We start from the raw sequence: 57671 nt of genomic DNA, 5'->3' as shown, positions 1-57671 counted from the left end.
TCTGGTTTACAATAGTGGTAGGTCCTTGCCTGTCAAATCTGAGTAAAGAGGTGCTGCTGTATGTGGCATACCCAAACCCGGGAAGACGTTCTGCAGGAGCTGCAAGTAGATCCTGCAGCCGGGCTGTCCTCGGGGGAAGCCGGGAGCCGGCTGTCGAAGTACGGTCCGAACCAAATCAAAGGCAAGCCGAAACCCGGCATATGGGCGCTTTTCTTCGCCCAACTGAAGGATATGCTGATCTACGTGCTGCTCGGTGCCGCCATCGTTACGCTGATCGTCGGCGAATACATGGATGCCGTCATCATCTTGGCTGTTGTTTTGTTGAATGCGTTCATCGGCGTCATTCAGGAACAGAAAGCGGAGAAAGCTATTGAGGCGCTGCAGCAAATGACCACCCCCAAATCGCTGGTGAGGCGTGACGGCGAGGTGAAGGAGATGGATTCCGGGGAACTTGTTCCCGGCGATATCGTGATTCTGGATGCGGGGCGCTTCATCCCGGCGGACCTGCGGCTGCTCGAAACCGCCAACCTGCAAATTGAGGAATCTGCCTTAACCGGGGAATCCGTGCCTTCCGACAAAAATGCCGAAGACCTGCACAGCGAGCCCCAGACCCCGATCGGCGATCAGAGCAACATGGCCTTCATGTCCACGCTCGTGACTTATGGGCGCGGCGAAGGGGTTGTGGTCGGGACGGCGATGAACACGGAAATGGGCAAAATCGCCAAAATTTTGGATGAGGATACGCATGAGCTGACCCCGTTGCAAAAAAAGCTCGAAGAGCTCGGCAAAATGCTGGGTTATATCGCTATCGGGATCTGCGTGGTGATCTTCGTCATCGGCTTGATCCAGGGACGCGATCTGTTCGAGCTGTTCCTGACCGCGATCAGCCTTGCGGTTGCTGCCATCCCGGAGGGGCTGCCGGCGATCGTGGCGATCGTACTTGCGCTTGGCGTCACGCGTATGTCGCGTATTCACGCGATCGTCAAGAAGCTGCCGGCGGTCGAAACGCTGGGTTCCGTTAATATTATCTGCTCGGACAAAACCGGAACCCTCACGCAGAACAAAATGACGGTCGTCAAGCATTTTACGGCGGAGCCGCTGGGAGACGAGGCGCCGATCGAAATGATCAAGACGTTGGTCCTCTGCTCTGATGCCACTTACGAGAACGGTCAGGGTACCGGGGATCCGACGGAAATTGCCCTTGTGGCTTATGGCGAGCAGCAGCAGTTGCTCAAAAAATCGCTGGAGGCGGAATACAAGCGGGTGTCGGAGAAGCCGTTTGATTCGGACCGCAAGCTGATGTCCACGCTGAACCAGACGCGGGAGGGCTATCGCGTCCATACCAAAGGGGCAATCGATCAACTGCTGCGCATTTCGAACTCCGCCGTCGTGAACGGAGAGGTCGTACCGCTGACGGAGGAGCTGAAGCAGCGCTATATCCGGGCGGCCGAAGCGATGTCGGACGATGCGCTCCGGGTGCTCGGGGCCGCCTATAAGGATACCGACCGCATCCTGCCGCCGGAAGAAATGGAGCAGGGGTTGACCCTCCTCGGCTTCGTCGGGATGATCGATCCGCCGCGGGTCGAAGTGAAGGACTCGATTCGCGAGGCGAAGCGGGCGGGGATTACGCCGGTCATGATTACGGGCGACCATCGGAACACCGCGGTAGCGATCGCCAAGGAGCTGGAGATTGCAAGCTCCCTCGAGCAGAGCATGACCGGGGCGGAAATCGATGAGCTTTCGGACGAGGCGTTTGCCGAGAGAATCCACAATATCCGCGTATTCGCACGCGTCTCGCCGGAGCACAAGGTGAAGATTGTGAAAGCCTTCAAGGCGCAAGGGAACATCGTTTCGATGACCGGAGACGGGGTGAACGACGCCCCTTCGCTGAAGACCGCGGACATCGGCGTAGCGATGGGCATTACCGGCACCGACGTCTCGAAGGGCGCCAGCGACATGATCCTGACGGACGACAATTTTACGACGATCGTTCAGGCAATTCGGGAAGGGAGGAACATCTACGCCAATATCCGCAAGACGGTGACGTTCCTGCTGGCGTGCAATTTTGGGGAGATCGTGGCGATTCTCGCTTCGATTCTGTTCTTCTGGCCTTTGCCGCTGCTGGCAACCCAGATCCTCTGGATCAATCTGGTCACCGACACGCTGCCGGCCATTGCGCTCGGCGTTGATCCGGGCGAGAAGGACGTCATGAAGCGCAAACCGCGTGATCCGAAGGAGAGCTTCTTTGCCGGGGGGGCTGCGATCCAGGCGGTGCTAGGCGGTTTGTTGATCGGGGCGCTGACGCTGGTTGCCTTCTACGTAGGGCTTCGCGAGCATGGTTATGGCTTGCGCTCGGCCGACATTCCGGAGGATGTGATGACCTATGCGCGCACGATGGCTTTCGTTGTGCTGGCGGCGTCGCAGTTGTTCTATTCTTTCGCCAAGCGCAGTGCGACCAAGTCGATTTTTACGATCGGTGTGTTCTCCAATCTGCTGTTGGTGGGGGCGGTTGTGGCCGGATTGCTGCTGCAGTACCTTTCGATCTCCATCCCGTTCCTGGCCGCCGCATTTAAAGTGCAAAACCTCAGCCTGGCCGACTGGGGGCTCGTGATCCTGCTGGCGTTGATTCCGCTCCTCCTGAACGAGCTCGCCAAGATCTTCCTGCGGTCCGGGAAGGCGAAGCAGGCGGCGTAACTTCCATGCAAGCAGCGATGCGGATGCCAGAGAGGTGAGAATTTTAATAGAACAGAGGAGAATTTTGAATTCCCCTCCTGCTGCGGTTGGTAGATGATACAAGTGAATAAACAGAAGGAGCATCGGCCGCGGATCCCAAGTCTGGCGGCCCTTGTTCGTTAGAACCAACCAAGGGGGGATTATAAATGAAGAATCAGGAGAAATCCCGGAGAAGGGGGAACGGGGGACATGCATTTTCACTCGGGCGGAAGCTGACGGCGGCTTTTATCACGGTATCGCTGCTGGTTGGCGTCATTGCCGGGGTCGCTTACGTGTTCTTGAACCGGCTGGACGAGAACTATTCCGAACTGCTTCGGCAAAATACAGCGGCTCTGGATCAAGTGGCCAAGCTGGAGATCGAGACGCAGCGTCAAAACAGCCTCCTGTTCGGGTATATCGTAGAGCCGTCGGCTGAGAAGGAGCAACCGCTAACGGAGGCCAATGAGCAGCTCAGCGCGTTGATCAATGAAATCGTAAGCGCTTCCGCAGGGAAAGCGCAAGAGCCGGCAGCGTCCTCATTATCGGAGTCTAACGCAACATTCGCCCGCCTGTTGGGAAAGGTTCGGGAATACGTTCAATCCGGCAAGCCGGATCTGGCGAAAGCGGAAGCCCTCATGTGGGCTATACCGACGTCGGACACGATGATTCAGGGGGCAAGTGAGCTGCGAACCCTGCAGGAGAACGAACTGCAGGCGAAGCTGAGCGAATTCCAGAAGGAATCGGCGTTGACCTTGTGGATACTCGCGTTATGCGGCGGGGGCGCGATCCTGTTCGCCGTCTTGACCGGGGTGATGTTGTCCCGGCAAATCGTGAAGCCGATGAGGGTGATGGTGAAAGGCGCCCGCGATTTGGCGGACGGCGATTTGACGCTGGCGGAGGCGGCGGTGAGAAACCGCGATGAAATCGGTGAACTAGCCGATGCCTTCAACTATATGAGACGCAGCTGGCAGGAGATGATCGGCAATCTGGGGCGGCATGCCGGGCGTGTCACTTCGTCGGCCGACCAGCTGCGCCGCCAGTCGGAGCAGTTCCGGACCTCCTCCGAGGAAATTTCGGAAATTATGGGCGGCATTTCGGCCGGGAGTGAGGAGCAGGTGCAAAGCGTCGAGCTTGGCGTAGCCCAAGTCGCGGAAATGGCCGCCGGAGCCCGGGAAATGGCGGGGCTTGCGGACGATGCCCGCCTGCAATCGGAGTCGGCGGTGAAAGAAACCCGGGCCGGCGAGGAGATCGTGGCTTCGGCTGCAGCCCAAATGGCGACGATCCGCCGGCAGATGGACGAGCTGCGCGCGTTCATCGAACGGTTGGGCGTCCGCTCCGGTCAGATCGCGGAAGCCGCCGAGCTGATCAGCGGCATCGCCAAGCAGACGCAGATGCTGTCGCTGAATGCCTCGATTGAAGCGGCACGGGCCGGTGAAGCCGGCAAAGGATTTGCCGTAGTTGCCGGGGAGGTGCGGAAGCTGTCGGCGGAGACCGGGGCAGCGGCCGCCGGCGTGGCCGAGATGGTCGAAGGCGTGCGCAGCGAGATGGAGCGGGTAATCGAGGCGGCGCACGCGGGTTCGCAAGAAGTAGCCGCCGGCATAACCACGGTTCGGCAGGCGGGCGAGGTATTCACCAGCATCCGGCAGGCGGTCGAGCAGGTGGCCGGACGGATTGGCCGGGTGGCCGGGCAGGTCGAGCAGTTGTCCTCGCAATCCGATGCCGTGGTTCAGGCGATCTCGACCATCGACCGGGTGGCTCAGCAGACCGCCGCCGGCTCCCGGGAAGTCTACGCGCATACCGAGGAACAATACGCGGGAGTACAAGAGATGATGGCTTCCATGGAGGCGCTCAGTCAGTTGTCCGAGGAATTGCAGGCGATGATCGGGAAGTTCAAAGTGTAAGCGAGAGCCAGGTTCCGGCGGACAGCAAGGCTGACGTGATCAGCATCGCTAGAAGCGGCCGGAGCGCTTTGGAACGGAGCTCCCGCAGGTTCACGTTCAGCCCCAGGCCCACCATGGCCATCGTCAGCAGAAAGCCGGTCAGGGTGGAGAGATTCTGGAGCGCCGTATCCGGCACGGGAATCCAGGTGCCAAACCCATAGGTGCCGATGACGCTGGCAGCGATAAAGCCGAGCAGGAACCAGGGAAACGGAACGGCGGCTCGCGGCTCAGATACGTTTCCGGCTGCCGATCTCCCGGCGTTCGACTTTAGCGCTGCTTTCCTCCGGGCTCGCTGCATGCCATACATCAGCAGGAAACTAAGCGGTATCAGCAGAAATACGCGGCCTAATTTGGCCAATAAAGCAAGGGCGAGAGCATCCGGGCCGGCGGGTTCCGCGGCGAGCACGACATGAGCAATTTCGTGCAGGCTGACCCCGCTCCAAGCCCCATATTGAAGGGCGGACATCGGAAGCAACGGACGAAGAAATGTGTAGGCCACGGAGAACAGCGTGCCGACGATAGCGACCAGGCCAACGCCGACGGCGGTATCGTCTTCTTTGCTGTTGAGGAGGGGGGAGACGGCGGCGATCGCCGCTGCTCCGCACACCCCGGTGCCGATGCCCAGCAGCAGGGAGAGGGAGAAATCTGCCTTCAACCCTTTGCCAATCAGCAGCGTGGCGATGATGCTGAAGGCGATCGTTGCGACATCCCGCGCGAGCAGCGGTAGACCCTGCTGGAACACGACCTCCAGGTTTAGCTTCAGCCCAAACAGAACGATGGCCAGACGAAGCAGCCGTTGAGAAGCGAACTGGATGCCCGGACGCAGGGCCTCTGGGTATCCGACGAGCTGACGGTAAAGGACAGCCAGGAAGAGCGAACAGGCAAGCTGTCCGATCCGGTTGAAGCCCGGCATTTGAGCGAGTCCGAAGCCAAGCATAGCGATAACCAGCGTAAAGCCGATGCCTCCGATCAGGAGATCGGCTTTTTTCGCAGTTTGAGGGGTTGTGAGCCCGGTTTTAAATGGGAATAGGGAAGCTGCCATGCGAATCCACCTCCGTTGAGTTGCTTCATAAGCATAATTCGGTTTTAATGATAAGTAAAATAAATCATACGAATCATTATGATAAGTAATTACTTATGTAATGCATAGAGGGAGGAAACGGGATGGATCCGGCGCTTGAAGTGTTTATTACCGTCGCGGAGAAGCAAAGCTTTACCCGGGCCGCCGAAATGCTGCACATGACACAGCCGGCGGTCAGCCAATATGTCCGTTCGCTGGAGCAGACGCTGGGAACGAAGCTGCTGGACCGCAGCAATAAATACGTGCGCTTGAACCCGGCGGGAGAGATCGTCTATCATCACGCTCGGGAAATCTCCGGATTGTACGCACGAATGCAGTATCTCATCGATGATATGAAACACGCAGCGCGGGGGGAATTGTCTATCGGTGCTAGTTACACCTATGGCGAATATGTCCTGCCACATCTTTTGGCGAGGCTTATGGAGGAGTACCCCGAAATCAAACCTACGATTACGATCGGAAATTCCAAGGAGATCGCGGAGCTCGTAGGAAGCCGCCGCCTGGATGTGGGGATGATCGAAGGAGAGCTTCAGGATGAGCGCTTTCGGATCGAGCCGATCGCAGAGGATGCGATGTACATCGTTGCCCCGGCGGGACACCGTTTCGCGGAGCGGAAGGGTCTTCGTCTGTCCGATTTGCAGGAGGAGACCTGGATCGTGCGGGAGGCCGGCTCCGGGACACGCGAAGCGGCGGATCATTTATTTGCCCGTCATCAGTTTCAACCGGGGCGGCACATGGAATTTGGCAGTACGCAAATCATCAAGGAGTCGGTCGAAGCGGGGCTTGGGATCAGCCTGTTGTCTAAAGCGGCGGTGCGTAAGGAAATGGTACTTGGAACGCTGCATTTGTTGGATGTGGAAGGTTTGCCGTACCACCGTCAGTTTTCCCTGGTCACACAGGCATCGCCTTTTTACACCAAAGCAATGGAAGTGTTCATGGAACTCGCGCGGGAGCAACGGTCTTTTTAGACAATCTGCGATACCTAATGGTATAATGGCACTTTATTTTTAAGGAGGTGCTATACCGATGAACGATGGGGGAAGATTCTCGGACTTGTTCAGTCAGCTTGGATGGATGAATATAGGGATTGCCATCGGAATCGTGGCCATATTTGCCGTGTTGAGCAAAGGGTTCGTGAAGTTGGCGTTCTCCCTGCTGGACCGCAACAAGTCCGCGGCGACTGACCGGGGAGCGTTATGGAGACAAGTGCTTGAACGGCCTTTTCGGTGGTTGTTCATTCTGATAGGTCTTGAATTGGGGCTCAAATATTTGTTGCCGCGCAGTTGGGAAATCGCGATAGGTTTGGATCCTTTATTCCGCAGCGGCGTCATCGCTTTGATCGGTTGGGGGATGTATATTCTATCCGCTCAATCCTCGGTGATGCTGGAGGGACTTAGCCGTAAAATTAGATTAGACGATGGAAGCATGCTCATTCCATTCTTGTCGAAAGTCCTGCGTATTATTGTCGTTCTATTAACCGTGACCTTAATTGGGGCGGAGTGGGGATTCAGCATCAACGGCCTGGTGGCCGGCATGGGGTTGGGCAGCTTAGCCGTCGCCTTGGCGGCCAAAGACACGTTAGGGAACATCATCGGAGGCATTGTGATCATTCTGGAGAAGCCTTTCGCGAAAGGCGACTGGATTCTGACGCCAACCGCTGAAGGCGTGGTGGAGGACATTACCTTTCGCAGCACCAAAATCCGCACGTTCGCCGATGCGGTGATTACCGTGCCCAACGCTTCGCTTGCGGATCAGCCGATCACGAACTGGAGCCAAATGGGCAAACGAAGGGTCAGCTTTACACTTGGCGTCGCTTTAGACTCCGACCGGGAACGACTGTCGGTTGCCATCGCCCGAATCGAACAGCTGCTCCGCAACCACGAAGAGATCGATCCGGGTACGATTCTGGTCAAGTTTACGGATTTCAACGAGAGCAGTCTAGGCATCTTCATCTATTACTTCACCCGCTCAACGGTGTGGGCCGAGTACTTAACGGCACGTCAGAAGATGAATCTCGCCTTTATGCAGGTGCTGGAGGAGGAGGGGATCAAGCTGGCCTATCCGGCGCATCGCGTAATGCTCGAAGCGGCACCGGGAATGGCTGGTGAGAGGGACGCTGCCGGAATAAGGGGATATGAAGCATGAATTCCAGGCATCGATAGTATGTTTACCATCACTTGAGCTTCGTTTGCACTGATTTGACTGTAGTGAAATGGAACTATATAATGAACAACACATGTAATTTTTGGAACCTAAGGCCTATCTCGCAACTAGGAGGAGATGCCTGGATTCTTTCAAATTTTACTAGAGGGACTTTTCATTTTTACTACTACGAACAAGTCAGGTGATGCTAAGATGAATCGAATTCACAACATTTCTATTCGGACTCGGATCATGGTGCTCGTTTTTTTGGCCATGTTCGTCTCGAATACCGCACTCGTCGTCACGTTATCTTACAGCCAGCATCATGATTTCTTTAAGCTCATCACGCCCTCTTTAGGGTTCAAGGCTTTGATCATTTTTGTCATTTTCGAGGTGTTTGCCGCTCTGATCTCCGAATTATTGCTGGTCCGTCCGCTCAAGCAAGGCGTGAAGCTGGCGAATTCAATCGCCGAAAATGACTTGTCCTTTGAGATCCGGACGACGCAGCAAGGCGAAGCGGGTCAGATGGTTCAGTCGCTCGAGAAGGCCAGAGATAACCTGAAACAGTTGATCGCAACGATCCAATCTTCCTCCGAACGGGTGACGTTATCATCGGAAGAGCTGAACGGAATCATCGAGCAGGCCAATGGGCAGGTGCATGAAATCAATGAGGGTGTCAAGCATTTGCTGGGCGTGTTCACCCAAAATGCGGCCAGCATGAAGCAAACGGCCGTTGCCATCTCCGAGATTACGAACCATTCGCAGACGACGGCGGAACTGTCTAACCAAATCGCGGAGCAGGCTCAATCGGTGATGCATTCCGCGGAAGGCGGGAAGCAATCGGTGGAGTCGATCGTCGAGGCGATCAATGAGCTGGCGGCAAATACGAAGCACGTCAGCAGCGAAGTGCTTGGACTAGAGGAGCAGAGCCAGAAAATTACCGAGGTTGTCAGCATTATCAAACAAATTTCCGAACAGACGCACCTGCTAGCCCTCAATGCGGCGATAGAAGCCGCCCGGGCGGGGGAAGAGGGAAGAGGGTTTGCCGTGGTCGCCGGACAAATCCGGAAACTGGCCGAGGATACGAATCAATCCCTGCAGGAAATCGGCAGCTTGGTTGAGGACATGACCGTTCGGACCGGCAGCGTTGTGGCTGCAGTCGCCCAGACGGAGGAGAAGGTCCAACAAGGGGTAACGCAATCGGAGAATGTGAAGACCAATATCGAGCACATCATCGATAATGTCGAGAACACCTTTGCGATGCTGACCGAAATCTCCGACGGGGTCACCACGCAGGCGGCCTCCCTGGAAGAAATGACCGCCACGCTGGAAGACGTAAACGGCACCATCGAATCAGGGCTGCAGGTTTCCGGCGAGATCCAGGGACAGCTGGGCACGCAGGAGAAAATTTTTGGCAATATCGAGAAGACCTCCACTCAGCTGGTGGAGTTGTCCGAGAATATGAACGGGCTAACCAACGTGTTTAAACTTTAAATCAACTCCCCTGATAAGGATGTGGAAGGACGCTTGCATGGAGCAGGCGTTCTTTTTTTCATCATCTATTGCCCATGTCAGCATCGATTCCCGCTCCGAATCGAGCTATAATGAAGCAGGAACTCACAGTTTATACAGACAGCATGGAGAGGGGCGACGAGGATCGATGTATGGACACGCAGGAACACCGGATAAGAAGACATTGAAAGCGGCTTTCGATCGAACGGTTTATCAAGTAGGGGGCCATGGAAAACGGAATGTGGAGGTCCTGAAGCAGGCTTTGGCCGCCATTGACGGAGAGATGGACAGCGATATGTACGGTGCGGGCCGAGCCCTGGAGGCCTTCGAGACGAAGATGGCCGGCGTGCTTGGCAAGGCTTCGGCGGTGTTTTTTCCCAGCGGTACAATGGCGCAGCAAATTGCCCTGCGGATCTGGTGCGACCGGCAAGGGTCGAAGCGCGTAGCGTATCATCCCTTATGCCATCTCGAGATTCACGAGGAAGACGGCCTGAAGGAGCTGCACGGACTTGAGCCGATCCTCCTCGCGGACAAGGACCGGCTTATCGATCTGAAGGACGTTCAGCAACTGCCCGCAAATGTCTCGTGCCTGTTGCTGGAGCTGCCGCAGCGTGAGATCGGCGGCCAACTGCCGCCTTTCGACGAGCTGGTTGCGATCTCCGACTACTGCCGGGAGAAGGGCGTCAAGCTGCATTTGGACGGCGCGCGGCTGTTCGAAATCCTTCCCTTCTATCAAAAAACAGCGGCCGACGTCTGCGCCCTGTTCGACAGCGTCTATATTTCCTTCTACAAAGGCATCGGCGGAATCGCTGGGGCGATCTTGGCCGGCGAACCGGAATTTACGAAGCAATCCAAGGTATGGAAAAGACGTCACGGCGGTGATTTGATCAGTTTGTACCCGTATTTTTTGAGTGCGGATTACTATTATGAGCAGCGCATCGGAAAAATGGACTTATATTACCGGCAGGCCCAGGAACTTTCCGAACTGTACAACCGGTGCCATCATCTGAAGACTGTGCCGGTTGTCCCGGTATCCAACATGTTCCATGTCCATTCGGAAGTGTCCAAGGAGCAGTTGGAACCCATCCTGATTGAGGTGTATCGGGAAACCGGAGTCGGCTTAACGCCTGTGGTTAAGGAGAAGGTTGAGGGGGGAAGCCACTTCGAGGTAAACATCGGTGACCGCTACAGCGATATGCCGAAGGATCGGCTGCGGCTGACCTTTGAGCTGCTGGATCAGAAGCTGAGAAGCCTTTCGCCAGCTTAATATTTGTAAACCCAAACCCCGTAAGGAGGCGGCTGCTCCTTACGGGGTTTTCATCATGTTAGCCTGTGAAGGGGACGTTTCCGAGTTCTGGATCTCCTGCAGGTATTCGTCCAGCCGGTCAAACCGCCCTTCCCACAAATTTCGGAACGAAGCGATCCACGCATCGAGCTCCTGCAGAGGCTCCGGGCGAAGCCGGTAAATCCGGCGGTTCGCAACAGGCTCAACCTCTACGATGCGGGCTTCATTCAGCACCTTCAAATGTTTCGACACCTGCGGCTGCCGGACTTGGAGTCGATCTGCGATCTCTCCCACCGTCAGGGGACCGGAGCGCAGCAATTCGACCATCTCCAAACGGCGAGGTTCGGCAAGCGCACTTAAAGTTGCAGGATTCATCGTTCTCACTTCCTTCCCTTGAGTATACCTTATTGAACTGGGAATATTCCATAAGAGGAATATAAAAGTTTTCGCCAACCGCCACCCGATGCATCTACACCGCGCAATTTCAAGCCCGACGGAAAGAATCAACGCCTGAGGATGATGTATACGCTTACCTGATTGCCGCCGAGTCCTTTTCCCCGCCAATTTGCCTTAAACTCATCTTTACACTTTTTGTGGCCAGGAGTATGATTCATCAGTGGCAATTTGATATGACAAATACCTGATCGCTGAATTCTTTATTCGGTAAAGAAACGGGGGAACCAATCGAAACCAGCCTGACAGCCGGTTTCCGGGGTGAATCGCTTCATTGGGCCATCTTGGCCGGAGAGCGTAGGGCTGCTTTCGTGCCCGAATCCGTCAGCTAACTCCGTAAGCGTCCGAAAGAGGGAATTGTCGCGGTTTTCGCTTGGAAATTTTTGAAGCGGCCGTGGGAAGGTCCAACTTTCCTGCGGCTTTTTTGTGTTGTTCTCCGCAGGATGGGGGACTCTATAGGACTACGAATGGGTAAAAACAGAAGAATTTTTGAGGATGAAGAGAGGAATCATCATGGTGAACAAAATTAAGCGTGTACTGATCGGAAGACCGATGAAAAGTACCGAAATTGAAGGGGAAAAGCTCAGCAAGCTTAAGGCGCTGGCCGTATTGTCCTCGGATGCCTTGTCGTCCGTGGCTTACGGAACGGAGCAAATCCTGATCGTTCTGATGGCGGCGGGATTTTCAGCCGTCTGGTATTCGATCCCGATCTCGTTTGCGGTGCTTGGGTTGTTGCTGATCCTGATCTTGTCGTATCGGCAGACGATCTTCTCCTACCCGAGCGGGGGCGGGGCGTATATCGTCGCGATGGATAACCTGGGGCGCCCCACAGGACTCTTGGCCGGCGGCTCGCTGCTGGTCGATTATGTTCTGACGGTGGCGGTCAGCTCGTCGGCGGGCACCGACGCCATAACATCTGCTTTTCCCATGCTGCATGATCACAGGGTGTTGATTGCGCTTCTGATGATCACGCTGTTGACCCTGATGAACCTCAGGGGGGTTACGGAGTCGGCCTCCGTTCTGGCGGTTCCGGTCTATCTGTTCGTCGCGTCGATCTTCGTCCTGATCCTGTCGGGGCTCTTCAAATACATGACCGGCGGCATTCACGCCAGCGTGCCGGAGATGGGGACCGCCGTCTCGGATATCAGCTTGTTTCTGTTGCTCAAGGCTTTCAGTTCAGGCTGTTCGGCCTTAACCGGGGTGGAGGCGGTATCGAATGCCATTCCGAACTTCAAGCAGCCGGCGGAACGCAATGCCGCAACTACCCTAGTGATGATGGGCGTCATTCTCTGCACCATGTTTATCGGAATCAGTACGCTGGCCTATTGGTACGGCATCACTCCCGATCCCAAGGCGACCGTAGTTTCGCAAATCGCCGAATCCACCTTTGGCCGCGGGGTGATGTACTACATTATTCAAGCTATTACGGCACTGATCTTGTTTCTGGCTGCCAATACCGCTTATTCGGCTTTTCCGCTCCTGGCGTTTATGCTGGCCAAAGATAAATACATGCCACATGCGTTTATGGTCAGAGGGGACCGGCTCGGATTCTCGAACGGAATCATCTTTCTCGGCGTGGCTTCGGCTTTGCTGGTTCTCGCCTTCCATGGCAGCACGGAGAGTTTGATTCCGCTGTATGCGGTTGGTGTATTTATTCCGTTTACCTTATCGCAGCTTGGCATGATGGTTCGGTGGTTGAAGCACAAGCCGCAGGGATGGGTATTCCGGTTCGTGATCAATACGATCGGGATGCTGACGACGCTGGGAATTACGCTGATCTTCATCATCACCAAGTTTTCGCATATCTGGGTCGTATTTATCTTCCTGCCGCTGGTAATGTTTATCTTTTACCAAATTCACCGCCATTATTTAAATATTGCCGACCAGCTTCGCATCGATATGGGAAGGGAAAAGCCGTGCATTAAAGGCAGCACGATCGTCGTACCGGTCGCCGGGGTCACCCGCGTCGTGATGAACTCGTTAAGCTACGCCAAATCGCTGACCGATAACGTTGTTGCCGTGTATGTCGGGTTTGACGACGAGGATATTGACCGCATGGAGAAAAAGTGGGAGGAATGGAATCCGGGAGTCCGTTTAATCACGCTTCGTTCCAGCTTCCGCAGCATCATCCGGCCGATTATGAAGTTCATTGATACGGTGGAATGGAAAACGGCGGAGACCGATCACATCACCGTCCTGATTCCGCAGTTTATTCCCCGGCACTGGTGGCAGCATATTTTGCATAATCAATCCAGCCTTTTGCTTAGAGCTTATTTATTTAATAAAAAGGACATCGTCATCGCAACCGTTCCTTACCATCTGCAAAAATAATTCGTTTTTCGCGGCTTGACGCATACTAAGCGAAACGGAATTGAAGGAGGTCCCACGGTGCTGCGGACAAAGATCATTTGTACGTTAGGCCCCGCCTGCGACTCGGTCTCCGTGTTGAAGGAGATGATTCAGGGCGGGATGACAGTTGGCCGACTGAATATGGCCCACGGGGAGTTGGAGGAGCATGTGGCCCGCATTCAGCGGGTGCGTCAAGCCGCGCAAGAATTGCATACGTTCGTTCCGATCATGATGGACATTAAAGGGCCGGAGGTCCGCATCGGCAAATTGCGGGAACCCTCCTGCGAGCTGATCGCCGGAGAGGAGATCGTGCTTACAACGGAACCCCTGCCCGGAGACGCCGCGAAGCTCTCGGTCAACTATTCCGAGTTGCCCCAGGTGGTTAAGGCCGACGATCGAATCCTGATCGATGACGGATTAATTGAGCTGCGCGTCCTATCGGCCGAAGGGGATGAGGTTCGTTGCCGTATCGTCAGCGGCGGGAAGCTGAAACCGAACAAGGGCGTGAATCTTCCGGGAATCCAAACGACGTTGCCCGGTGTGACCGAACGTGATATCCGGCATATTCATTTCGGTCTGGAGAACGGGATTGAGATGATCGCCGTCTCGTTTGTTCGTAAAGGCGACGATATTCGTGAGGTTCGGCGGATTCTGCAGGAGAATCACGGCGGCCATGTGCAAATTATCTCCAAGATCGAAAATGATGAAGGCGTTCGCGATCTGGAGGACATCATTGAAGCTTCGGATGGCATCATGGTCGCACGCGGCGATCTCGGGGTGGAAATTCCGGTTGAGGAAGTGCCGATGCTGCAGAAGGAAATGATCGACAAATGTAACGCAGCCGGCAAGCCGGTAATTGTCGCCACGCATATGTTAGAGTCGATGCAGCTTCATCCGCGGCCGACACGTGCAGAAGTCAGCGATGTATATAATGCCGTGATGCAGGGAGCCGACGTTGTGATGTTGTCCGGGGAATCGGCCGCCGGGAAGTATCCGGTTGAAGCGGTGCGGACTATGGCTGCCGTGGCGCGGAAGGCCGAATCCATGATCGATTACGGGGAGTCGTTCAACCGGCGTAGAAGGCTGCACGGCACCGATATCACGGAAGTCATCAGCCAAGGAGCGGTCAGCGCGTCCCTGGAACTGAACGCCAAAGTGATTATCACCTCGACCGAAAGCGGCTTTACGGCCAGAATGGTCTCGAAATACCGGCCGAAGGCGCCAATTCTGGCGATTGCCCACCACCCGCATGTCGTGACCAAACTCATCTTGTTGTCCGGCGTATTCCCTTATTTGGGCGGTCCGGTTACGACGACGGACGAAATGCTGGCCGCGGCGATCGACAGCGCTCGCCGCACGGGCTACGTTCAGGAAGGCGATATCGTGGTCTTCTCGGCGGGATTGCCGCTGGGGCAGGCAGGAACGACGAATCTGATTCAAATCCAACAGGTGTGAATACTGCGAAAAGCGTCCCCCAAGCCAATGGATACGGCTTGGGGGTGTTTGCGTCTGCGTCTGGATTTTCTGGAAAAGGCAGATTGAATGCGGCCGGGCGGGCACCAATTCGGGCTTCCGCACGTACACTAACCTAGATTCATCCGACAAAACCTAAGGAGGGAAATAGGCTTGATCCTTCTGCCGCCAAAAGATAAAAGACAGTTATCTCAAATGATGTTGCCGCCGCTGCAAAGAGAAATCGTGCAGGCCCAAGAGAGGAGCCCCGTGCCCTATCGTTACGGCTCTTTGGAAGAGCTGTTGTTTGAACTGAGCCTGCGAAATTCAATCGTTGATTCGGCCCTGGCGCTTCAAGCGAGCGGTGTCCAATTTGCCGTCTACCGCAGGTCCAGATGCAATGAAATGTATTGGAGCCGCACGGAGGAAGGAGGATTCCGACTAAGAAACGCCGTGCCGCCGGCTGAGGCGATCCAGGATATTTATCGCAACGGGCCGCTTTACGGCTTTGAGTGCTCCATGGCGATGATGATCGTGATGTATAAAGCCGTGTTGGATCAAATCGGCAGCCGGGCGTTTAATACGTATTTTACCAACTTGTTTCTATACGATTGGCAGTATGACAGCGATCTGGGATTTCGTCAGGGCAGCCTGCGGCTGGGTCCATATCCCGGGGATATTCTCTATTTCAAGAATCCGGATCATAATCCCGAAACCCCGGAATGGCAAGGGGAGAACGTGATCATGCTGGGCGAAGACCGCTATTATGGCCACGGCATCGGCATTCGCTCTTCTTCGGGGATCATTGAGGCGCTGAACCGGCGCAGGAAACCCGGCAGCCAAAGATCGGCGTATCTGATGGATACGATGATCTACCCCAACTACGAGCATATCCGATCCCTGAGGGGAGTGTTTGCCCGGATCGGCAACACGGTTTACCGACATCGCGCGCCGCAAGGCAGGGATTTCGGCCAGGTTTAATTAAGCAGACGAGGCCTCCTGCTGATGGCAGGAGGCCTTGTTGCTGGCTGGTTTCTCTTTTTTAGAAGAAATAAGGGAAGAACAATCTTCTGAAGAAGAAAAACGGGTAAGGCCGCCGAATAAAGCGGCGGAAGCGGCGCGGGTAACCGAAGCCGTAACCAAAGCCTCCGCCAAAGGGATAACCGCCATAAGGGAATCCGAATCCCCGCTCCTCCATATCCCCGACCGGAACGAGAAGATAGACGTGTTCGTCGTCCATTCCGTCGATAATCCCTTCATACATTCTGCCGTCGGAACCTTCCATTTGCATCAGATGGTGGTGATATTTTTTACACATCTCGGCCATCTGTTTCTTGTGGTCGTACCCCATCGGCTCCTGGCTCATTGGACTTACTTGGTTTGGCATGCCGCCATAAGGCGAATACATATTAGGCATTCGAATCCATTCCTCCTTTGTTCTTGCTGCAGTATATTCGCGGAGATGGGCATTTGTGCCGTAGGTTCTTGACCCGATTTTGCCACAGCGACTTGTACCGGAATCCTTCTGAATATGCTAGAATGGGGGTGCATTAGCCATGTGCTCACCACGGCATTTCCGGAGGAGCGACCGCACCTGGACAAACAACCGTTGGGTACCCGGGCGATTACGCAAATCGGAATGATCTCGTCAGGGGGCGGCGAATCCGTATCGCAGAACGGATCAAACCGGATGAGCATTCGAGCACTTGGCGGGACTTCCTGGAGGAGAGAATTCAACTGCTCGAAGGGCGCGTCATGACGCTGATGCCAAAAGGGGAATACCCGGGCGGGCGCGATGCCGATCTGGATGACACGCGGGATCTGAAGCGGTGGATCGAGCGGCTGGAGAACGACAAGTAGGCGGTTTACACTTCGGCAAAATGTAAACGGATTCAAACGGGGAATGGGTAAGTTATGGACCCTAGAGGAGGTAAGGTAGGAAGATGAAACTGATCGTGACGGGAGCAGGAAAGGGGCTTGGCCTGGAAATCGTAGGGGAAGCGCTGCGGCGCGGACATGAGGTGGCCGCCGGCATTCGCTCGTTGGATACCAACGTGGAAGCGTTGGAAGAACGGCAGGCGGGCGCGCCGGGGAAGCTGATGCTGCTGGAGCTGGATGTGGACGAAGAGGCTTCGATTGCCGAGGCGCAAAAGGCGATCGCGGCCAGATGGGGAGCGGTTGATGCGTTGATCAACAATGCCGGAATTTTGCTGGCGCGGGAACAGTCGATCGAGCGATTGGAATTCGCCGCGGTGGAGAATACGTTCCGCACCAATCTCTACGGCCCGATGAAGATGGTCAAGCATTTCCTGCCGCTCCTCAGAGCCGGCCGCCAGCCGTTCATCCTGAACGTATCCTCGGAAGCGGGGGGCTTGGCCGGGGCGTACGGCGGGGATTATCCGTACGCGTTGTCCAAGGCGGCGCTGAACTATTTTACCGCCCAGCTGCGCAAGGAGCTGGTGCCGCAGGAGTTCCGCGTGTTCGCCATGCACCCGGGCTGGATGCGCACGCCGATGGGCGGCCGCCAGGCGCCGGGCGACCCGCTGGATTCGGCGAGGTCGATCCTCGACCTGGCCGAGGGCAAGCTGGCGGCGGACACCGGCGCCGTGATGATCGGCATCGACGGGAAGGCGATGCCGCTGTAGGGATCCCGCGGGACGTGGGCCGCGGGACGCGGGAGGGGACGGCGGAGGCCGGACACCGGACACCGGACACCGGGAATGCGGGGTGGTTTTCCCACCCCGCATTCCCGATCCGTCGTCCGGTGAGGGTGTTGACGCCGTCCCCTCGGGCGGCTCCCATCCGGGTGGAGGGCACCGCCGCAGGCGGTCCGCCGTCACCCGGAGGGAGGAAGCACCTGAAGCGCGACGCGTAATAACCGTCATCTTGGTGTGAGTGTGTGGTGAGTGGTGTATGGTATGTGGTGTATGGTATGGTGTGGTGCATGGTGCGGCTCCTCTGTCTGTCGCTCGCGATAGCGGTATTTTATGGCCTTATTTCAACCGAAAGGGCCTTTTTGCGATAAATAAGGGAACTTTTTACCGCTATTCAGTGGCAGGAGCCCCATTCTAGTTGGTTTTACCTTGGTTTTGCGTAAATAAGGCCCTTTTGGGGTCTTATTTTTATGGAATTAGCCTTAGGAGGAGTAATAAGGCCCTTTTTTACCGCTATGTTCGCCGTCCTCTAAACTCTGCCACTTCGCACCTCTATACTCTAGCCCCCACCCCACACACTTTACATCCCCGTACACAACTTCCACGCACACCTTCCATACAAAATTTCCGTACCCACTCCTCATACACCCCCCACCGAGTACCTCTCACCGTTCGCTCCCTCACTATACACACCATCCCCACCTACCGACTGCCCCCCAGCTATCATATGGAATAATATGGGTATTATGTGGGGCGTGGCGCTTTTCCCCGCTTGTCTGTCATGCTATAGTTACACCAAATACCATGCGAGCAGTAAGGAGGAAGGAACGTGTATCAGAAGCTGGTTGCCTATGGTTTGTCCAAAAAAGGGGCCGTCCTGGAATATCCGTTTGGTCCGGAAACGGCGGTTATGAAGGTCGGAGGGAAAATGTTTGCATTACTCCCGGTAACATCCGACGATGCGGCAGCGAGCATCTCCCTGAAATGCGATCCCGTGATTGCAGCGAATCTTCGGGAGCAGCATGCTTGCGTAAAGCCCGGATATCACCTCAATAAGAAGCACTGGAATACGGTCACGGTGGACGGCAGCTTGCCGCTGGACGATGTGCGGGCGATGATTGACCATTCTTATGATCTGGTACTCGGCGGTCTGACGAAAGCGGCTCGCGAGGCAGTCCTGATGCGGATCGGCGGATAATGTCCGTGGCTCGGGCAGGAGGCCTGCCTCGCGGTTAAGCAAGTAGGCGAGACGCTGCTTCGACAGCCCGGCCTGCTCCGCCAATTCGGGGAGCGTGACGCTCTCCGTCAGCCGCCCGGCCAGGTAGCGGAACCGCCTCGTCAAAATGGCCGATCCGCATCTGGAGCAGTACCGTCATGCTACGTTTGAGATGGAGGCGTACGTGCTACCTGGAGGGATTGAAGCACGATACCGGCGACATCCGCATTAACGTCGCTTACGGGACGCTGCTGCTGCGCCGGGGCGGATCGCCGAAGCGGAAGCGCATTTCCGCACGGCGGTGAAGTCGCTGACCTGGCGCAACCGGAACGGGTGGACTTGGTATCCCGCTGACCTTAGCGACTGCGGATGCAACCGCAACCGAGAATGCAACTGCAATAGCGAATCAAATTGCAACCCCGAGTGGTGCTGGCTATCCGCTAACGCTTGCCACAACCCTTATTTGCCCTCTATAGCCGCATTTTCATTTCTAACGCTGATCAGCAATCTTATGGGGGCAGATAAGCCCCCTTTTGATCTTAAAATACACAAATAAGGCGACTGGCAAGCGTTAGATCCAGCAGACCCCCGTTTTTGCCCAAATAGCGCCGCTCACAAGCGTTAGACAATCCTGACTTCAACATATCACCTTGTGGCTATCCAGTTGGAGGAGGAGGGTATGCGAATGCTACAGTGTACCGCGGCATCTGAACGTGAGCATGCTTTAATTCAGAAGAATCCCGTCTGGCACGGCTCACCTTGATGCGACTCGGCCTGCCGTTGACAATGGCCGGCGATTACGCCAGCCGGTTTGTGTACTTGCGGCGGTTATAAGGAAGCTTACCTGTGACCTAAATTACGTCCCTTGCCGGGGGCCATACGCTAGAATGGGGACGAAATGATTCCATATGGAGGTAGGATGGCGGATGGTCCAGAACAAAGGGAACAAGCGGAACGGCAGCGGGAAATCGACCCTGAACAACAAGACGGCATACAACAGGACAACAAAGAGCAAGAAGAATGCCGGTAGGGGGACCGCAGGCAAAGCTGCGGGCGGAAAAAGGGCAGACCGCGGGTTCGCGAGATCCAATCTGGTTTTTGTAATATCATTGATATTGATCGGGATTTTGGTGATCACCCTGGCTTTCGTGTTCTTGAGAGATTCGGATTCCGCCGAACTGCGGGCCCTCCCGAATTACACGGAAATCAAAGGCGATTACACCGCCGAAGGTTTGAAGTACGAGAAGCAGCCGCATTTGGGCGATCCAAGCGCCAAGGTGAAGGTGATCGAATTCGCCGATTTCAAATGCCCGGCCTGCAAGAATTGGGAAGAAACCTACATGCCTCAGCTTCAAAAGGACTTCATCGATACCGGCAAAATCGAGTTATTCTTCACCAACTACGCGTTTATTGACCGGGATTCGATCATGGCGGCCAGCGCGGGCGAGGCGATCGCGGCGCAGAGCAATGAGAAGTTCTGGGAGTTCAAGAGCAAGCTATACGCGCACCAAGGCGACGAGACGAAAATTTGGGCGACGCCTGAATTTTTGCTGGACTTCGTGAAGAAAAACATCGACGGCATCGATTACGACCGGTTTGCGAGCGATTTGAAGAGCCATGCCTACATGCTGCCGGTCAAAGAAGACTTTAAAACCGCCGGCTATTACGGCGTGAACGGCACGCCGCAGTTTATGGTGAACGGCGAATTGCTGCCCAGCTCCTCCTACGAAGACTTGGCGGCGGCGATCGAAGCGCAACTGGCAGGGGCCGGAGGGCAATAAGATAATTTCGGACGCTTTGCACGATTATCCCCTTGGATCAGTGGATCAGATCGCCGAGAACTGGAGAGGTGCTGGCGGCATGATGGGCGGTCAAGCCACATGCACTCGCTTCTCCGGGTCCCTGGCCTTCCTGAAGGAAAGGGATAATCGTGCAAAGGCAGCCATAGAGACATCAAGGCGCGCCGGCCAGAGGAGAGAGGACGATTTAAGGTCAAATAAGGTCAAATTCGCAGATTGCGGCATTAAGGACAAAGAAATCAAGCGAAATCGCCCGACACGGGGTTATTTGGCCGCAGATCGCTTTTGTCACTCTCGCCTCGGAGGCATATAATGGGGCTGTAAGGTCAAATAAGGTCAAAGAAAGGGGAATGCATGATGTTTGATTTGATTCCTTTTGGCAGACATCGAGAAGATGCGTTTCGTCAGCTGGCGAAGACGTTCAACGATGTGTTCCAAGATGACTTTTTTGCACCGCTGAACAGTTCGCCGTTATCCTTTAGAACCGATATTCGAGAGACGGAGCAAGCTTATCTGGTTGAAGCGGAATTGCCGGGGTTTCGCAAAGAAGACATCCAGATTGACTATGCCGCTCCCTACCTGACGATCCAAGCGGCTCGCGACGAGGATCATAGTATGGAGGATACGAAGCAGCAAATCGTTCGCAAGGAACGCCGGTACGGCGAATACGTGCGAAGATTTTATGTGCAGGACATTCAGGAAGAAGCCATCCGCGCCTCCTTGAAGGATGGCGTCTTGAAGCTGGAGGTGCCGAAACGGCAGCCAACCCGCTCCAAGCGCATCCAAATTCAAGACGGCGATTAATATACAAGGGGCTATTTCCCCAGCGGTGTTACGCTGGAGGAATAGCTCCTTTTTACTGTGCTTTTCCCAGCATAAACATGACGTCAATGGCCTGCCTTCTTGCTCGAAATCCTGTTGCGCAACAGGTGAATTCCTCCCAGGACCAGTGGAAGAAGCAGTCCGACCGTGAGGATGTAGGGCGTCCAAGTCTCCGTATCCCAAGTCTGTTTGAAGGCTTGGTTCGGGTAGACGATCAAGGAGATTGCGACCAGCAGCATGCCAAGCGGCAGCGTCAGAGGCCGGTAATCCTTGAAATGGAATACTTGCGCGAGCGAAGACACAACGGCAAGCATGTACAACGTGATTCGGAAGTAGAGCGAAATGAACCAAATGGCGGCCATAAGCACCTCGATGCGTTGGAGGAAATGGGCAATATCGATCTTTTTGGCCAACGAGTAGCTGGGGTACAAACTTCGCGCTGTGATCTCCGGCCCCAGTACGAGAATGGACAAGACGATGACGATCACGAGCATCATGCCGCCGATGAGGCTGCCGAGGAGCATCTGGCCGGCCAACCGCTGGGGCCGGTTCGCGGCGGGCGGGAGAAACAGCAGCAGCGCGAAATGGGGAAGAAGGACAATGCCCATAAAGGAGACCGCTGCCGGCCAAAGGGGAGAGAACCCCTTTTCCAGGACGGGGGTGATGTGTTGCGGTTCAATCCGGGACGAGACGAGCACGACCAGGGATACGTACAGGATCGTAAACCAAGGGAATAGAAGCTCCGCAGAGCGGGCCAACACTTCGACGCCGGCGCGCAAGCCCATCAGTACGACGATCGTAAACAAGATGATCAAGGCTTGAATCGGGGTTTCCGGCATCATTTGGGTTGTCATGAACTCGCCGATGTCGTGCAGCACCGTCGCCGGCCCGGCCAGAAATAAGCTGGCTGTCAGCAGCAATGCTACGGTTTTGCCGATCCATTTGCCAAGCAGCGCTTCCAGAACGCCAACGAGGGTCATCTGCGGATAAGCGCGGATCAGCGACGCCATCAGCCAGACGACGATCAATCCGCCCCCGAGTCCGATCAAGGCGGCGATCCAGGCATCTTGCTTCGCGATGGCCGCCATGCTCGACGGGACGATCAGAATGGCGCTGCCAACGGTAAAGAGCAGGGTCAAAATGGCCAATTGGCGCATGGAAATTTTCATATCGTTCCGCATCGCGCACACCTCCCCTCCTTAAATTGTTTTCCTGCCTTTGGCTTTGCGGATCAGGTGAACGACGGCCAGCAGAATAGGAAGCAAGAACCCTACCGTTATTGCGTAGGGGATCCAGGTTTTCGTATCCCAGGTTTGTTGAAACGGGACGTTCGGATAATTGACAATGGAGAGAACAACGGTGATCATCCCCAGCGGCAGAACGAGAGGCCGGCCATCTTTTAATCGCAAAATCTCGGCAAGCGCCGACGTGACTCCATACAGGTACAAAGTTTCTCGAAAATAAAGCGTGATGAACCAGAGGATGGCCATAAACGCCTCGATGCGCTGCAAAAAGTTGCCGATGTTGATCTTCTTGGCCAGCGAATAGCTGGGGTAGATGCTTCTCGCGGTAATCTCCGGCCCCAGAACGAGGATGGATAAAGTGACGATGACGGCGATCATCATTCCGCCCGTCAAGCTGCCGAACAGCATCCCTTTTCGGCCTTCCCGTGAACGGTTCATCGCGGGCGGCAGAAATAGAAGCAAGGACAACTGGGGAATGAATACCGTGCAGACGAAACCCAATGCGGCCGATCCGATCGGCCACGGTCCGGATTCCATGACCGGCGACGCTTTACTCGGCTCGATTTGCGTCATCACGAGAACCACAAGGGCAATATAAAGCAGCATACACCAAGGGAATAGCAGCTCCGCCGTACGGGCGATCGTTTCGATTCCCGCGCGCACCCCCATGACAACAATAAGGATAAACAACACGTTTACCGCGATCATCGGGGTCTCCGGCAGAATCTGGGTTGCCAGGAAATTGCCTAAATAGTAGAGCGTCGCCCCGGGAGTAATTACGACCCAGGTCATCACAAACGCCAGGGATACCGCTCTTCCCAGCCACTTGCCCAGCACTTGCTCCATCATCCCGATCAGGGTCGACTGCGGATACCAGCGCGATAGGGCGTTGTACAAGGCCACCAGCAGAAGCCCGCCGGCGATGCCGGCAAGCGCGGCGATCCAGGCGTCTTGCTTGGCGCTGGAAGCCATGCCGGAGGGGATGATCAGAATGGCGCTGCCCACTGTAAACAGAGTAGTCAAGATCGTGGTCTGCCTGGCGGAAATCAGGGAAAGCTTCGGCATTCGGGCCACCTCCTTCTATGACGGGATCAGACCGATCGCGGACAGCAGCTCGCTGAACGGTTTGAAGACGAAGGTGATCGCGAGAAGCGGGCTTGGAACGTGGGGCGAAAACACAGGGGGCAGGCTCGCCAAGACAGCAAGCAGCAGCAAAATGGCAAACACCCACAACTCTTTATATTGTTTTCGCTTTAACATGGACGGAAGCTCGATCCAGGCGATGCTTCCCGCAATCGCTAAAATTCCCGCAATCCCTAACATGACGGTCTACTCCTTCGTTTGATTTAGGAACGAGTCGGAAATCGTTCCGATGCGGCGAATCACGAGATCCACATGAATGTCTACCGGCAAATGGGTAAAATACTCCTCGTCCCAATTCTTCTTCATCGTCTTCCAAGCCCCGGGATCTGCACGGCGAATGGCTTCGCCAAACCCGAAAATATCGATTCCATACTCTTTCTGCACTTTTTCAACGGTCGTATCCATAATATCGACCAGCTTCGTTTCAACTCTTTTTTCCAGTTCGGCGATTGTGGCCGTGTCGGTGAGATCCAGGTTTCTGCAGCCGACGGCTGCGATATTGGCCTCAACCTGAACCTTGATCTCGATCCGCGGGTCCCCTTGAGCGACCTTGCCTTTGACGTTCGTTTTGCTGCGAATGGTTTCGACGACGATCTTGCCGCTGTCGGGGCAAGGGATATACAACACGGAGCTCTTCACGCCGCCGTGGATATGATGGTATCCCCGGCTTTCCTGCTCGTTCAGCCAGCCGATCAATTTTGTTTTTTTGAAAACGGCCAGTCCTGAATACTGCAGTTGGGTAGGGGTGTAGATATTGGCGATATTTTTTTTCTCTTGCCCGACTTCCGGGTCTCCCAGGATTTGCAGGCCGGTCATGACGGGATGTTTGCCTTCGCAGGTCAAATCGTTGATCAGTTCGTCCAGCGTGACCGCTATCGTAGGCGACCAGTTTTTCTCCGAGCTTTCCAGGGAAGCAAACAGCTTATTGGCCGGGAGCGGTTCCAACGGGGTCATGATTTTCAAAGTATCCATCGCGCTGGCTCCTTTGGTGACGACAAGATAGAAATCAGTGCGGATTTCATGGTCGCGGGACAACAGGTCAAGCACTTGTCCGATCCCTTCCTCGGCTAACGATTCGCCGATCAAATATAGACGGAGATGCGACAGGTAAATTTTCCGCGGACTGATTTGCGTAATTCTCCGTGCGGCTTCAAGAATGGTATCGCCCTCGCTCGTATATAACGTGGCCGAGGCGCCTCCGTTAGCCCCCTTTTTCGCCGTAACCTGGCCGGGATCGACCACCTGCACGGTCAGCCGGTAACGGTCGCCTATCTTGTCAACGCCGGCGGCGACGGCAATGCCAAGCTCGTTGAGCTCCCGGCGGTTCCAACACCCGGCGAGCAGCGCGGCAACGATACATAACCACATGAGGACAGCCGCTTTTCTGATCACGTTTCCATCTCCTTATTCGCGCGATTTCTTCGGCGGCGTGCTGATTCGGCGCGTGACGTTTTTCTGGCTGACGAGACGGGCGCGGCTAAGCAGCATCCAATGGGGGAGCCGGATGATCGAATCTTTGTTGTCCACCGGAATCAGCGGAGCAAACGGCGCCATGTAAGGAATCCCAAAGGATCGCAGGCCGCATAGGTGCAGCACCAGGGCGATAATCCCCACGAAAATGCCGAACAGGCCGAAGGAAGCGGCCAATGCCATGTAAGGGAAGCGCAGCAGGCGAAAGGCGATCGACATGTTGAAAGCCGGCAGGATGAAACTGGAGATCGCCGTGATTGCAACGACGATCACCATGGCAGCCGACACGATGCCCGCCTGAACGGCGGCTTGCCCGATGACCAAAGTGCCGACGATGGAGATGGCCGAGCCGATATTTTTGGGCATGCGGATGCTGGCTTCCCGTAATATTTCGAAGGTCAGCTCCATGAGAACGGCTTCGATGAAGGCGGGGAACGGAACTTGCTCCCGCTGCGCTGCCAGGCTGATCAAGAGTTGCGTAGGCAACATTTCTTGATGAAACGTTGTGATTGCGACATATAAAGAGGGTCCGAAGAGGGAGATGATAATCCCTAGATAACGCAACAACCGAATAAAGCTGGCAATATCGGCGCGCTGATAGTAGTCCTCCGAGGCGTGAAGGAACGAAGCGAATGTTGCCGGAACGGCTAGTACGTTCGGGGTTCCGTCCACCAGGATGGCCACTTTGCCTTCCAATAATTCGGCGGCGATGACATCCGGACGTTCGGTATTGAATAGGGTCGGAAAGGGAGTGAAGGTTTCGTCTTGAATCGATTCCTCGATGTACCCGCTCTCCAGAACGCTGCTGAAGTCGATCCGGTTCAGCCGGTCCCGCACTTCCTGCACGATTTTGTCGTTCGCGATGCCTTTGATGTACATGATAGCGACGTCGGTTCGGGTGATCCGGCCGATCTGCATGGTTTCCAGCCAGAGATGAGGGTCTTTGATTTTTCGCCGGATCAGCGCTGTGTTGGTACGCAGCGACTCAACGAAGCTCTCCCGGGGGCCGCGCACGGAGTTTTCCGCGGATGGCTCGCTTACCCCGCGGTCTTTCCAACCTCGTGTGCTGCACACGACGCCGTGGTCTTGGCCATCGACGAGGATTACCGTATCTCCGGACAACACGGCTTGATAGAGGGCGTCGAAATCGGACAAATCCCGAACGTCGCCGATCGTCAGGGCATAGCTTTTCAAGGCCAGCACAACGTCGGAAGGAGGGGTGACGGTTCGGTCGGTCTGCTCGAAAATATCAATGTCCAGCATGACCGATTTCATGATGAAATCGGTAATGATATTCTGGTCGGCCAACCCGTCGGTATACAGCAGGGCGATCGATTGATCGCCTTTACGGCCGATCGGCAGTTCCCGGATAATCATGTCAGTGCTGTTCCCAAGCGTCTCGCGAATCGCGTGCAGATTGGTTTCCAGATCCGCACTCAAGGGCTGCGGTTCGCCGGGCGCCGCGGTATGGCTTGCCGTCAACGGGGCGTGAATCGGGATTCGGGTGGATTTGCGCTTGATTCTTCGCCGGTAAGGCATGGGTGTTCTCCCTCTCGCGGGTGTTTTTAGCCCCATTATTTCCGAAGATAGCTCCATCCAAACCCAATCGGCGTTACAATAGAATCATTAGTCCAATATCTTGCTAAGAATTGAGAAAATGAGGGATCCGCTTTGTGTGAAATCGAACATTCGAACCGAGCTCCAGTCGAGATGCCGCCCGCCGGACGAACCGTTGCGGAAGCCGTTCGCGCCCAGCAGCAATTCGTCCGGTCCGGCGCCACGCGCCCGGTGGAGTTCAGGCTGCGCCAACTGGAGCGCCTGAAGACGGCGATTTTCCGTTATGAGTCACGGATTCTGGAAGCGCTGCACCGGGATTTGCGCAAGCCCGAGCTCGAGGGTTACAGCACGGAAGTCGGTTATGTCTACGATAGTATCGGGTACGTGATGAAGTGTCTGAAGCGTTGGGCCAAGCCGGAGCGGGTCCGAACGCCGCTAACCCTTATCGGCTCCAGCAGTTTCATTTACCGGGAGCCGTATGGGTCCACCTTGATTGTCGGCCCATTCAATTATCCGTTTATGCTGGTGATCGATCCGTTAATCGGGGCGATCTCTGCGGGGAATGCCGCGATCGTTAAGCCGTCGGAATATACGCCTCACGTTTCCAGGGTGATTGCCGAGATACTTGGCGAATATTTTGATCCCGAGTACATCCGGGTGATGGAGGGTGGGCAGGAGGTCACCTCCGCGCTGATTCATGCCCCGCTCGATTTTATTTTCTTTACCGGAAGCATTCAGGTGGGGAAAATCGTGATGGCCGCTGCTGCGGAACAACTGGTGCCGGTCGTGCTGGAGCTGGGCGGGAAGAGCCCCTGCATCGTCGATCGGGAAGCGGATCTTGATCTGGCCGCTCAGCGGATCGTCTGGGGGAAGTTCCTGAATACGGGCCAGACTTGCGTGGCTCCAGACTACGTGCTCGTTCATGACTCGGTGAAAGCGGCGCTGATGGCCAAAATGAAGGCGCAGATCACGGCCTTCTATGGAGACGATCCCCGGCAAAGCCCTGACTACGGACGGATCGTGAATGAACGGCACTGGAGCCGGCTAATGGGGCTGCTAGATCCTTCAAAGGTGGCGTTCGGCGGGGTTGGAGAACGGGAGGATCTGTACCTGGCGCCGACGATAATGGAGGATGTGAATTGGGATGACCCGGTGATGCAGGAGGAGATTTTTGGGCCGATTTTACCGGTGCTGGGATATCACGATCTGGACGCGGCGCTCCGGGACATTAGCGAACGGCCGAAGCCGCTGGCGTTGTATCTGTTTACGAGCAGCACGGCGACCGAGCGCAAGGTGATGGAGTCTGTTTCATTCGGCGGGGGCTGCGTTAATGATACGGTAATGCATCTGGTTAGCCCGCACCTGCCCTTTGGCGGTGTTGGTTCCTCCGGTATGGGGGCTTATCACGGACGCCACAGCTTTGAAACCTTCTCTCATCGAAAAAGCGTGCTGAAAAAGTCGACGCGGGTAAACCTGAGTTTCATCTATCCGCCTTATACCGCCGGCAAGCTGAAGCTGATCCGACGTTTCATGAAGTAAGAGCACCTGCAGGTGCCATAGGGAATGAGTTATTCATGGGAGGGGTAAGATCATGGAAATAAGTTCAAGCCGGAAATTTGCCTGGACCTGGAGCGTGAAGGAGGATCAGCTGGAGGCGTATGTGGCCATGCATTTGAACCCGTGGCCGGAGGTGCTGGAGGAGCATAGTCGGGCCGGCATTCGCAATTATTCGATCTTTCAGCAGGGGAATCAGTTCTTCTACTGCTTCGAATGCGATGATCCGGACGCGGCGTTCAAGTATATCGCGGAGAGCGAGGTATGCCAGCGGTGGAATGCGATTACGTCGGGCATGGTGGAAGGTTCGTTTGACTTTAACGAGCCGCAGCCGATTGTGCCGATGCGCGAGGTATTTTATTTGAAATAATCAGATCACTTCAGGAGGTTTGGACAATGAAATATCGGAGATTAGGGAAGACCGGACTGAATGTTTCGGTGGTTGGGATCGGGACCTGGCAATTCGGCGGGGAGTGGGGCTTGAATTATACGCAGGCTCAAGTGGATGCGATATTGGATCGGGGCCGGGAGCTTGGCATCAATCTGATCGATACGGCGGAGTGCTACGGCGATCATTTGTCCGAAGCGTTCATCGGGGATTACCTTAGCCGGCGGAACCGGGAGGATTGGCTGGTGGCTACGAAGTTCGGGCATCAGTTTCACGAGCGGTTTACGCGGACGGACCGCTTTGATGCCGATGCGGTATTGCAGCAACTGGACGCCTCGTTAAAGGCGCTGAAGACGGACTATATTGATTTGTACCAGTTCCATTCCGGGCCGGATGCGGCATTCGACAATGATAAGCTGTGGACGTTGTTGGATAAGCAGAAGCAGGCGGGGAAAATCCTTCATCTCGGCACATCGATCGGCAGCAACGACAACTTGCATCAGACAGAGGCTTCGACCAAGGTGGGTTCGGAGGCGATCCAAGTGGTATATAACCGGCTGGATCGCGTGCCGGAGAATCGGGTATTCCCGTCCTGCGAAGCCCAGGATTTGGGCGTGCTGGCCCGCGTGCCGCTGGCGAGCGGTTACCTCAGCGGCAAATATAAGCCGGGCGCCGTGTTTGGCGAGACGGATGTACGTCATCGTCATGACCCGGACAGCACTCGCCGCAAGCTCGAAGAGGTGGAGGAAATCCGTCGGAACGAAGTGCCGGAGGGCATGGATATGGCCCAGTGGGCTTTGGCCTGGTGTCTGAAGAACCCTGTCGTCAGCACGGTGATCCCGGGCTGCAAGAATCCCGCGCAGGTAGAGGCGAATGCAGCTGCCGCGGAGCTGGAAATCTAGGAAATTACAAATAGACCGATAAGCAGACAAATTTGTTGCTTATCGGTCTTTTTTCTTATTGACGATTGTCAAATTAAGGATTATTATGTAAACATAAATTGGGATTTTTGAAGTATATGGTGTTGCTTGATGTCATTGGATGTCGTTTGGTTGCTCTACCGGTCGAGAGTCATTCGACTCGTAGAAGGAAGCGGAATTGGGGGGCGATAATTTTTTGATATCCACAACCACGATTCGCGCAGAACTGGAAGACCACATCAAGAGCGAAGGGACAACCCTGCATCGTTTTTCGGAATCCGCCGGGGTTAACGTCGGAACGTTAAGCGGAATTATTAACGGGAACCGGCCGATTGCCATCAGTCAACTGGACCGGATTACGGCGGCAATGGGGTTGCCTGAAGGACACTTCTATGATCTCTACGCAGATGAATGTTTTACTTCAACTGCTCCGCATTGGAGAAGGCTGCGGCCGTTCCTGCTAAGATGCGCCGAACTGCAACGCCATGACTGCATCAAGCAGGTATTAAACCGACTGCTGGAGGATTTGAAGCAGATTGCGGGGATTTTCGAGACTGCGGAACAAATGTTTGAGCAGGGATTGAAGGAAGCCGCCGTTATTCTGTACGAAGCCGTGATCGAAAGCGAGCGATCCAGTCATTCCGAACGTTTGGCAATGAGTTATTACCGGATATTTCAAATCTACCAAAGAGATAGTCGCAGGGGCTTCAAAGCGGCTTTGCAATTTCTACCTTATCGATACCGATTGCCTGAAGAACTGGCGCTTGACGGGTTGCTAATGCTTATTCAAGTTTATGCTTTTAGATTCAACTGGATAGAAGTTGAAACTTATGCGGACGAACTAAGTAAACTGGCCTGGACTTTCTATGAACGGAAGATTTGGAAGCAGTCGGACTTTAAGCCGAATAAACCTCTCGTATTTTACTATGGCAGAGCCTTTTTGTTTAAATCTGGTAGCTATGAATACCGCGGGATGTATGAAGAATCGAAGAGATGGATTGCGGAATATACGGATTTAAGCTGGTTTGAGGGTATGGATGACGAAGCGAGAGAAGAAGTCGAGCAATTAAAGATGTTTGCTAGTGCCAATTATCTGTGTGTAGATGTCAAGGCAGGCAACCATTTGAGGATTCCTGAATATGTCGCTTTCCTAGAGGCTCATCCGGATGAAATTGTCGAAGGCCTGATCACTTTAGCCGAATCCGCTAATAGACACAATTTTTATATTGATGAGGTATTTGATCGATTTGCCGATGAAATCGAAAAATACAGGAAATTCGGTAGAGATAACTGGCTGGCAAATGGTGTAACGAATATTAATTACTCCAAAGATCCTCCCTATGTATTCCGTTATTCTTCGTTTTTTCAGAACTACGCGATTTATCACCTCCGTAGAAAGTCATACGAGGAAGGATTAAATAACATCTTGGACAGCATGAAAATGTCTCTTCAAGTTAGTGGCAGGGATCTCCTTATAAATACGGCAATGGCTATTTTTGAGTTGCATCGGCAGTACGCTTCGGAAGAGCAAATTCAAGAATTTAATAAATTGTGTAGAAGGGTGTGGGAAAATGAAAAACAAAATGTCTTGGGTGGCTTCGGGTATACTAATGCTTAGTTTTGCGGTGGTTAGTAATGGCCTGTTTATTACATTTATGCATGGCTGGAGCTAAATCTCTATACATAGAGAAATGAATATATTTAAAGGTCAGCTTATGCTGATCTTTTTTATTTCCATTTCAAAAATGAAATTTTTTTTGTTTCTTGCAGTAGGTTTCATTATGCAATATTTGGCAACCTCTTCTAATATGTTCCTAGGGTGATAGCTATGAACAATTCTGAAAAAATCAGATTTCGGATTGAAATGGAAAGACAAGAATTAAATCGACTAGCGCAAAGATATGGCTTGCGGCATGCACGGGTTCTCCATCAGTCGGTTGTTCTTGACCGGTTGTTAAATAAATATAGCAGTGTCAAATACTCCGATTACCGAAGAAAAAAGCCCATCGCATAGATGAGGCTTCTTTATCCTCTGGTCAATTTGTCTAGTTCTTTATTTTGTTGATTTCTTCGATGGGCAATTGGGTGGTGTCAGCGACTTCCTTCGGAGAGAAGCCTTTGGATAACAGCCTCCGCGCGATATGTTGGCGTTCAATTAGGGAACCTTTCTCCATGCCTTCTTCCAAGCCCTTCTCATACCCTTGACGCATCCATGCGGGCATTAATTCCATGATCACTTCACTCTCCTTCTCATCTTGTTTTGCCAGCTCCCGAAGCATTTCTTCATCCTGTTGGGGATCTGGTTCAAAATACAAGTCGGCGATGGACATCACCAGCGCCAGACGGGCGTTATCCAGTCTTTGACTGAGCTGCAGCAACATGCGCAGATAGGCAAAACGGAGCTCCCGTTCCTCCCCTTTATTGTAGCCCATTTTGGCTAGTAATGCAGCAGCCACGGGGTTGCCCGAATCGATAAACTTACGCCAGGGTTGATTGATAAGCTCGATTTTCAAGAACCGAAAATGAAGAATGTCTTCTCCCGGAATCGACATGCTCAAGGAATTTCGCTCATTTTTGCTCTCGGCAGACGTAAAGATGGCGATAGGGATGATGAGTTGATGTTCTTTCCGGTGCCGCTCAAAGAGCCGGCTGAAATAGATAAACATTCGCTCATGGAAGTCTGCCTGACGATACGACTGGGGCTCCAGATGGATAAGGATGAAAGCATCCGTTTCGATGTACTTCGTCTCTAGCAGAAGATCGAGTGTTCTCGCTTCTTCCCCCACCACATCGACGAGTTGTTCTTGCATGAGAAATCGGGTTTGACTGAAGTCCAGTTGCTGCTCTAATTCGGGGAAAAATAAAGCGATAAACTCAGCGAAAAACGTATGCAGCAGTTTTTTGAACGCTTCGTCGTGGGGGAGGCCTCTTCTCCCGTAGTTGCCGCTATGCGGCTCCTCTCCGACTTGTTGGATCCGGGATACTCCTGTTGTCATGGACGGCGACACTTCCTTTCTGAACACACAAAAAAGCACACTACGCACGCCACAGGGGTGGCAGATGCGCAAGTGTGCTTCACTTTGCTTATTTTGAGATTTGGTTACGTCTAGCTTACCGGAAACGGGTCATTTTGGCAATTGGCCTTTCGCTTTGGGATCTTCAGCGAAATGAGGTGACCAGGCCCTGCAGCAGCGTACGCACGTCGTACTGGTATTGGTTGATCGGCGCAATCGGCTTATCCAGACCTAGCAGTCCGTACACCGCCATGCGGGCTGCGCGCACGGAATACTCTTCAGTAAATACGACATCGTCCGGAATTTCGCAGAATTGACTGATAAACGCCAGGTTGGTGGAGCCGTCCGGAATGACCTTCGGCCGATCGTCGATTGCCCGGGGCATGAACTGTGCGGTGATGAACGGCATCATGCATGGAATACAGTTGGCGGTGGAGAGGATCGCCTCCATGTCCTGCTCGAAGTGGAGATGGTGCAGCAGCTCGGTTAGAATTTCCTCGCCGGTGCATTCGGACATTTTCTTCGGAACGTAATCTCCGATGCGATCCGGGAATAATCCGTATCCCCAGAAGACCTTAACCTGCTCAGGCTGATTGCGGAAATGCGGCTGGTGGGCCAGCACGATGGACATGAACCAGCTTGAATCCTTAAAGGTGACCAGCGCGCCGGTGCCGGCCTTATTCCGCGAGAAAGCCTCCATAAGATCAAAAAACCGCGAGTCCTGGCACGTGACCGTAAAAGACTCCCATTTGGAGCCGTCGATATGATCGTCGAAGGAGGAAGGGTTGCCTAACCCCGTCTTTTTGGCGGCAATGCGGTCCCACAGCTGCCAGGAGCTGCCTTTGCCGTTCAATTTCGGAGCGGTTGTCATGGAACCGAGGCTGTAACCTTCCGTCATGGAACCGTTGGTGATGATCACCAGGTCGCCCTCCGCCAGATCGAGCACTCCGGCGACGCCGTCCTTGATATAATGCATGCGCGAGACGGTAATCCCGTCGCCTTCCTTGAAGTCCAGATCGGTGACCGTACATTTCAGCGAGAAGTCCACACCGTACTTCTCCAGATATTTTTGCAGCGGCAGAATGATGGAGTCGTACTGGTTGTAAGGCGTGCGGGTGACCCCCTCCAACGTATGGATCCGCGGGAATTCATGCATGAAGCGGATCATGTATCTTTTCAATTCGACGGCGCTGTGCCAAGGCTGAAAGGCGAAGGTCGTCGCCCACATATACCAGAAATTCGTTTCGAAAAAATGCGCTCCAAACCAGTCATTGATCCGCATTTTGCCCATTTTCTCTTCCGGGGTCATGATCAGCTTCATCATAGCCAGTCGGTCCGCCATATCAAACCCCATCGAGGTGACGTCCTCCACCTGGCCCTCGCGGTTCACTAACCGGGCGTTGGAATGCGTCGGGTGAGCGGTATCGAAGGCTATAATCTCATCCCGCACCGAAAGTCCGGGCTGGTCTATGGAAGGAATGGAGCGCAGCAGGTCCCAGGTGTTTTCATAAGTCTCATCATTCAGCATTCGGCCGCCGCGAATCACATATCCCTGCTTGCCGTCTCCAGCCCCGTCGTTGCTGCCGCCCAGCACCTTCATTTCCTCCAGCACATGAATATTCCGGCCGGGGAAATCGCAATCGCGGATCAGGAAAGCGGCTCCCGCCAGCGAAGCAATCCCTCCACCCACAAAATAGACCTGTCTCGTGTTATGTTCTGCTGACATTGATCTTTCGCCTCCAAAGAATGTGATGAATGGAACAATCCCAATGTATTCCCTCTTTGGAGCAAACAAAATCAACAATCAAGCCCGGCTGTATAAAAAAACGACACTCCTCAAGGAGTGTCTAGGATTTCGACGCAAATAGCGATGTTTCGAGTGGCGGGCCGGCTTATCCTCAACGAGAGGTAGGGGGCCTGCTGGCTTTTTGCTCGTACCGCTGCAGGGCTCGCTCGAAATGGCCGTCAGCCAATTCGCTTAACTGGTCAATGATCTGTTCCGGCCGTTCCTTCATGCCGTCTTGCATCCATCTGACGACCAGCCCGGTGAAAGCCAGGGTATAGAAGTTCGCCAGAAACCGTTGATCCGCCTCGTCTACCTGCATTCCAGAGGACACCTCTTCTACGACCCCCATAACCAGCTGGTTCGTGACGGTATAAAGATATGAATCCAGGTGGCTGCGTGCCAGAGAGTTCAGCGTGTTCAGGCAAAACGCTCGGTTGTCTTCAATATATTTGAATATTTTCAGAAAACCGCTGGTCCAGTTGCGATACCCGCGCTCTCCGGCGATGGCATCCACCGCTTCGGTCTGGTAAATCCAGCCGAGTAGCTCGTAGATATCCTGGAAATGATAATAGAACGTTTGCCGGTTTAAGCCGCAATCGTCCACGAGATGCTTGACGGTGATTTTATTCAAGGGGGCATAGGCCATCCTTTGTTTCAACGAGGCGGCGAGCGCCTTCTTGGTAAGATGGGAGCTGGACAAGGAAATCACCTGCTTCAACATGATCCGCATTGAATGGATAACTCCATTATACGCGGGTTTCGAGGCCTTCACAAAAGCGGTATGAGTTCAATGTGTAAGAGGCGCATCGGGAGTTGCGGCTCGGACGTGCAAAAAAACAGTCCCTTTCCATACTTGGAGAGGGACTGTTTTATAAGTGCAGAGCGTATTAATTGATCAATCCTTGCTCCATCGCCTTCACGGCCTCGTTGGCCATGAAAGTCTGCAAGCGGGTCAGATCGAGTGCCAACTGCTGCTGCGTTAGAGTAAAGCTGTATTTGTTAAAATCATAACGCGATACAAATCCGTTCTTATAGCGGGCTTCCATGTTGGTGTAATCCTCTTCCGCGTCCGCCAAATCCTGGGTAGCGCTTTGATAGGCTTTGTAGGCCGTATCGGCGCCGCTGTAGGTTTTGCTGATTTTTTTGCTTAATTCCACACGCGTTTGCTCCGCCTGCTGGTCGGCGATACGGGTCATCGTGTCCAGGTAATCTTCCTCGTGTTCATTCGCGGGCGTCGTATGGCTTTCCTGTTTGTTGGCCTGTACGACCGCGTTCCACTGCTGTTTCATGTCGTACGAATTTTGCAGCAGACCTTCCGTATCCTTGCGCGTGATCGGCTCCGGTGTATAAGCGATATCCTCCAAGGTGATTTCCGGATCGTACACCAGCCCAAGATCAAAGCATAATTGAATCAAGGCGAGCTGGTAGTTGTCTTTTAACGTGTCCAATTGCTCTTCCTGTTCGCGAACCTGTCGCTGGGCCAGAATGACGGCTTCCGCAGTTCCCATCGCCTGCTTCTTCAAGGTCACGGCCCGATTGTGGTCCGCTTTCAAGATATCCAAATACTTTTCGGCCAATACGACTTGTTTGTTCAAAGACAACAGTTGCACGTATTGCGAAGTGATCTGCAGCTTCGCCCCGGTTTTGGCCTTTTCCAGATCGAGCAGCGTGTTTGATTGCTCCGTGTTGAGCTGTTCCAATGCCAGCTCCAATTGCTCGCGCTGGCTGGCGATTTGCTTGTTCAGCGCAGCGGCGATAGCGCCTACGCCATTCAAAACTTGATTCACAGCCTCGTTGGTCGCAGCGGCCGAATACATCCACAATTCAGGCTGAGTGGCTCCACCAGGAATGTTGTATGTCTCCAAGACTTCCTCCGGCGTGCTGGGCAGCGAGCCTGAACCGATTACAATCGTGGCGCCCCCCAGATCCTCTTGCTGTTTTTTCAGGTTGTCCTTGTTTTGGCTCAGCGCGGTAAGCTTCATTTGCAATAGCGATAAATTATAGGAATTATCCACCGCCCGTTTTAATACTGTATCAAGGTCTAAGTGCTTTAACGGCAACAGGCTCCCTGAATCAACAAATGAACTCTTCAGGTTCTCGCCCGTTCTTGCGTGTTGTCCCGATCCGGTGGTGTTGTCGTCGCTTGCGGCAAATGCGGAAATCGGAGCGCCGATCAGCAGTATAAGCGACAAAACGAGCCCAGCGGCTTGCTTCCCCATGGCTATTCCTCCCATCCTGATGTTCCCTTTGGTCCCCATGCTATCACATCATCCGGGGCGAAATCAAACATCTTTATCTCGCTTGACAGCCGCATCACGACTGGGTTACTGTGGAGTTAAAAAAAATACTGGTGAGTATTTTGGGAGGGGAATAATTCTGATGAAAGGACGCTTCTTAGGGCTGGGATTGGCAGCATTGCTCACGATCTCTTTAGCCGCATGTTCTTCGGGAAATGATGGGGAGACCGCCGCTGAGAAAACCGATACGACAACCGTGGAGGTCATGCAGGTCAAAAGCGAGCCTTTGAAAACGGAATACAATCTGTCGGGTACGCTCCAATCGGCCGATTCGACGGCCGTTTCGTTCCAGGCATCCGGTGAAGTCAAACAGACGCTGGTTGAAGTAGGCGATCAGGTCAAGGAAGGGGACGTCTTGGCGATTTTGGACGATGAACCCGCCCGGCTTCAATTGAAACAAGCCCAAAGCGGTGTCGCTCAAGCCGAAGGTCAGGTGAGTGCCGCCAAGGCGGGGCTCGCTACGGCGGAAGCGCAAATCCGCAGTGCCGAAGCCAATTTGGCCGCAGTAGAGAAGGGAGCGTCCGAGGAGCAGATAGCCATGGCGCAAAATCAGGTGAAGCAAGCCGAGGACGGTTATTTCAAAGTCAAGGCCGATGCCGAGCGGTATTCGAATTTATATACCGAGGGCTTAATCTCCCTCGATGATTATGAGAAAACGCAAATTCAATTGAAAAATGCGGAGAATTCATTGGACAGCGCCAAGCAGCAGCTTGCGGAAGTGACCAAAGGTGCGACGAAGGAGCAGCGCGAGGCCGCGGCAGCCGGACTCGAACAAGCGCGGTCCGGCAAGCAATCGGCCCTGGCCGCCAAATCGCAGGCGGAGGCCGGATATAAGAACGCGCAGGCCGCGCGGGAACAAGCGGAGTTGGCTTTGTCCAAAGCGAAGCTGACGGCCACCGTATCCGGCACGGTGCTGGAAAAGATGGTTGTCGCCGGCCAGGCCGCCGGCGCCGGAAACCCGGCTTTTGTCATCGGTTCCACCACCCAATTGAAAGTGCTGCTTCCGGTTCCGGACAGCGAAATTTCCGCTTGGAAGGCGGGGCAGAAGGTCGATTTGGCGCTGGCGGGCGAAACCCGTACCGGAACCGTCAAACGGGTGTACCCGCAAACCAATGCCGGGACGGGCACGATTTCGGTGGAGGTGAGCGTTCCTAACCCGAATAAAGATTGGTTCCCGGGTCAAGTCGTGAAGGCGGGACTTCAAGTTTCCGGGGAACAAGGAATCCTGATCCCGGCCGAAGCGGTTATCAGCAACGGCCAAGAGCCGTACGTGTTCCGTAATGTTAACGGTAAAGCGGTGAAAACTCCCGTCAAACTGGGGGACGAAATTGTTGAGAACCGCTTCCGGATCCTGTCCGGTTTGCAGGTCGGCGATGTCATTGTGAGCGCCGGGGCTGACGGGCTGTTTGACGGTTTCGCCATCGCGACGGCGGAGGACGCGCATGATGATTAACTTCCTGGTCAAGAAACGAAAAATCACCCTATTGTTTTTCATCATGCTTATCATGATCGGTGTATACAGCTTCACCGGATTGGCCCGCCAGGAGATGCCGGATGCGGTTGTGAAGACCGCAATGGTAACGACGGTTTACCCGGGAGCAATGCCGGAGAAGGTGGAGCAATCCGTCACCAAGGTGCTGGAGCAGGCGATCAAGAAGGTGGACAGCGTCGAAAACATCCTCTCCACATCGGGAAGCGGGTATTCGAGCATCGTGGTAGAGGCTTATGCGAATGCAGACGCCGAAGCGACCTGGGACGAACTGCGCAAGAATGTCCAGGACGCCGCCACCAATTTGCCGGCCGACGTGATACAGCCCGTCGTCAACGATAATCTGACCGCCTCTTTTGTCGGCTCCTATGTGGTTTATGCGGAAACACGGGAAGAACTGTACGCGTTGAAGGATACGATGATCGGCTGGCGCGATCAGCTTCAGACGGTAAAAGGCGTAGCCGGCGTGGAAATCCAAGGGATTCCCGATCAGGAAGTCTCCGTGCAAATCGATACGCAGAAATTGCAGCAATACGGAATTCCGTGGGAAATGGTCGTTCAGACCGTGCAAAAAATGAACGAACGGGTTCCGCTGGGGGATCTGAGTTACGATCATCGCAATTATCAGCTGTTGGTCAAAAGTCTGGACGATATCAAGAAATTGAATGAGGTTCAGATCATGACGACGCGAAACGGGTTCCCCGTTTATTTAAAAGACATCGGCGAAGCCAAGCTGACGTATAGCGATCCGGAATATTTGCCGTATTATAACGGGAAGCCCGCGATCCTGGTCAACGTCAATGCGCAGACGGGTTCGGACGTGCCTTCCATGAACAAGGTCATTTCGGAGAAACTTAGCGATTTGGCCGAAGGTCTGCCCAATAACGTAACGTTCAAGACCGCATTTGCCCAGTTGGAAGTCGTGAACAAAATGTTTAACGAGTTAACCCGGGAGATGCTGATTGCGATCGTAGCCGTCATCATCGTTTGTATGCTTGGCTTGAATATGCTGACGGCCGCTTTCGTCGCCTTGGCCATTCCGATCTCCATCGCGCTGGGGCTGATCGCCTTGCCGTTGACCGGAGTCACTTTGAATGAAATTACGATCGTAGGTTTGATCATCGTGCTGGGGATCCTGGTGGATGACGCCGTGGTCGTCAACGATAACATCGAGCGACGGCTCAGCGACCTTGGGGAAGACCCGTCCGATGCTTCTGTAAAAGGAGCGAATGAGGTTTCCGTTTCGATCCTGACAGCGACGTTGTCGACGATCTTCGCTTTTATGCCGCTGCTGTTTCTGACCGGGGACATCGGCTCTTTCATCAAGCCGCTTCCGATCGTGATTTCCGCCTCCATGTTGGCGTCCATGCTGATGTCGCTGACGATCATTCCGATTTTCCGCGAATGGCATGAGAGACGAAGAGTCCGGCGTCATTCGAAAAAAGACGGGATGAAGCCGCCCGGCTTGCTGGGCAAGCAAATCCAAACCGCTACGCGGTGGTATTCCGGGACGATCATTCCGAAGGTGCTGAAGCGGCCGCTGCTTACCGCATTGACCGGGCTATTGATCGGTACGGCCTCGTTCGGCTTTGCGCTGCTGACACCGATCGATCTGTTTCCGCAGGCGGAAGATCCGCATGTCAACATCAATGTGGAGATGCCCATCGGAACGTCGTTTAAGGAAACCGATCGCATGGTGTCGAGCATCGCCGATTGGGTGAAGAAGCAGCCGGAAGCCGAGCTCGTCAGCTATGGGTCGGGGGGGAAAGCGCCGGCGATCTATTCCGACTTCACCAATGTCGTAAGCTCTTCGCCTACCATCGGTCAAATCGCGGTTGTTGGCAAAGAAGGCAAATACAATTGGGAGAAAACGGTGGACACCTGGCGGGAGAAATTGAAGAAACAATATCCCGGGGCCACCATTACAACGAATATTCCGCGGCTGGGGATTCCGGTCGGAGCGGCCGTGTCCGTGCGGATTTCCGGCGAGGATTTGGATGAACTCCAAACCTTGTCCCAGCAAGTGAAGGAGAAAATCGCCCAGGTGGACGGCACCTCGGGAATCAAAGATGATTTCGGCAACCAAAGCTATACGCTAGAGTTTGCCGTTAACGAAGAGGCCATGAAGCAGCATCAGGTGAGTTACCAGACATTGACTCAAACGCTCCGCTTGATGGGCGATGGTCTGGATATCGGCGATTTTGATACGGGCAAGCAAATCATTGATATCAATTTATACATGAACAACAAGAACGGGAACCCAAGCGAACTGTTCCAGCAAATTAACGTGACCAATGACCAAGGGGTGCTGGTGCCGTTATCGCAATTAGCGGAGCTGAAGCCGTCGTTCTCCATCCAGAAGATTCAGCACTACAACCTGGTGCGAACCGTTACGGTAGAGGCCGACGCAGCAGGCGGCAAAACCGCGACCGAGCTTAATGCGCAAGTCAAGGCATTGCTGAACGACATCCATTTTCCGGAAGGATACACTTGGACGCTAGGCGGCGAAACGTCGGACCAGGCGGAGATCTTTTCGGATTTGGGCAGCTTGTTCGTCATCGTCATATTCTTGATTCTGCTGTTGATTACGGTACAGTTCTACTCGCTGTCGACGCCGGTCATCATTATGACGACGGTATACCTGGCTGCGGCGGGAGGCGTCATCGGCATCTTTATCTCCGGCTCGTCGATCGGCTTCATGAGCATCATGGGGATTATCTCTCTGGCGGGGATCGTCGTGCGGAACGGCATCGTGCTGATCGAATTTATCGAGGACGCGCGGCGCGAGGGAGTCGAACTCAAGGAAGCGATTATCGGTGCAACTTCGGCCCGTTTCCGGCCGATTATATTGACCTCGCTGACCGCGATCATCGGCTTGCTGCCGCTGGCCATTTCGGGGAGCATTTTGTTCCGGCCGATGGCGTATACGATCATTTTCGGGTTGATGTTCTCCACGTTGTTAACTTTGATCGTGGTTCCGTCTTTATATATGGTCATGGCTTTGTATAAAGAAAGACGCAAAGAGCGTAAAGCGGACCGGGATGCCGGATCGAAGGGACCTACGCCCCGTTTGCCGGAAGGTCCGAACCCTCCGCTCTCCATGTAGGATTTTGAAATGCCCGGTCGTTTGCGGATGAATTTTTGTAGAAAGGATCATGGGGTGTGAGCAAAAAGAATGCGATTATGGAGGCAGCGCTTTGTCTCTTTGAACAGAAGGGCTATGCCCTAACGACGATCGATGAAATCGCCAAGGCAAGCGGAATGACCAAGCCGTCGTTTTATAAATATTTTCCCGGGAAAGAGGATCTGCTGCTTGAAGTGTTGAAGCAGTTTAGCGAAGATTTGGAGGGTAAGGTTTACCGGCTTTACCGGACCGCGGAAATATCCAAAAACGATCGCATTATCGAGCTGGTCATGATTTATCTGGAAGATATTTTTAAGCACCGCGCCTATATGAACTTCTTTACGGAGCTCTCGCAGCCTTTTTATGAGAATGAACAAATTCAAAATGCCGCAATGACGATCGAACGTAAAATATTTACATGGCTTCAGGAGAGCATCGTCGACTTGTATGGGGAGAAAATGGAAGGCTTCTCCGTGGACGTGACCTTTATCGCCACAAGCGTCCTGATGGACTATACTCGGGTGGCCGGACCAAGCCTGTCTCACGATCATTGCCGAAGAATCGCCGTTTACATCGAATATTTGATCGGTGTGCTCGTGGAAGGGTTGAAGACCAATAGGCCGAACATGCCGTTATTGTTTGAGACGCCTTCCTGGATCTTGAATTATTGGCCGGAGGAAATTACTCCGATTCTAAGATCGCGTCAGTTGCAGCAGTTGTTTCGCCGGATGGAATCGATTGTGAAGAAGCAAGCGTCTTTGTCCGAGGCCGAGCGAAAGGATTATCTTCAGGCCATCGGCGAGATCAGGAAAGAAACCAAGGATTCCTTGCTGCAAAACGTGATCACCAAATCGCTGATGTACTACCTGGAGCGGGTGGATGCACTTCGTGACGAATGCGCTCAGCTAAGGCTGATTTTGGAGCCGGAGGGAAACTCGGTGTAACCTTGAGTACGTACTTTTGAGGTTCCTCCTGCTGTCTTTCCGCGATCTGATCCAAGGGGATAATCGCGCAAACGGGCAGCATGGGTTGATCTTCGAAAGTCCGGCATCGCAAAAAAAAGGGACGGGGCTATCATGCCCCGTCCCTTCGTGTAGGTGCGCTTATCAATTCGTCTTCGACTTATTGTAAATATCGAAGGCGACGGCGAGCAGCAGGACAAGGCCTTTGATCCCCTGCTGCCAATCGACGCCAAGCCCGATCAGCGACATGCCGTTGTTCATCACGCCCATGACAAGGCCGCCGATGATCGCGCCGATCACGGTGCCGATGCCGCCGGAAGCGGAGGCGCCGCCGATGAAGCAGGCCGCGATCGCGTCGAGCTCGAAGTTCGTCCCGGCTTTTGGCGTTGCGGAGTTGAGGCGGGCGGCGAAGATCAGGCCGGACAACGCGGCCAAAGCGCCCATGTTGACGAACACCCAGAACGTCACCTTTTTCGTTTTGACGCCGGAGAGTTTGGCGGCTTTCTCGTTGCCTCCCAGCGCGTAAATATGGCGTCCGGCCACCATGCGGTTCATGACGAACGAGTAGAGGACGATCAGGAAGAACAAAATGATCAGGATATTCGGCAGCCCGTTGTAGGTTGCCAATACAAAGGTAAACACGTTGATGACGGCAACAAGCAAGACGAGCTTCGTCACGAACATCCAGAATGGCGCCACCTCAAACTGGTATTTGAGCTGGGTCCGCCGCTCCTTCCATTCCTGCCAGATTAGGAGGAGGGAGAGGAGCAGTCCCAGCAGAACCGTCAGGGTATGGAGGCTGCCGCCGCCGAACCAGTCGGGAATGAAGCCGGAGCTGATCCGCTGGAACGATTTCGGGAACGGTGCGATCGACTGGCCGCCGAGCACGATCATCGTCAAGCCCCGGAACAGTAGCATCCCCGCTAACGTGACGATGAAGGCCGGTATTTTTACATAAGCGACCCAAAATCCCTGCCAAGCCCCAATCAATCCGCCGATCACCAAAGAAATAATAATAGCAAGGAACGTTGGCATTTGGAGATCCACCATCATGATGGCGGCCAAGGCCCCGATGAAGGCGGCGATGGAGCCGACCGAGAGATCGATGTGGCCGGTGATAATGACCAGAACCATACCGATCGCCAAGACGAGAATATAACTGTTCTGCAGAATCAGATTCGTAATATTCAGCGGCTTCAGCAAGATGCCGCCCGTCAAAATTTGAAACAACACCGTGATGAAGATCAAGGCGATAATCATGCCGTACTGGCGTATGTTTTTTCTAAAAAGTTCGCTAACCGCTTGCATCGGTTTTACCCCCTGCCTCGAGTCATGGATTTCATCAACACTTCCTGGGTGGCGTCCTCGCGCAGGACCTCCCCGGTGATCCGGCCTTCGCTCATGACGTAGATGCGGTCGCACATCCCGAGAATCTCCGGCAGCTCCGAAGAGATGAACAAGATGCCTTTGCCTTCGTCCGCCAGCTGGTTGACGATGGAATAAATTTCGTATTTGGCTCCGACATCGATGCCGCGCGTTGGCTCATCCAGAATTAGAATCTCCGGCTGCGCGTAGATCCACTTGCTCAGGACGACCTTCTGTTGATTGCCTCCGCTCAGGTTGACTGTTTTCTGCAAAATGCTCGGCGTTTTAATGTTCAGCTTGCTTCGATATTCCTCGGCGACCAGCACTTCCTCCCGTTCGTTGATGACGCCGCGGCGGGACAACTTCCTTAACGAAGCCAGCGAAATGTTGCGCTTGATATCGTCGATCAGAACCAAGCCGTACTGCTTGCGGTCTTCGGTAACATAAGCGACGCCATGCCGGATCGCTTGGCTGATATCGTTGAACCGCACTTCTTGGCCGTGCAGGAACATTTGGCCCCTGATATGCCGGCCGTAAGATCGCCCAAACAGGCTCATCGCCAGCTCGGTTCGGCCTGCGCCCATCAAGCCGGCGATCCCGACGATCTCTCCGCGGCGGATGTTCAGGTTAATCCCGTCCAGCACTTTACGATCCTCTTGCTGCGGGTGGGTCGCCTCCCAGTTACGCACTTCGAAGATCACCTCGCCGATCCGGGGAACCCGTTCCGGATAGCGGTGGGTGAGATCGCGTCCAACCATGCCCTTGATGATCAGATCCTCGGTGACCTGATCGGCTTTCATATCCAAAGTTTGAATCGTCCGACCATCGCGCAGGATCGTGATCGAATCGGCGACTTTGCTGATTTCGTTTAATTTGTGCGAAATGATAATGGAGGTGATGCCTTGCTTCTTCAGCTCCAGGATTAATTCCAGCAAATTTTCGCTGTCGTTCTCATTCAGGGCCGCTGTCGGTTCATCCAGAATCAGCAGTTTAACCTGCTTGGACAAGGCTTTGGCGATTTCCACCAGCTGCTGCTTGCCGACGCCCAGTTCCAACACGCGCGTGGCCGGCGATTCGTTTAAACCTACCCGCTTCAGCAGCGTTTTCGTTTTGACCGTCGTTTCGTTCCAATCGATCAGCCCGCGCCGGCTTTGTTCGTTGCCGAGAAATAGGTTCTCCGCGATCGAGAGATAAGGAATCAGCGCGAGCTCCTGGTGAATAATGACGATGCCCAGCTGTTCGCTTCCCTTAATATCTTTAAATTCGCACACTTTGCTTTCAAACAGAATTTCGCCTTCATACGAACCGTGCGGATATACCCCGCTCAGCACCTTCATCAATGTCGATTTACCCGCCCCGTTCTCCCCGCACAAGGCATGGATTTCCCCGGCCGTGACCTTGAAGTTGACATGGCTCAGCGCTTTGACGCCCGGGAAAGTCTTCGTAATGCCCCTCATTTCCAAAATCGTATTGCTCACTTGCGCCACCTGGCCTTTCCCTCGTGGTCATGGCATAGCGGCGACCGCCCGAATCCGCGTCCGCCGCTATGCCGCTCACTGTAAGTGGTTGTTAGAGTCCCAGTTCCTCTTTGGAATAGTAGCCGGTGTCGACGAGCGTCGGTTGAACATTGTCCTTGTCGACCGAAACCGGCTCGAGCAGATAAGAAGGAACGACCTTGACGCCGTTATCATAGGTCTTCGTGTCGTTGACTTCCGCCTCTGTGCCTTCCAAAATGCTCTGAACCATGGAGACCGCCTTTTTCGCCAGCTCGCGCGTATCCTTGAAGACGGTTTGCGTCTGTTCGCCGGCCAGAATCGACTTGACCGAAGCCAGCTCGGCGTCCTGGCCGGTTACGATCGGCATCGGTTTGCTTCCGGAGCCGTATCCGACGCCTTTCAGCGAGGAAAGGATGCCGATGCTGATTCCGTCATAAGGGGAGAGCACTGCGTCGATGTTCTCTGTACTGTAGTGGGCGCTCAGCAAGTTGTCCATGCGGGCTTGAGCGGTGGCGCCGTCCCAGCGCAGCGTAGCGATTTGCTCCATTTTCGTTTGTCCGCTGCGCACCGCCAGCTTGCCGGAATCGATATAAGGCTGTAGTACGGACATCGCGCCGTCATAGAAGAAGTAGGCGTTATTGTCATCCGGCGAACCACCGAACAGCTCGATGTTGAACGGGCCTTTGCCGTCCTTCAGACCCAGCTTCTCTTCAATGTACGAAGCTTGCTGCACGCCGACCTTGAAGTTGTCGAAGGTGGCATAGTAGTCGACGTATTCGCTGTTCATGATCAGCCGGTCATAAGCGACGACCTGAATGCCCTGGTCATGGGCCTTTTGCAGCACATCGGTCAGGGCGCCGCCGTCAATGGCAGCGATCACGAGGACTTTCACGCCTTTGGTGATCATATTTTCAATTTGCGATACCTGGTTCTCAATGACATCCTCCCCGTATTGCAGGTCGGTACCATAGCCGAGTGCCTTGAATTCCTTGACCATGTTGTTCCCGTCGTTCACCCAGCGTTCGGACGATTTCGTCGGCATGGCGATGCCGATCGTTCCCTTTGCGCTGTTGCCCGAATCGCTGCCACTGCCGCTTTCTCCGTTGTTGCAAGCCGCGAGGACGATGACCATCGTGAGTGCCAATAAAATGGCGGTGACCTTCTTCAAAGCCAATTCCCCCTATACTTGAAATGAATGCGTTTACAGTAGGGAGTATAGCAAGCGGGGAGGGAGGGCGTATTTACAGTGAATTGACTCTTTTTATAAAAATCGGACCTTTGTGCGGATGTTTCTGCGGGGTTGCTTTACACGATTATCCCTTTCGTTAAGGAGGAGGAGAGGGGGGCATACCTGTTCCCGCCCCCACTTGTTCTTCTCTTGAAGGGGCCGGTTCGCTGTAGTCTGATCAAACGGGATAATCGTGCAAAGCGTGTGGACAATACGTATGGGCTCATCTCCAATCCGGAGATTCACTCGGCATCGGCGTCCTCGCCGACAAACGCGCCTTTGCGGTATTGCAGCGGGGAAAGCCCCGTCGCGCGTTTAAACGCCGTACTGAAATAGTGCTGTGTTTCGTAGCCGACTTGCTCGGCGATCTCTGCGATGGTCTGCTCCGTTGCATTTAACAGCCGGGTCGCCCGGCGGATGCGGAGCTGGGTCAAATAACTGTTGAACGTCGTCCCCAGCTCCTGCTTGATCATGCGGCTTAAATAAGCGGGGGAGGACTGCAATTCCTGGGCCATCGCTTCCAGCGTTAGTCCGCTGTCGCCGAAATGCTCCAGCATGTATTGCTTGGCCCGGCGCACCAGCGGGGAAACGGCGTTTTCCTTCATCACGGCCGACTTGGCCTTCCGGTAAACAGCCGGAAGCCCCAGCACGTCGCCGGTGCCTTCGGTCAAGTGGACCTCGGCGGCAATTTTCAAGTGAGTGCGCACCAAGGTGTCGATGCGGTGGAAATCCGCCTCGGCTTCCAAGCTCCAGAGCAGGATGACGATCAGGCCGAAGGGATCGCGGAAGATTGCCTTGGGGTAAGGGGCAAGCACCTCGGCGGCGATATTTTCGACCGCATATCCGTATAGCTGACGCTCGTCCTCCTTGAGAACCGCGGCAGAACCTGCGGTCTCGGGCAAGCGGATAACGCCCAGCCAATCGGGGCAAGCATCCGGCAGCCTGAGGAATTGCAGCTGCTCGGAGATTTCCGCAGCCGTCATGCCCCCGTCCAGCCACTGCTGGCAAAATCGTTCCCTCAGGAGCGGATAGCTGCGGGTGATTTGGCGCGAGGCGGCTTGCCACTGCTGCTGCTTGGCCATCTCCTCGTCCAGTTCCCCGCGCACTTGACGGAGAACCTTCTCCAGTTGCGCCGGATTGGCCGGCTTCAGGATGTAGTCTTTCGCCTGAAGCCGGATCGCCTTTTGCGCATAGGCAAACTCATCGTGGCCCGTGATGACGACGATTTTGCAGTCCGGCAACTGCTCGCGGACCCGCTTCATCAATTCGATACCGTCCATAATCGGCATGTTGAGATCGACGAGCAGAATATGGACGCCGTGCCGGACGGCCAGCTCGAGTGCTTCCTCGCCGTCCTCTGCTTCGGCGGCCACCGTCAGGCGTAATTCTTCCCAATCCACACTGTCGCGGATCCCTTCGCGGATAATGCGCTCATCATCAGCAATCAATACCTTCCAGCGGAAATTGGATAATGTTTCGCTCATGATTCCATCCTCTCCCCTCGCATGGGTTCTTCCCGGATGATCGGGTGCGTGACGGTAACGACCGTTCCCCGGCCTTCTTCGCTTTGGATCGACAGCCCGTACCGGGCCCCGAAGGTCAACGCGATCCGGGCCTGAACGTTCAGCATCCCGTAACCATGACCTCCCTCACCGGTGCCGGAGGACACCCCCGCCGATTCCGGGCCCGGCTCCCGGCCATCTGCAGGAGCCGCAGCCTGCAGCTTCTTGTGTAATTGCACCAGCTGATCCGGCGGGATGCCTTTCCCATCGTCCCGGATGGTGATCACCAGCAGGCCGCCGTCTTCGGCAGCTTCGATGACAACGCGGCCCGGACCGCGGCGTTCCTTGATCCCGTGATAAATGGCATTCTCTACGATCGGCTGCAAGATCAGCTTCAGCACATAGAACTCGCGAATCTCCGGGGCGATGTGCAGCGAATAATCGAGTTTATTCTGATAACGGACATGTTGGATCTGCAAATAACTGCGGACATGTTCGATTTCATCGTTCAGAGGGATGATGTCATTCCCCTTGCTGAGGCCGATCCGGAACAGCTTCGACAAGGACTCTGCCATTTCCGCGATATCCTCCGCACCTTTGCGGCGGGCCATCCAGTGAATGGTATCCAGCGTGTTGTATAGAAAATGCGGCTTGATATGCGCCTGCAGGCTGCGCAGCTCCGCTTCGCGTTTCTGCCGCTCTTGCAGTTCAGTCAGCGTGAGCAATCGATGGATCTGCTGCAGCATGGCGTTGAAGCGGCGGCCAAGCAAGCCGATTTCGTCCGTGCGGTCGCCCCAGTGGCGAATCGTCAGATCGCCGGATTGCGCCTTCTGCATGAAAGAGGCCAATTGTCCAATCGGCCTGGATATCGTATGGGCCAAGTAGAAGGAGGCCGTCATCCCCAGCAGGCAGACGACAAAAACAAAGCTGACCACGTAGAAGCGAATTTCCCGCATCTCCGCAGCGGACTCCGCCATGGAAAATACGCCGACGGTCGTCCAGTTCGTAAATGGCGAATGGCGGTAAATGAACTGCAAGTCGCGTCCGCCCAGCCGTTCTGCGTACGTCCCCGAACCATCCTGGCCCAGCCGCTCCAGAGGAACGCGGTCGATATAGGGATCCGGCGGGGCGTAGATCAGTTCGCCGTTACCGTCCACCACCGTTAAATACCCCGTCTTCCCCAAGCGGACGTCCTGGGCGGTTTCGGCGATCACCCGCAGCTTGAGGTCGATTAACACGACACCTTTGACTTGCTGGGTTTCGGGGTCGAGAATCGCCCTCACGGCCGAGACGACCTCGCTATCCTTGTAATTGACATGCGTCGTCACGTTGCGGGCCCGCGGATGGCCGATGATTTTGAAAATCCCTTTATTGCGAACAGCCTCCTGGTACCAATTTTCCTGCGTCAGGTTGTCTGAGGTTCTGGCATACATTTCATTGCTTATGTACTCGCCTTGGCTGTTGACGATCAGAATGCCCGCAACCTCCGAATACAAGGTTGTAAACCCTTGCAGAAACTTGCGGATTTCGTAATGGTCGGGATCGGTTTCCGCCAAGATTGCGGTGGATTCCGAGGCATCCGCTACGTCTTTCAGGCTGGTATTCACACCTTCGGCAGGAGTAGAACCCTCAGTTGATGCCTCAGGTGAGCCGCCCGTTTGCAGATTGGCGCCGCTCTCGAGAAATTCCAGCACCTCCGGGTTAAAGGAGATGAAGAACGTCATGTTCTGCAAATTTTCCACATACGTCTCCAGCGACCGGTTCACCTTGCCGATGAGTTGCAGCGTATTGTCCGTGATCTGGCGCTCGATAATGCGATCAACCGTCCAGTTCGTCAGCACGCCGAGACCGATGGAAGGAAGGATGCTGATCAGCATAAAGTGAACGATAAGTTTATAGCGGATCGGCAGGTTGTTGAGCGAGAAATCGCGGATTTCCCAGGATCGTTTTCCGTATCTATTTCGCATAGTAATCATTCACATTCTGCCGGGTGACGACGGTGATTCCCGTATCCAGGCGCTGGGGAACGCGGGGACCGGGATGCAGTGATCCGTCCGAGTCGTGCTTCAATGAGAAGAGCAGTTGCAGCGACCAATACCCCATGTTCCAGGTTCCCTGGGCCATCGTGGCGGCGATATCCCCGCTTTTGACTAGGTCCAGGGTGCCCTTATCGGTATCGAAGCTGATAATCTTGGGGCTGGAGGAGGCCGAGCCAAACTCACGAACGGCTTCCGCAACGCCGATGCCGCCGTTCGCTTCGGTGGTGAAGATGCCGGCGATCTCCGGGAAATCCCGCAGGATCTCTTCCGCCGATTGCCGGGAGAAGAGCTCATCGCCTCTTCCGTTCTTGATACCGGCAACGCGCATATCGGGATACTCTTTGGCGATGGTATCCGTAAATCCTTCCGTACGCTCTTGGTGGTTTTGCTGATCCGGCACGGTCACGATCGCCACCTCGCCGCGTCTGCCGGTGAGTTCGGCCATTTTCCGCGCAGCCTCGACCCCGGCTAAATAATTGTCGGTGCCGAGGAAGGAGAAGGCGCGGCTGCCCGGGGCGTTGGAATCAAACAAAACGACCGGGATACCGGCGTCAACCGCCTTGTTGATCGTGGCGGTAAGCTCGGTGGGATGGATGGCGGAGATCGCGATCCCGGCCGGTTTTTTGGCGATGGCTTGCTCCAGCACGGTGATTTGCTCATGAATGTCGCGTTGGGTGGAGCCGCGGTATTCCACGGAGACGTTCAGCGCCTGGGCAGCGTCCTCAAACCCCTTCAGCCCGCTTTTCCAATAATCGATCCCCAATTGAAACGTCACCATCACGTATTTCTCATCGATGGACCCCTGCAGGCCTCCCGAATTCCACTGGTCGTTCAGCCGGCTCTGGGAGCGATAATCCAGCACGTATAACGCAAAGCAGGCCACTAACAACAAATAAACGATCCATATCTTTTTCATATGAAACCCCTTTCATATGGCGGTGCCCAAAAAAGAGATCAACTTCGAAATCATCATACTATGATTCGCCATAAAAGATAATCTCAGATTTAGAAGATCCCTTGGATTTTGATTCGCAGGGCGGTGCAGAGCCGTTCGCTGCAGGAGACCCGGGCAAGCTGACCGTACGCTCCATGGCGGATTTCGTGTGAGTTCGACTCTGGATTTTACCGTGCTATAATAAACAGATAGAAAATCGCGTGTTATGTAAATGGACGCGGAACAATCCGGAGAAAAGAGATGGGGATCATACGTAACTCAAACCGCATGTATTTCGTTCTAACGTTCGTGCTGATGGGCGCGAAGTTGTTATTGCTGCGTTATTTTTTCTATGGAAGTCTTGCGGCACAGGGGTTGCCCGGCGAGTGGTTGTCGGTGCTGGCGCTGCTGTGCTTGATTGAATTGCTGACGCCGGCCAAAGGCAAATGGGGGGTGTACCTGGGGGTTAACACCGTCATCTCCTTGATCCTGTTTGCCGCAACGGTATACAATGCCTATTTCGGGACCGTCCCGACTTATGCGGTGCTTAGCGGACTTAACCAGGTTCCTGAAGTCAAAGCAAGCGTAGCTTCGCTCTTGCGGCCCGAGCAATTTCTGTATTTCGTCGACCTGCCGGTGTGGATTACGGTGCGCCTGGTCCGAGCCGTGCGTCGACGCCGGGCTTCGCGAGGGTACCGCCTGGCGGGGAGCCTCAACTTCCGTTCGGACCGGCCACGCGCAGGATTGACGTGGAAAGTGGGCGTGGCTTTCGTCCTGATCGTCAGTCTGATGTTGTCCGGCCTTTATATTCGTTCGGGAAAGAGCATTGATAACGAGCTGGTGCGGGCCCAAAGCGTAGGTTTCTTTAACTTCCAGGTCGATGCGGCCATCCGCAACCAGAAGGAAGAGCGGGCGATTGCGGAAGGGAATCTGCAGGAGACGGCGGCCAAAGTCCGGCAGCTCCAGAGCAGCTACCCTTACCAAGCGCCTGCGTCAACAGACGATCCGGCAGCCTTCGGCGCCGCCCGAGGGATGAATCTGATTATTGTACAGATGGAGTCTTTCCAAAACTTCCCGATTCACCTGAAACTGAACGGGCAAGAGATCACGCCGGTTTTGAACGGTTTAGCGAAGGAAGGCTACTACTTCCCGCAGGTGTTCCAGCAAATCGGACCCGGCAATACGTCCGACGCCGAGTTTATGTCGAATACGTCGATTTATCCGACGGCTGCGGAGGCGATGTCCACCGGATACGGCGACCGGCAGCTCCCAAGCCTGCCGCGCTTGCTGCAAAGCCGTGGATATACGGCGAATACGTTTCACATCAATAAAGTGACGTTTTGGGATCGCCACAAAATGTATCCGGCGCTGAACTTCGATAAATATTACGACAAGCCGTATTATACGAACGATCACTTTAACGATTTCGGGGCGTCCGACGAGGAGATGTACCGGGTTGGCGTGGAAAAGCTGACCGAGCTCAAGGCGCAAGGCAAGCCGTTTTACGCCCAGTTCGTCACCACCTCGAGCCATAATCCGTTCGTGGTGCCGAAGGACCGCCGACATATCGAACTGCCGGCGGATCTGGAAGGCACGATGCTTGGGAATTACATCGCGGCGGCCAACTATACCGATTATGCGATCGGCAAGCTGATCGACCGCTTGAAGCAAGCAGGCATGTGGGATAACACGATGCTGGTGTTATACGGGGATCACTTCGGCCTCCAGGAGAAGGACGTTCCTGCCAAGGAAATCAGCGAGAAGCTGGGGATTGCGTACGACGAGCGAATCAGTCGGTTTAACATTCCGCTGATCATTCACCTTCCAGGCCGGCAGCAGGGTCAAGTGGTGGAACACACCGGCGGCCAAGTCGACATTCTGCCCACCATTGCTAATCTCCTTGGCATTTCGCTCGAGGATGAGGGATATACCGCGTTTGGACAAGACCTCCTGAACCTTGATCGCAACGTAGTGGGAATGCGGTATTATCTCCCGACCGGCTCCTTCTTTAATGATGAGGTCATGTTCGTGCCGGGCGCCGGCTTTGACGACGGCGCGGCTATCTCGCTGGACACGCTGCAGCCGGTTGCCGAGATCGCGGCGTATCGCAGCGACTATGACTACATTACACAGTTGATGAAGCTCTCTGATGAATACGTCAAGCTGCTCCCGAAGCGGGGGCGGTAAACCAAGAAGGCCCTGCCGGATCCCGCAAACGTGGATCTGTCAGGGCCTTCTCTTATCTTCTGGTCATGGTCATGTCAACCGAGAATCGTATACGGGGTTCGAGCGCTGTCAGATATGAGATCCGGCAGTTCTTGCAGTTGAAGCTCATAGGCTTCAGGGGTGAGGCTGCCTTCATTCAAGCGTTTCTGCAACTGCTCTTGCAACTGGGCGATTTGCAACTGGATTACCCGATCCGGGTCTTGGCCATTCCGCTCGGCGATGTCCACCAGGGATTGGCCTTCCAGCAAGGCGTCGTAGACCTCCTGGTCGGAGGAAGCGCCGAGCAAGCGGTTCAGCTCGTCCTCCGGACGCTGCGCGTCATTGCTGAGGCTCGATTGCCTGGACGGGTAAGAGGCATAGGCCAAGCTGGTCAAGTAACTGGAGAAGCTGGGGTTTATCGTAATAACGAGGGCCATCGTACCGAGGATGACCACTTTCTTAAGTTTAAATTTCATAAATTTAGGTTCCTCTCTGATCATGGGTAGGTGCAGCAAGAAGGAATGACTTCTAGTAGTAATACGGATCAGGCGCCCAGGAAGTTTCAAGTGCGCCGGCACCTTTACGAATTCAGGGTGGTGTCGGGCGAGGTCCTCTCGTATAATGAAATTTATCTTATGCTGGATTCGGGACGGAGGAGCGTGCAAGACGAGATGGCGGAACAAATGGCGATCCGGTCGCTTAATGTAAGCAAACCGGTCGAGGTTGAGCATCAAGGCAAAACAGTACGTACCGGGATATTCAAGAAGCCGGTGGCGGATGCGCGGTATCTATCGACGGTAAATTTTGCCGGGGATGAGCAAGCGGATCTCAGATTTCACGGAGGGCCGGACAAGGCGGTTTGCGTGTATCCGTTTGAGCGCTATGCCTATTGGGAGAAGAAGCTCGGGATCACCTTGGATCTTGGGGCTTTCGGCGAGAATCTCACGACCGAAGGCATGCTTGAGGAGGAGATCTGCATCGGCGACCGGTTTCGCTTGGGCGAAGCCGTTGTTCAGGTCAGCCAGCCCCGGCAGCCCTGCTTCAAGCTGGGCGTCAAGCACGGTCTGCCGGAACTGCCGCTGGAGATCCAGCGAACAGGGTATACGGGCTATTATTTCCGAGTTCTCCAGGAGGGGGCAGTTCAACCTAGCGATCAGCTGGAGCGGATCGACAAGCACCCCGCAGGGGTTACGTTGGCATTCGCCAACCGCGTCATGCACGGAGACAAGGAGGATGCCGAGGGGATCCGGCGCGTGTTGGCCGTGGAGGAATTGTCAGCCAGCTGGCGCGAGACATTAACGGCCCGATTAAATCGAATAATGGGCGAATAGGCCGCCCTGCTCCGGGATCAGCCGCTTCCTTAGGTGGGAGGCGGCTTTTTTGCGTCTTTCGGCCCAGACAGAGAGGCGGCGGCACCCAGACTCCCGGGGGTTTCCGGTTCAAGGTAGGCATTCAGGGTTAAAATTTTTTTACAGCCGGAAAACATAGAAACTTTTACCTGAGATCATACGTCAAAAGGGAAGAGTAATTTTTCTAGCTCTGTTTATGAGTATGGGGAGGATGAGATATTTGAAAAAATTATGGGCTTCGCTCTTAGCCGCATTACTAATCATACCAATGTTTCTACAAACGACGGCGCAAGCGGCTACGCCGATCAGTATCTACGTTGACGGCAGCCGGCTGGCGACCGATCAGGCGCCGGTAGTCATCAGCGGGCGGGTGATGCTGCCGCTTCGGGCGATCTTTGAAGCGCTCGATGCTACGGTCAACTATAACCAGACGCTGCAAACCGTCACGGCCCACAAAGACGGCACGACCATCGTGCTGAAGCTGAAGTCGCGTTCGGCAACCATCAACAATGAGGCGGTGCTGCTTGATGTGCCGGCGCAAAGCATCAAGGGCAGAACGATGGTCCCCGTCCGCTTCGTCAGCGAGGCGTTAGGCCAGCAAGTCGGGTGGAACAACTCCACCAAGATCGTCACGATTAACTCCGGCTCGGGTTCGGGCAGTCCGGGTGGCGGGAGCTTGGATCCTAGCCCGGTAGCCTACGTATTCGCCCGCGATGTGGGGAATAACGGGGACGGCCGCGATTTGGAGGTCAGCTTCTCGAAATCCTCGAACGAATCGCGCGTTGAGCAGTACCGTGTGATGATCGTGAAAGCTTCGAATGCTTCCGTCTTTAATCTGACGGCAGCGCAAAGGGTCTCGTCATCGAACTACACGTCGTTGTCGCCGTCGGGAAGCGACCCGGTCGTGACCTTGTCGGCAAGTGCGCGGGATGTGGATGGATCCGCCATTCGCGAGAATCAATCCTACGTCGCTTATGTGTTGGTGATCGGCAAAGGCAACAGCGCCAATTCTTTGTCGAATCCGTCTCCGGCTGTTACGTTGTCCAACGGGGCAGCAGTAGCCGCTCCGACGAATGTGAAAGTCAGCGACGTGAGCGATTACAGCGACGGCCGCGATTTGCATGTCACCTTTACAAGAGCTCAAAACGAAAGCAACATCGCCAACTACCGTGTGTTCGTCGTCAAAACGAAGGACGCGGGCAGCTTTACGCTGAATACGGCGAACAATGTGCCGAGCTCGTATTCTACGGTCGTGTCCAAATCGGGCAGCGGTTCGACCTTAAGCGGTCAACTGACTTCTTCCGCCCGGGATACGTCCGGCGATTTGATCAAGAACGGCGTATCCTACACGGTTTTTGTGCAATCGGTCAGCAATCACTCGGGATATGCCAACAAATTATCGTCGGCTTCCTCCGCCATCACGCTCGCAACCGGTTCGGTAATTTCACCGGTCATTACGAAGGTCGAAGACTGGAACGACTACGGCGACGGCCGGGACCTGCGAGTCAGCTTCAATCGGATCTCGGACGAATCGCGGATCAGCTCTTACCGCATTTTCGTAGTCAAGGCCAGCGATTATGCCAACTTCAGCCTGTCTAAAGCGAATGGGGTATCCAGTGCGAATTATACACAGGTCAACAAGACCGGCTCGAATATCACGTCGTATGCCTTGTCCTCCAGTGCGCGGGATGTGGACGGAGCAACGATTCGCAACGGCGTCAGCTACCGGGTATTCGTTATGGCCGTGGGCACCGGATTTTATGCAGGGACGAATACGTTATCCTCCGCTTCGAGCGCCATTACGCTGACAAACGGCAACACGGTGGATACGGTATCGAACGTGACCGTTGAAGATGTGAGCGATTATAATGATGGCCGGGACCTGCGGGTGACCTTCACCCGGGCTTCGAACGAAACGTATATCAGCCATTATCGGATCATGGTGGTCAAAACCTCGGATGCGGGGAACTTTACGTTAGCCAAAGCCAACAATGTCGGCAGCTCGAACTACACCTATGTAAGCAAAAATGGCTACACCCTCTCCACGGTTCTGAACGCGGGGGCAAGGGACGTTGACGGAGCGACCATCCGGAATGGAGTAAGTTACCGGGTATTTGTCCTCTCGGTAGCCAGCAACGGTTATAATCTGAGCAACGCGTTGTCCTATTACTCCTCGCCGATTACGCTGTCGGGGAACGCAGTGGGGGCAGCTTCAAATGTAACTGCCAACGATGTAAATGATCAAGGGGACGGCCGCGATCTGCGAGTGACCTTCAATCGAGCTTCGAATGAAACCTATGTCAGCCAATACCGGGTATTCGTGGTGAAGGCGTCGAAATACGGAAGCTTTAATTTGAATGCAGCCAACTCGTCTGGTTTCTTCACGCCTGTCAATAGAAATGGGTTCACCTTGACCGTTGACCTCGGGGCAGGGGCGCGAGATACCGATGGAGAGCTTATCCGCAACGGCGTGGCTTACCGGGTTTATGTCTTGTCGGTTGCCGCAAACGGCGGCGGATCGAATACATTGTCAGGGGTTTCGAATGAAGTGACGTTGAGTGACAACAGTTCCGCCGGGGCTGTTTCCGGTTTGTATGCTCAGTTGAACTCGAATTTCAATGGTACATTTAGCAATATCGTGGTTGGCTTTAATAAGTTGGCCAACGAAAGTAACGTGGTAGAGTATCGGATTCTGGCAGTGCCGGCAGCGAACGCCGGGAGCTTTAAGCTTTCCGATGCCAACGCGGTAACCCAGCCCGACCGCTACACCTCGGTAGGAGTTCCGAATGCGGGCAACATTACGAAAACATTGGATAAACCCAATGATGTTTACGGTAACCCGATCAACAAAGATACCTCCTATCAATTCTTTGTCTTGACGGTTGCACGCAGCGGTGCCAATAATTTGTCTGCGGCTTCCAATGCCGTTCAGCCTATTCTCAAGGCGGATAATATTGCTGTTGCACCGGTAACTCGAGTGAGCGCGGTAGCTAATGCTGCCTCCATAACGGTAGAATTTGATTCGCCTAGTGACAGTCGGATTAGCTCGTATCGGATTCTTGTCGTTACCGAAGGCCAGACCCTTAACGTAGATGCGGCGATCGGTCTCAAGGATAAAGGCATACAAGTAGGTGCTAATGGTCCGCTTACGGGTACGGTTAACACAGATATTTATGATTCTCCGATTA

General features: G+C 54.4%; 43 protein-coding genes, 1 pseudogene and 1 riboswitch (1 of these 45 only partly in view). Of the genes and pseudogenes, 25 read left to right on the top strand and 19 right to left on the bottom strand.

The features are described from left to right. The first annotated feature begins 60 nt into the window (after positions 1-60). Positions 61-2694: a cation-translocating P-type ATPase gene (locus BN3795_RS01860; RefSeq protein WP_068783054.1), complete on the top strand. Its 2634-nt coding sequence runs from the start codon at positions 61-63 to the stop codon at positions 2692-2694. Between the two features lie 185 nt (positions 2695-2879). Continuing rightward, positions 2880-4613: a methyl-accepting chemotaxis protein gene (locus BN3795_RS01855; RefSeq protein ID WP_068783053.1), complete on the top strand. Its 1734-nt coding sequence runs from the start codon at positions 2880-2882 to the stop codon at positions 4611-4613. On the opposite strand, the gene BN3795_RS01850 is transcribed toward BN3795_RS01855, so the two are convergent. Then, entirely contained in the window at positions 4603-5694 is a 1092-nt protein-coding gene (locus tag BN3795_RS01850; RefSeq protein ID WP_068783052.1) for a YeiH family protein, read from the bottom strand. The genes BN3795_RS01855 and BN3795_RS01850 overlap by 11 nt on opposite strands. 122 nt (positions 5695-5816) lie before the next feature. Here BN3795_RS01850 and BN3795_RS01845 point away from each other — a divergent pair, with 122 nt between their 5' ends. The 4 genes from BN3795_RS01845 to BN3795_RS01830 all read left to right on the top strand — a co-directional run bounded on the left by BN3795_RS01845 (position 5817) and on the right by BN3795_RS01830 (position 10654). Further along, complete coding sequence (locus tag BN3795_RS01845; protein ID WP_068783051.1) at positions 5817-6701, top strand: LysR family transcriptional regulator; 885 nt, start codon at positions 5817-5819, stop codon at positions 6699-6701. A gap of 58 nt (positions 6702-6759) precedes the next feature. Next, complete coding sequence (locus BN3795_RS01840) at positions 6760-7878, top strand: mechanosensitive ion channel family protein (RefSeq protein ID WP_068783050.1); 1119 nt, start codon at positions 6760-6762, stop codon at positions 7876-7878. 210 nt (positions 7879-8088) lie between these two features. Beyond that, the gene (locus tag BN3795_RS01835) at positions 8089-9369 is read left to right on the top strand and encodes a methyl-accepting chemotaxis protein (RefSeq protein WP_068783049.1); all 1281 of its coding nucleotides are present in this window, start codon (positions 8089-8091) and stop codon (positions 9367-9369) included. A gap of 166 nt (positions 9370-9535) precedes the next feature. Then, the gene (locus BN3795_RS01830; protein WP_068783048.1) at positions 9536-10654 is read left to right on the top strand and encodes a threonine aldolase family protein; all 1119 of its coding nucleotides are present in this window, start codon (positions 9536-9538) and stop codon (positions 10652-10654) included. A 39-nt stretch (positions 10655-10693) separates the two neighbouring features. Here the strand turns inward: BN3795_RS01830 and BN3795_RS01825 are convergent, their stop codons facing one another. Continuing rightward, positions 10694-11047: an ArsR/SmtB family transcription factor gene (locus BN3795_RS01825; protein ID WP_068783047.1), complete on the bottom strand. Its 354-nt coding sequence runs from the start codon at positions 11045-11047 to the stop codon at positions 10694-10696. 260 nt (positions 11048-11307) lie between these two features. Further along, a riboswitch (cyclic di-AMP (ydaO/yuaA leader) is annotated at positions 11308-11483 on the top strand. Positions 11484-11638: 155 nt separating this feature from the next. Between BN3795_RS01825 and BN3795_RS01820 the strand changes: the two genes are divergently transcribed. The 3 genes from BN3795_RS01820 to BN3795_RS01810 all read left to right on the top strand — a co-directional run bounded on the left by BN3795_RS01820 (position 11639) and on the right by BN3795_RS01810 (position 15907). After that, positions 11639-13456: an APC family permease gene (locus BN3795_RS01820; RefSeq protein WP_068783088.1), complete on the top strand. Its 1818-nt coding sequence runs from the start codon at positions 11639-11641 to the stop codon at positions 13454-13456. 57 nt (positions 13457-13513) lie between these two features. Further along, the gene (gene pyk / locus BN3795_RS01815) at positions 13514-14929 is read left to right on the top strand and encodes a pyruvate kinase (protein ID WP_068783046.1); all 1416 of its coding nucleotides are present in this window, start codon (positions 13514-13516) and stop codon (positions 14927-14929) included. Positions 14930-15100: 171 nt separating this feature from the next. After that, positions 15101-15907 (top strand): protein-glutamine gamma-glutamyltransferase, encoded by an 807-nt coding sequence (locus tag BN3795_RS01810; RefSeq protein ID WP_068783045.1) that lies wholly within the window; start codon positions 15101-15103, stop codon positions 15905-15907. A gap of 61 nt (positions 15908-15968) precedes the next feature. Here the strand turns inward: BN3795_RS01810 and BN3795_RS01805 are convergent, their stop codons facing one another. Beyond that, on the bottom strand, positions 15969-16343 hold the full coding sequence (locus BN3795_RS01805) for a hypothetical protein (RefSeq protein WP_068783044.1): 375 nt from the start codon (positions 16341-16343) through the stop codon (positions 15969-15971). 526 nt (positions 16344-16869) lie between these two features. Here BN3795_RS01805 and BN3795_RS01800 point away from each other — a divergent pair. The 5 genes and pseudogenes from BN3795_RS01800 to BN3795_RS01780 all read left to right on the top strand — a co-directional run bounded on the left by BN3795_RS01800 (position 16870) and on the right by BN3795_RS01780 (position 21399). Beyond that, the gene (locus BN3795_RS01800) at positions 16870-17571 is read left to right on the top strand and encodes an SDR family NAD(P)-dependent oxidoreductase (RefSeq protein ID WP_068783043.1); all 702 of its coding nucleotides are present in this window, start codon (positions 16870-16872) and stop codon (positions 17569-17571) included. An 838-nt stretch (positions 17572-18409) separates the two neighbouring features. Beyond that, a complete protein-coding gene (locus BN3795_RS01795) occupies positions 18410-18778 on the top strand; it encodes an MmcQ/YjbR family DNA-binding protein (protein WP_068783042.1) in 369 nt (122 codons plus the stop codon). A gap of 145 nt (positions 18779-18923) precedes the next feature. Beyond that, positions 18924-19127 (top strand): annotated as a pseudogene (locus BN3795_RS24840) (hypothetical protein); the annotation flags it as partial. A gap of 595 nt (positions 19128-19722) precedes the next feature. Further along, complete coding sequence (locus BN3795_RS01790; RefSeq protein ID WP_068783041.1) at positions 19723-20577, top strand: DsbA family protein; 855 nt, start codon at positions 19723-19725, stop codon at positions 20575-20577. A 375-nt stretch (positions 20578-20952) separates the two neighbouring features. Further along, positions 20953-21399, top strand: a complete 447-nt coding sequence (locus BN3795_RS01780; protein ID WP_068783039.1) for an Hsp20/alpha crystallin family protein — start codon at positions 20953-20955, stop codon at positions 21397-21399. Positions 21400-21482: 83 nt separating this feature from the next. On the opposite strand, the gene BN3795_RS01775 is transcribed toward BN3795_RS01780, so the two are convergent. From BN3795_RS01775 to BN3795_RS01755, 5 genes are read right to left on the bottom strand one after another with little or no spacing between them, the layout of a single operon-like run. Beyond that, positions 21483-22598, bottom strand: coding sequence for a GerAB/ArcD/ProY family transporter (locus BN3795_RS01775; RefSeq protein ID WP_068783038.1), 1116 nt, complete (start codon positions 22596-22598; stop codon positions 21483-21485). An 18-nt stretch (positions 22599-22616) separates the two neighbouring features. Beyond that, on the bottom strand, positions 22617-23726 hold the full coding sequence (locus BN3795_RS01770) for a GerAB/ArcD/ProY family transporter (protein WP_068783037.1): 1110 nt from the start codon (positions 23724-23726) through the stop codon (positions 22617-22619). A 15-nt stretch (positions 23727-23741) separates the two neighbouring features. Then, the gene (locus BN3795_RS01765) at positions 23742-23984 is read right to left on the bottom strand and encodes a hypothetical protein (protein WP_068783036.1); all 243 of its coding nucleotides are present in this window, start codon (positions 23982-23984) and stop codon (positions 23742-23744) included. 6 nt (positions 23985-23990) lie between these two features. Beyond that, positions 23991-25196 (bottom strand): Ger(x)C family spore germination protein, encoded by a 1206-nt coding sequence (locus BN3795_RS01760; RefSeq protein WP_068783035.1) that lies wholly within the window; start codon positions 25194-25196, stop codon positions 23991-23993. Positions 25197-25208: 12 nt separating this feature from the next. Next, positions 25209-26813, bottom strand: a complete 1605-nt coding sequence (locus tag BN3795_RS01755) for a spore germination protein (protein ID WP_068783034.1) — start codon at positions 26811-26813, stop codon at positions 25209-25211. A 171-nt stretch (positions 26814-26984) separates the two neighbouring features. Here BN3795_RS01755 and BN3795_RS01750 point away from each other — a divergent pair, with 171 nt between their 5' ends. The 5 genes from BN3795_RS01750 (at position 26985) to BN3795_RS26045 (ending at position 31707) form a co-directional block, all read left to right on the top strand. Beyond that, entirely contained in the window at positions 26985-28370 is a 1386-nt protein-coding gene (locus tag BN3795_RS01750; protein ID WP_068783087.1) for an aldehyde dehydrogenase, read from the top strand. Between the two features lie 52 nt (positions 28371-28422). Then, entirely contained in the window at positions 28423-28755 is a 333-nt protein-coding gene (locus tag BN3795_RS01745) for an L-rhamnose mutarotase (RefSeq protein WP_068783033.1), read from the top strand. Between the two features lie 26 nt (positions 28756-28781). Continuing rightward, the gene (locus BN3795_RS01740) at positions 28782-29675 is read left to right on the top strand and encodes an aldo/keto reductase (RefSeq protein WP_068783032.1); all 894 of its coding nucleotides are present in this window, start codon (positions 28782-28784) and stop codon (positions 29673-29675) included. A gap of 196 nt (positions 29676-29871) precedes the next feature. Further along, positions 29872-31311, top strand: a complete 1440-nt coding sequence (locus BN3795_RS01735) for a helix-turn-helix domain-containing protein (protein ID WP_110944942.1) — start codon at positions 29872-29874, stop codon at positions 31309-31311. A 210-nt stretch (positions 31312-31521) separates the two neighbouring features. Then, a complete protein-coding gene (locus tag BN3795_RS26045; RefSeq protein WP_110944941.1) occupies positions 31522-31707 on the top strand; it encodes a Spo0E family sporulation regulatory protein-aspartic acid phosphatase in 186 nt (61 codons plus the stop codon). A 31-nt stretch (positions 31708-31738) separates the two neighbouring features. Here the strand turns inward: BN3795_RS26045 and BN3795_RS01730 are convergent, their stop codons facing one another. From BN3795_RS01730 to BN3795_RS01715, 4 genes are all read right to left on the bottom strand, one after another. Continuing rightward, the gene (locus tag BN3795_RS01730; RefSeq protein ID WP_068783031.1) at positions 31739-32689 is read right to left on the bottom strand and encodes an Rpn family recombination-promoting nuclease/putative transposase; all 951 of its coding nucleotides are present in this window, start codon (positions 32687-32689) and stop codon (positions 31739-31741) included. A gap of 163 nt (positions 32690-32852) precedes the next feature. Then, complete coding sequence (locus tag BN3795_RS01725; protein ID WP_068783030.1) at positions 32853-34433, bottom strand: oleate hydratase; 1581 nt, start codon at positions 34431-34433, stop codon at positions 32853-32855. 172 nt (positions 34434-34605) lie between these two features. Next, positions 34606-35223, bottom strand: coding sequence for a TetR-like C-terminal domain-containing protein (locus BN3795_RS01720; RefSeq protein ID WP_232729826.1), 618 nt, complete (start codon positions 35221-35223; stop codon positions 34606-34608). Positions 35224-35380: 157 nt separating this feature from the next. Continuing rightward, complete coding sequence (locus BN3795_RS01715; protein ID WP_068783029.1) at positions 35381-36712, bottom strand: TolC family protein; 1332 nt, start codon at positions 36710-36712, stop codon at positions 35381-35383. A gap of 160 nt (positions 36713-36872) precedes the next feature. Between BN3795_RS01715 and BN3795_RS01710 the strand changes: the two genes are divergently transcribed. Genes BN3795_RS01710 through BN3795_RS01700 form a run of 3 tightly spaced genes read left to right on the top strand, consistent with a single transcriptional unit; the run spans position 36873 to position 42347 of the window. Further along, positions 36873-38243 carry an efflux RND transporter periplasmic adaptor subunit gene (locus BN3795_RS01710; RefSeq protein ID WP_068783028.1) on the top strand — a complete coding sequence of 457 codons (1371 nt, stop codon included), beginning with the start codon at positions 36873-36875 and terminating at the stop codon, positions 38241-38243. After that, the gene (locus BN3795_RS01705; RefSeq protein WP_110944945.1) at positions 38236-41385 is read left to right on the top strand and encodes an efflux RND transporter permease subunit; all 3150 of its coding nucleotides are present in this window, start codon (positions 38236-38238) and stop codon (positions 41383-41385) included. Before BN3795_RS01710 ends, BN3795_RS01705 begins: the two co-directional genes overlap by 8 nt. Before the next feature lie 56 nt (positions 41386-41441). Then, positions 41442-42347: a TetR/AcrR family transcriptional regulator gene (locus BN3795_RS01700; RefSeq protein ID WP_068783027.1), complete on the top strand. Its 906-nt coding sequence runs from the start codon at positions 41442-41444 to the stop codon at positions 42345-42347. 162 nt (positions 42348-42509) lie between these two features. On the opposite strand, the gene mmsB is transcribed toward BN3795_RS01700, so the two are convergent. The 6 genes from mmsB to BN3795_RS01670 all read right to left on the bottom strand — a co-directional run bounded on the left by mmsB (position 42510) and on the right by BN3795_RS01670 (position 50911). Further along, complete coding sequence (mmsB, locus tag BN3795_RS01695; RefSeq protein WP_068783026.1) at positions 42510-43673, bottom strand: multiple monosaccharide ABC transporter permease; 1164 nt, start codon at positions 43671-43673, stop codon at positions 42510-42512. A gap of 5 nt (positions 43674-43678) precedes the next feature. Then, positions 43679-45208 (bottom strand): multiple monosaccharide ABC transporter ATP-binding protein, encoded by a 1530-nt coding sequence (gene mmsA / locus BN3795_RS01690; RefSeq protein ID WP_198524618.1) that lies wholly within the window; start codon positions 45206-45208, stop codon positions 43679-43681. A gap of 91 nt (positions 45209-45299) precedes the next feature. Next, positions 45300-46394 (bottom strand): multiple monosaccharide ABC transporter substrate-binding protein, encoded by a 1095-nt coding sequence (chvE, locus tag BN3795_RS01685; RefSeq protein ID WP_068783024.1) that lies wholly within the window; start codon positions 46392-46394, stop codon positions 45300-45302. A 302-nt stretch (positions 46395-46696) separates the two neighbouring features. Next, positions 46697-47938 carry a response regulator gene (locus BN3795_RS01680; protein WP_068783023.1) on the bottom strand — a complete coding sequence of 414 codons (1242 nt, stop codon included), beginning with the start codon at positions 47936-47938 and terminating at the stop codon, positions 46697-46699. Next, on the bottom strand, positions 47935-49932 hold the full coding sequence (locus tag BN3795_RS01675; protein ID WP_408634993.1) for a cache domain-containing sensor histidine kinase: 1998 nt from the start codon (positions 49930-49932) through the stop codon (positions 47935-47937). Before BN3795_RS01675 ends, BN3795_RS01680 begins: the two co-directional genes overlap by 4 nt. Continuing rightward, positions 49913-50911 (bottom strand): substrate-binding domain-containing protein, encoded by a 999-nt coding sequence (locus BN3795_RS01670; protein ID WP_068783021.1) that lies wholly within the window; start codon positions 50909-50911, stop codon positions 49913-49915. Before BN3795_RS01670 ends, BN3795_RS01675 begins: the two co-directional genes overlap by 20 nt. A gap of 279 nt (positions 50912-51190) precedes the next feature. On the opposite strand from BN3795_RS01670, the gene BN3795_RS01665 reads away from it, so the two are divergent. Next, positions 51191-53116 carry an LTA synthase family protein gene (locus BN3795_RS01665; RefSeq protein WP_068783020.1) on the top strand — a complete coding sequence of 642 codons (1926 nt, stop codon included), beginning with the start codon at positions 51191-51193 and terminating at the stop codon, positions 53114-53116. A gap of 74 nt (positions 53117-53190) precedes the next feature. Here BN3795_RS01665 and BN3795_RS01660 read toward each other — a convergent pair whose 3' ends face one another. Beyond that, entirely contained in the window at positions 53191-53610 is a 420-nt protein-coding gene (locus BN3795_RS01660) for a hypothetical protein (protein ID WP_068783019.1), read from the bottom strand. Between the two features lie 195 nt (positions 53611-53805). Between BN3795_RS01660 and BN3795_RS01655 the strand changes: the two genes are divergently transcribed. Further along, a complete protein-coding gene (locus BN3795_RS01655) occupies positions 53806-54465 on the top strand; it encodes an MOSC domain-containing protein (RefSeq protein WP_110944944.1) in 660 nt (219 codons plus the stop codon). Between the two features lie 229 nt (positions 54466-54694). After that, positions 54695-57671 carry the 5' portion of a copper amine oxidase N-terminal domain-containing protein gene (locus BN3795_RS01650; RefSeq protein WP_232729825.1) on the top strand. 152 nt of this gene lie beyond the right edge of the window, so the window shows 2977 of its 3129 coding nt (coding positions 1-2977); its start codon is at positions 54695-54697; the stop codon falls past the right edge of the window.

It is taken from the genome of Paenibacillus phocaeensis, from assembly GCF_900021165.1.
Taxonomy (GTDB): domain Bacteria; phylum Bacillota; class Bacilli; order Paenibacillales; family Paenibacillaceae; genus Fontibacillus; species Fontibacillus phocaensis.
This window is presented reverse-complemented; position numbering and strand designations above follow the sequence as displayed.

Bases quoted from the DNA above. Each gene is read 5' to 3' on its own strand.
- BN3795_RS01745 (WP_068783033.1), top strand. From the start codon at position 28,423: ATGGAAATAAGTTCAAGCCGGAAATTTGCCTGGACCTGGAGCGTGAAG.
- BN3795_RS01730 (WP_068783031.1), bottom strand. From the start codon at position 32,689: ATGACAACAGGAGTATCCCGGATCCAACAAGTCGGAGAGGAGCCGCAT.
- BN3795_RS01800 (WP_068783043.1), top strand. From the start codon at position 16,870: ATGAAACTGATCGTGACGGGAGCAGGAAAGGGGCTTGGCCTGGAAATC.
- BN3795_RS01805 (WP_068783044.1), bottom strand. From the start codon at position 16,343: ATGCCTAATATGTATTCGCCTTATGGCGGCATGCCAAACCAAGTAAGT.
- BN3795_RS01680 (WP_068783023.1), bottom strand. From the start codon at position 47,938: ATGAGCGAAACATTATCCAATTTCCGCTGGAAGGTATTGATTGCTGAT.
- mmsB (WP_068783026.1), bottom strand. From the start codon at position 43,673: ATGCAAGCGGTTAGCGAACTTTTTAGAAAAAACATACGCCAGTACGGC.
- BN3795_RS01750 (WP_068783087.1), top strand. From the start codon at position 26,985: ATGCCGCCCGCCGGACGAACCGTTGCGGAAGCCGTTCGCGCCCAGCAG.
- BN3795_RS01765 (WP_068783036.1), bottom strand. From the start codon at position 23,984: ATGTTAGGGATTGCGGGAATTTTAGCGATTGCGGGAAGCATCGCCTGG.
- BN3795_RS26045 (WP_110944941.1), top strand. From the start codon at position 31,522: ATGAACAATTCTGAAAAAATCAGATTTCGGATTGAAATGGAAAGACAA.
- BN3795_RS01740 (WP_068783032.1), top strand. From the start codon at position 28,782: ATGAAATATCGGAGATTAGGGAAGACCGGACTGAATGTTTCGGTGGTT.
- BN3795_RS01705 (WP_110944945.1), top strand. From the start codon at position 38,236: ATGATTAACTTCCTGGTCAAGAAACGAAAAATCACCCTATTGTTTTTC.
- BN3795_RS01725 (WP_068783030.1), bottom strand. From the start codon at position 34,433: ATGTCAGCAGAACATAACACGAGACAGGTCTATTTTGTGGGTGGAGGG.
- BN3795_RS01850 (WP_068783052.1), bottom strand. From the start codon at position 5,694: ATGGCAGCTTCCCTATTCCCATTTAAAACCGGGCTCACAACCCCTCAA.
- BN3795_RS01660 (WP_068783019.1), bottom strand. From the start codon at position 53,610: ATGAAATTTAAACTTAAGAAAGTGGTCATCCTCGGTACGATGGCCCTC.
- BN3795_RS01670 (WP_068783021.1), bottom strand. From the start codon at position 50,911: ATGAAAAAGATATGGATCGTTTATTTGTTGTTAGTGGCCTGCTTTGCG.
- BN3795_RS01775 (WP_068783038.1), bottom strand. From the start codon at position 22,598: ATGCGGAACGATATGAAAATTTCCATGCGCCAATTGGCCATTTTGACC.
- BN3795_RS01655 (WP_110944944.1), top strand. From the start codon at position 53,806: ATGGCGGAACAAATGGCGATCCGGTCGCTTAATGTAAGCAAACCGGTC.
- BN3795_RS01665 (WP_068783020.1), top strand. From the start codon at position 51,191: ATGGGGATCATACGTAACTCAAACCGCATGTATTTCGTTCTAACGTTC.
- BN3795_RS01770 (WP_068783037.1), bottom strand. From the start codon at position 23,726: ATGCCGAAGCTTTCCCTGATTTCCGCCAGGCAGACCACGATCTTGACT.
- BN3795_RS01855 (WP_068783053.1), top strand. From the start codon at position 2,880: ATGAAGAATCAGGAGAAATCCCGGAGAAGGGGGAACGGGGGACATGCA.
- BN3795_RS01710 (WP_068783028.1), top strand. From the start codon at position 36,873: ATGAAAGGACGCTTCTTAGGGCTGGGATTGGCAGCATTGCTCACGATC.
- BN3795_RS01780 (WP_068783039.1), top strand. From the start codon at position 20,953: ATGTTTGATTTGATTCCTTTTGGCAGACATCGAGAAGATGCGTTTCGT.
- BN3795_RS01720 (WP_232729826.1), bottom strand. From the start codon at position 35,223: ATGCGGATCATGTTGAAGCAGGTGATTTCCTTGTCCAGCTCCCATCTT.
- BN3795_RS01820 (WP_068783088.1), top strand. From the start codon at position 11,639: ATGGTGAACAAAATTAAGCGTGTACTGATCGGAAGACCGATGAAAAGT.
- BN3795_RS01830 (WP_068783048.1), top strand. From the start codon at position 9,536: ATGTATGGACACGCAGGAACACCGGATAAGAAGACATTGAAAGCGGCT.
- BN3795_RS01675 (WP_408634993.1), bottom strand. From the start codon at position 49,932: ATGATTACTATGCGAAATAGATACGGAAAACGATCCTGGGAAATCCGC.
- BN3795_RS01845 (WP_068783051.1), top strand. From the start codon at position 5,817: ATGGATCCGGCGCTTGAAGTGTTTATTACCGTCGCGGAGAAGCAAAGC.
- BN3795_RS01835 (WP_068783049.1), top strand. From the start codon at position 8,089: ATGAATCGAATTCACAACATTTCTATTCGGACTCGGATCATGGTGCTC.
- BN3795_RS01790 (WP_068783041.1), top strand. From the start codon at position 19,723: ATGGTCCAGAACAAAGGGAACAAGCGGAACGGCAGCGGGAAATCGACC.
- BN3795_RS01840 (WP_068783050.1), top strand. From the start codon at position 6,760: ATGAACGATGGGGGAAGATTCTCGGACTTGTTCAGTCAGCTTGGATGG.
- BN3795_RS01755 (WP_068783034.1), bottom strand. From the start codon at position 26,813: ATGCCTTACCGGCGAAGAATCAAGCGCAAATCCACCCGAATCCCGATT.
- BN3795_RS01715 (WP_068783029.1), bottom strand. From the start codon at position 36,712: ATGGGGAAGCAAGCCGCTGGGCTCGTTTTGTCGCTTATACTGCTGATC.
- BN3795_RS01825 (WP_068783047.1), bottom strand. From the start codon at position 11,047: ATGAATCCTGCAACTTTAAGTGCGCTTGCCGAACCTCGCCGTTTGGAG.
- BN3795_RS01860 (WP_068783054.1), top strand. From the start codon at position 61: ATGTGGCATACCCAAACCCGGGAAGACGTTCTGCAGGAGCTGCAAGTA.